The 56591-nt window shown below is 50.1% G+C and carries 59 protein-coding genes, 1 tRNA gene and 1 other RNA gene (2 of these 61 only partly in view); 47 read left to right on the top strand and 14 right to left on the bottom strand.

Translation table 11 applies throughout. The features are described from left to right. From GJQ69_RS08425 to GJQ69_RS09815, 5 genes are all read left to right on the top strand, one after another. A protein-coding gene (locus tag GJQ69_RS08425) for a carbohydrate ABC transporter permease (protein ID WP_086035177.1) crosses the window boundary here: on the top strand, positions 1-420 show its end. The gene continues 501 nt to the left of window position 1, outside the view; 420 of the gene's 921 nt are visible here — the last part of the coding sequence; its start codon lies off the left edge, out of view; its stop codon occupies positions 418-420. Next, a complete protein-coding gene (locus GJQ69_RS08420; protein ID WP_236849679.1) occupies positions 410-1252 on the top strand; it encodes a carbohydrate ABC transporter permease in 843 nt (280 codons plus the stop codon). The genes GJQ69_RS08425 and GJQ69_RS08420 overlap by 11 nt, the downstream gene beginning before the upstream one ends. Before the next feature lie 15 nt (positions 1253-1267). Next, positions 1268-3256 (top strand): glycoside hydrolase family 31 protein, encoded by a 1989-nt coding sequence (locus GJQ69_RS08415; RefSeq protein ID WP_174193491.1) that lies wholly within the window; start codon positions 1268-1270, stop codon positions 3254-3256. A gap of 111 nt (positions 3257-3367) precedes the next feature. Next, positions 3368-4018 carry a beta-phosphoglucomutase gene (gene pgmB, locus GJQ69_RS08410; RefSeq protein WP_236849678.1) on the top strand — a complete coding sequence of 217 codons (651 nt, stop codon included), beginning with the start codon at positions 3368-3370 and terminating at the stop codon, positions 4016-4018. Between the two features lie 120 nt (positions 4019-4138). Then, positions 4139-4306 (top strand): hypothetical protein, encoded by a 168-nt coding sequence (locus GJQ69_RS09815; RefSeq protein ID WP_236849677.1) that lies wholly within the window; start codon positions 4139-4141, stop codon positions 4304-4306. Between the two features lie 2 nt (positions 4307-4308). On the opposite strand, the gene GJQ69_RS08400 is transcribed toward GJQ69_RS09815, so the two are convergent. Then, positions 4309-4397, bottom strand: a tRNA-Ser gene (locus tag GJQ69_RS08400). 130 nt (positions 4398-4527) lie between these two features. On the opposite strand from GJQ69_RS08400, the gene GJQ69_RS08395 reads away from it, so the two are divergent. The 4 genes from GJQ69_RS08395 (at position 4528) to GJQ69_RS08380 (ending at position 8365) form a co-directional block, all read left to right on the top strand. Then, positions 4528-5769: an ATP-binding protein gene (locus GJQ69_RS08395; protein WP_236849676.1), complete on the top strand. Its 1242-nt coding sequence runs from the start codon at positions 4528-4530 to the stop codon at positions 5767-5769. A gap of 46 nt (positions 5770-5815) precedes the next feature. After that, the gene (locus tag GJQ69_RS08390) at positions 5816-7066 is read left to right on the top strand and encodes a peptidoglycan-binding protein (RefSeq protein ID WP_086035181.1); all 1251 of its coding nucleotides are present in this window, start codon (positions 5816-5818) and stop codon (positions 7064-7066) included. A 94-nt stretch (positions 7067-7160) separates the two neighbouring features. Continuing rightward, a complete protein-coding gene (locus GJQ69_RS08385) occupies positions 7161-7526 on the top strand; it encodes a helix-turn-helix domain-containing protein (protein WP_086035182.1) in 366 nt (121 codons plus the stop codon). Continuing rightward, positions 7475-8365, top strand: a complete 891-nt coding sequence (locus GJQ69_RS08380; protein WP_236849757.1) for an IS3 family transposase — start codon at positions 7475-7477, stop codon at positions 8363-8365. The genes GJQ69_RS08385 and GJQ69_RS08380 overlap by 52 nt, the downstream gene beginning before the upstream one ends. Before the next feature lie 62 nt (positions 8366-8427). Here GJQ69_RS08380 and GJQ69_RS08375 read toward each other — a convergent pair whose 3' ends face one another. The 5 genes from GJQ69_RS08375 to GJQ69_RS08355 all read right to left on the bottom strand — a co-directional run bounded on the left by GJQ69_RS08375 (position 8428) and on the right by GJQ69_RS08355 (position 11934). Next, on the bottom strand, positions 8428-9312 hold the full coding sequence (locus GJQ69_RS08375) for a DegV family protein (protein WP_157658890.1): 885 nt from the start codon (positions 9310-9312) through the stop codon (positions 8428-8430). A gap of 270 nt (positions 9313-9582) precedes the next feature. After that, a complete protein-coding gene (dhaM, locus tag GJQ69_RS08370; RefSeq protein WP_086035185.1) occupies positions 9583-9963 on the bottom strand; it encodes a dihydroxyacetone kinase phosphoryl donor subunit DhaM in 381 nt (126 codons plus the stop codon). 13 nt (positions 9964-9976) lie between these two features. Further along, positions 9977-10603, bottom strand: a complete 627-nt coding sequence (dhaL, locus tag GJQ69_RS08365; RefSeq protein WP_086035186.1) for a dihydroxyacetone kinase subunit DhaL — start codon at positions 10601-10603, stop codon at positions 9977-9979. A gap of 31 nt (positions 10604-10634) precedes the next feature. Continuing rightward, a complete protein-coding gene (dhaK, locus tag GJQ69_RS08360) occupies positions 10635-11630 on the bottom strand; it encodes a dihydroxyacetone kinase subunit DhaK (RefSeq protein WP_174193489.1) in 996 nt (331 codons plus the stop codon). Positions 11631-11682: 52 nt separating this feature from the next. Then, a complete protein-coding gene (locus GJQ69_RS08355; protein ID WP_086035188.1) occupies positions 11683-11934 on the bottom strand; it encodes a hypothetical protein in 252 nt (83 codons plus the stop codon). Positions 11935-12433: 499 nt separating this feature from the next. Here GJQ69_RS08355 and GJQ69_RS08350 point away from each other — a divergent pair, with 499 nt between their 5' ends. From GJQ69_RS08350 to GJQ69_RS08320, 7 genes are all read left to right on the top strand, one after another. After that, a complete protein-coding gene (locus GJQ69_RS08350) occupies positions 12434-13000 on the top strand; it encodes a glycerol-3-phosphate responsive antiterminator (RefSeq protein ID WP_174193487.1) in 567 nt (188 codons plus the stop codon). Between the two features lie 29 nt (positions 13001-13029). Continuing rightward, the gene (locus GJQ69_RS08345; protein ID WP_086035190.1) at positions 13030-13614 is read left to right on the top strand and encodes a TetR family transcriptional regulator; all 585 of its coding nucleotides are present in this window, start codon (positions 13030-13032) and stop codon (positions 13612-13614) included. Positions 13615-13835: 221 nt separating this feature from the next. Then, positions 13836-15332, top strand: coding sequence for a glycerol kinase GlpK (gene glpK, locus GJQ69_RS08340; protein ID WP_174193485.1), 1497 nt, complete (start codon positions 13836-13838; stop codon positions 15330-15332). A 38-nt stretch (positions 15333-15370) separates the two neighbouring features. Next, complete coding sequence (locus GJQ69_RS08335) at positions 15371-16108, top strand: MIP/aquaporin family protein (RefSeq protein ID WP_086035192.1); 738 nt, start codon at positions 15371-15373, stop codon at positions 16106-16108. Between the two features lie 66 nt (positions 16109-16174). Beyond that, entirely contained in the window at positions 16175-17692 is a 1518-nt protein-coding gene (locus tag GJQ69_RS08330; RefSeq protein WP_157658891.1) for an NAD(P)/FAD-dependent oxidoreductase, read from the top strand. A 12-nt stretch (positions 17693-17704) separates the two neighbouring features. Continuing rightward, positions 17705-18970, top strand: coding sequence for an NAD(P)/FAD-dependent oxidoreductase (locus GJQ69_RS08325; RefSeq protein ID WP_086035194.1), 1266 nt, complete (start codon positions 17705-17707; stop codon positions 18968-18970). A 5-nt stretch (positions 18971-18975) separates the two neighbouring features. After that, positions 18976-19341, top strand: coding sequence for a DUF1667 domain-containing protein (locus GJQ69_RS08320; protein ID WP_086036801.1), 366 nt, complete (start codon positions 18976-18978; stop codon positions 19339-19341). A gap of 140 nt (positions 19342-19481) precedes the next feature. On the opposite strand, the gene ssrS is transcribed toward GJQ69_RS08320, so the two are convergent. Further along, a non-coding RNA gene (ssrS, locus tag GJQ69_RS08315) (6S RNA) lies at positions 19482-19674 on the bottom strand. Between the two features lie 10 nt (positions 19675-19684). Further along, entirely contained in the window at positions 19685-20002 is a 318-nt protein-coding gene (locus GJQ69_RS08310) for a DUF1292 domain-containing protein (protein ID WP_086035195.1), read from the bottom strand. A 1380-nt stretch (positions 20003-21382) separates the two neighbouring features. On the opposite strand from GJQ69_RS08310, the gene GJQ69_RS08305 reads away from it, so the two are divergent. From GJQ69_RS08305 to GJQ69_RS08225, 17 genes are all read left to right on the top strand, one after another. Next, positions 21383-22576 (top strand): NAD(P)-dependent malic enzyme, encoded by a 1194-nt coding sequence (locus GJQ69_RS08305; protein ID WP_086035197.1) that lies wholly within the window; start codon positions 21383-21385, stop codon positions 22574-22576. Positions 22577-22636: 60 nt separating this feature from the next. Further along, positions 22637-22870 (top strand): VOC family protein, encoded by a 234-nt coding sequence (locus tag GJQ69_RS08300; protein ID WP_338031346.1) that lies wholly within the window; start codon positions 22637-22639, stop codon positions 22868-22870. Between the two features lie 428 nt (positions 22871-23298). Further along, complete coding sequence (gene serC / locus GJQ69_RS08295; protein ID WP_086035199.1) at positions 23299-24384, top strand: 3-phosphoserine/phosphohydroxythreonine transaminase; 1086 nt, start codon at positions 23299-23301, stop codon at positions 24382-24384. A gap of 19 nt (positions 24385-24403) precedes the next feature. After that, positions 24404-25558 carry a phosphoglycerate dehydrogenase gene (locus GJQ69_RS08290; RefSeq protein ID WP_086035200.1) on the top strand — a complete coding sequence of 385 codons (1155 nt, stop codon included), beginning with the start codon at positions 24404-24406 and terminating at the stop codon, positions 25556-25558. Between the two features lie 137 nt (positions 25559-25695). Further along, complete coding sequence (locus GJQ69_RS08285) at positions 25696-26976, top strand: dihydroorotase (protein WP_086035201.1); 1281 nt, start codon at positions 25696-25698, stop codon at positions 26974-26976. 47 nt (positions 26977-27023) lie between these two features. Then, positions 27024-27947, top strand: a complete 924-nt coding sequence (pyrF, locus tag GJQ69_RS08280) for an orotidine-5'-phosphate decarboxylase (RefSeq protein ID WP_086035202.1) — start codon at positions 27024-27026, stop codon at positions 27945-27947. Continuing rightward, positions 27944-28714: a dihydroorotate dehydrogenase electron transfer subunit gene (locus tag GJQ69_RS08275; RefSeq protein ID WP_086035203.1), complete on the top strand. Its 771-nt coding sequence runs from the start codon at positions 27944-27946 to the stop codon at positions 28712-28714. Before pyrF ends, GJQ69_RS08275 begins: the two co-directional genes overlap by 4 nt. Continuing rightward, positions 28714-29625 carry a dihydroorotate dehydrogenase gene (locus tag GJQ69_RS08270; RefSeq protein ID WP_086035204.1) on the top strand — a complete coding sequence of 304 codons (912 nt, stop codon included), beginning with the start codon at positions 28714-28716 and terminating at the stop codon, positions 29623-29625. Before GJQ69_RS08275 ends, GJQ69_RS08270 begins: the two co-directional genes overlap by 1 nt. Beyond that, on the top strand, positions 29619-30290 hold the full coding sequence (locus tag GJQ69_RS08265) for a histidine phosphatase family protein (RefSeq protein WP_086035205.1): 672 nt from the start codon (positions 29619-29621) through the stop codon (positions 30288-30290). Before GJQ69_RS08270 ends, GJQ69_RS08265 begins: the two co-directional genes overlap by 7 nt. Continuing rightward, positions 30287-30715 (top strand): Holliday junction resolvase RuvX, encoded by a 429-nt coding sequence (ruvX, locus tag GJQ69_RS08260; protein ID WP_086035206.1) that lies wholly within the window; start codon positions 30287-30289, stop codon positions 30713-30715. Before GJQ69_RS08265 ends, ruvX begins: the two co-directional genes overlap by 4 nt. Positions 30716-30819: 104 nt before the next feature. Further along, positions 30820-31671 (top strand): pyridoxamine kinase, encoded by an 852-nt coding sequence (locus GJQ69_RS08255; protein ID WP_086035207.1) that lies wholly within the window; start codon positions 30820-30822, stop codon positions 31669-31671. A 168-nt stretch (positions 31672-31839) separates the two neighbouring features. Then, positions 31840-33603 (top strand): FtsW/RodA/SpoVE family cell cycle protein, encoded by a 1764-nt coding sequence (locus tag GJQ69_RS08250; protein ID WP_236849675.1) that lies wholly within the window; start codon positions 31840-31842, stop codon positions 33601-33603. Between the two features lies 1 nt (position 33604). Beyond that, the gene (locus tag GJQ69_RS08245; RefSeq protein WP_086035208.1) at positions 33605-34993 is read left to right on the top strand and encodes a penicillin-binding transpeptidase domain-containing protein; all 1389 of its coding nucleotides are present in this window, start codon (positions 33605-33607) and stop codon (positions 34991-34993) included. 289 nt (positions 34994-35282) lie between these two features. Further along, entirely contained in the window at positions 35283-35591 is a 309-nt protein-coding gene (locus tag GJQ69_RS08240) for a thiamine-binding protein (protein WP_086035209.1), read from the top strand. Continuing rightward, the gene (locus GJQ69_RS08235) at positions 35560-36342 is read left to right on the top strand and encodes an ABC transporter permease (RefSeq protein ID WP_086035210.1); all 783 of its coding nucleotides are present in this window, start codon (positions 35560-35562) and stop codon (positions 36340-36342) included. The genes GJQ69_RS08240 and GJQ69_RS08235 overlap by 32 nt, the downstream gene beginning before the upstream one ends. A 53-nt stretch (positions 36343-36395) precedes the next feature. Further along, positions 36396-37451, top strand: a complete 1056-nt coding sequence (locus tag GJQ69_RS08230; RefSeq protein WP_086035211.1) for an ABC transporter substrate-binding protein — start codon at positions 36396-36398, stop codon at positions 37449-37451. Between the two features lie 11 nt (positions 37452-37462). Then, positions 37463-38206, top strand: coding sequence for an ABC transporter ATP-binding protein (locus GJQ69_RS08225; RefSeq protein WP_086035212.1), 744 nt, complete (start codon positions 37463-37465; stop codon positions 38204-38206). 70 nt (positions 38207-38276) lie between these two features. Here the strand turns inward: GJQ69_RS08225 and GJQ69_RS08220 are convergent, their stop codons facing one another. Next, entirely contained in the window at positions 38277-39167 is an 891-nt protein-coding gene (locus tag GJQ69_RS08220; RefSeq protein WP_086035213.1) for a hypothetical protein, read from the bottom strand. A 148-nt stretch (positions 39168-39315) separates the two neighbouring features. Between GJQ69_RS08220 and GJQ69_RS08215 the strand changes: the two genes are divergently transcribed. The 5 genes from GJQ69_RS08215 to GJQ69_RS08195 all read left to right on the top strand — a co-directional run bounded on the left by GJQ69_RS08215 (position 39316) and on the right by GJQ69_RS08195 (position 42412). Further along, complete coding sequence (locus GJQ69_RS08215; RefSeq protein WP_086035214.1) at positions 39316-39690, top strand: GntR family transcriptional regulator; 375 nt, start codon at positions 39316-39318, stop codon at positions 39688-39690. A gap of 7 nt (positions 39691-39697) precedes the next feature. After that, positions 39698-40552 carry an ABC transporter ATP-binding protein gene (locus tag GJQ69_RS08210; RefSeq protein ID WP_086035215.1) on the top strand — a complete coding sequence of 285 codons (855 nt, stop codon included), beginning with the start codon at positions 39698-39700 and terminating at the stop codon, positions 40550-40552. After that, a complete protein-coding gene (locus GJQ69_RS08205; protein ID WP_086035216.1) occupies positions 40549-41163 on the top strand; it encodes an ABC-2 transporter permease in 615 nt (204 codons plus the stop codon). Before GJQ69_RS08210 ends, GJQ69_RS08205 begins: the two co-directional genes overlap by 4 nt. Before the next feature lie 80 nt (positions 41164-41243). Beyond that, positions 41244-41717, top strand: coding sequence for a methylated-DNA--[protein]-cysteine S-methyltransferase (locus GJQ69_RS08200; protein ID WP_338031345.1), 474 nt, complete (start codon positions 41244-41246; stop codon positions 41715-41717). Then, entirely contained in the window at positions 41714-42412 is a 699-nt protein-coding gene (locus tag GJQ69_RS08195; RefSeq protein ID WP_086035217.1) for a DNA alkylation repair protein, read from the top strand. Before GJQ69_RS08200 ends, GJQ69_RS08195 begins: the two co-directional genes overlap by 4 nt. Here GJQ69_RS08195 and GJQ69_RS08190 read toward each other — a convergent pair. Then, the gene (locus tag GJQ69_RS08190; protein ID WP_086035218.1) at positions 42409-43023 is read right to left on the bottom strand and encodes a cytidylate kinase-like family protein; all 615 of its coding nucleotides are present in this window, start codon (positions 43021-43023) and stop codon (positions 42409-42411) included. The two genes, GJQ69_RS08195 and GJQ69_RS08190, sit on opposite strands and share 4 nt — an antisense overlap. A 541-nt stretch (positions 43024-43564) precedes the next feature. Here GJQ69_RS08190 and GJQ69_RS08185 point away from each other — a divergent pair. Genes GJQ69_RS08185 through GJQ69_RS08175 form a run of 3 tightly spaced genes read left to right on the top strand, consistent with a single transcriptional unit; the run spans position 43565 to position 46346 of the window. Continuing rightward, on the top strand, positions 43565-44602 hold the full coding sequence (locus GJQ69_RS08185) for an ABC transporter substrate-binding protein (protein ID WP_236849674.1): 1038 nt from the start codon (positions 43565-43567) through the stop codon (positions 44600-44602). A gap of 48 nt (positions 44603-44650) precedes the next feature. Continuing rightward, on the top strand, positions 44651-45562 hold the full coding sequence (locus GJQ69_RS08180) for an ABC transporter permease (RefSeq protein WP_086035221.1): 912 nt from the start codon (positions 44651-44653) through the stop codon (positions 45560-45562). Further along, a complete protein-coding gene (locus GJQ69_RS08175; RefSeq protein ID WP_433406498.1) occupies positions 45540-46346 on the top strand; it encodes an ABC transporter ATP-binding protein in 807 nt (268 codons plus the stop codon). The genes GJQ69_RS08180 and GJQ69_RS08175 overlap by 23 nt, the downstream gene beginning before the upstream one ends. Positions 46347-46474: 128 nt before the next feature. On the opposite strand, the gene GJQ69_RS08170 is transcribed toward GJQ69_RS08175, so the two are convergent. Next, positions 46475-48163 carry a lipopolysaccharide biosynthesis protein gene (locus GJQ69_RS08170; protein WP_086035222.1) on the bottom strand — a complete coding sequence of 563 codons (1689 nt, stop codon included), beginning with the start codon at positions 48161-48163 and terminating at the stop codon, positions 46475-46477. 250 nt (positions 48164-48413) lie between these two features. Here GJQ69_RS08170 and GJQ69_RS08165 point away from each other — a divergent pair, with 250 nt between their 5' ends. Then, positions 48414-48974, top strand: a complete 561-nt coding sequence (locus GJQ69_RS08165; RefSeq protein WP_086035223.1) for a TIGR01440 family protein — start codon at positions 48414-48416, stop codon at positions 48972-48974. A 188-nt stretch (positions 48975-49162) separates the two neighbouring features. On the opposite strand, the gene GJQ69_RS08160 is transcribed toward GJQ69_RS08165, so the two are convergent. Beyond that, on the bottom strand, positions 49163-49918 hold the full coding sequence (locus tag GJQ69_RS08160; RefSeq protein WP_086035224.1) for a YwaF family protein: 756 nt from the start codon (positions 49916-49918) through the stop codon (positions 49163-49165). Positions 49919-49957: 39 nt separating this feature from the next. Then, positions 49958-50452 (bottom strand): nitroreductase family protein, encoded by a 495-nt coding sequence (locus tag GJQ69_RS08155; protein WP_086035225.1) that lies wholly within the window; start codon positions 50450-50452, stop codon positions 49958-49960. 569 nt (positions 50453-51021) lie between these two features. Between GJQ69_RS08155 and GJQ69_RS08150 the strand changes: the two genes are divergently transcribed. The 4 genes from GJQ69_RS08150 (at position 51022) to GJQ69_RS08135 (ending at position 54404) form a co-directional block, all read left to right on the top strand. Then, entirely contained in the window at positions 51022-51831 is an 810-nt protein-coding gene (locus GJQ69_RS08150; protein ID WP_174193483.1) for a basic amino acid ABC transporter substrate-binding protein, read from the top strand. Between the two features lie 105 nt (positions 51832-51936). Beyond that, positions 51937-52641 carry an amino acid ABC transporter permease gene (locus tag GJQ69_RS08145; RefSeq protein WP_338031370.1) on the top strand — a complete coding sequence of 235 codons (705 nt, stop codon included), beginning with the start codon at positions 51937-51939 and terminating at the stop codon, positions 52639-52641. Then, on the top strand, positions 52628-53362 hold the full coding sequence (locus GJQ69_RS08140; RefSeq protein WP_086035228.1) for an amino acid ABC transporter ATP-binding protein: 735 nt from the start codon (positions 52628-52630) through the stop codon (positions 53360-53362). Before GJQ69_RS08145 ends, GJQ69_RS08140 begins: the two co-directional genes overlap by 14 nt. A gap of 184 nt (positions 53363-53546) precedes the next feature. Further along, entirely contained in the window at positions 53547-54404 is an 858-nt protein-coding gene (locus tag GJQ69_RS08135; protein ID WP_086035229.1) for a YitT family protein, read from the top strand. A 74-nt stretch (positions 54405-54478) separates the two neighbouring features. Here the strand turns inward: GJQ69_RS08135 and pyk are convergent, their stop codons facing one another. Continuing rightward, the gene (gene pyk / locus GJQ69_RS08130) at positions 54479-56236 is read right to left on the bottom strand and encodes a pyruvate kinase (protein ID WP_086035230.1); all 1758 of its coding nucleotides are present in this window, start codon (positions 56234-56236) and stop codon (positions 54479-54481) included. A 300-nt stretch (positions 56237-56536) separates the two neighbouring features. Here pyk and GJQ69_RS08125 point away from each other — a divergent pair, with 300 nt between their 5' ends. Next, positions 56537-56591: the beginning of a M15 family metallopeptidase gene (locus GJQ69_RS08125; protein WP_157658892.1), read on the top strand. The gene runs 746 nt beyond the window's last position; 55 of the gene's 801 nt are visible here — the first part of the coding sequence; the start codon lies at positions 56537-56539; the stop codon falls past the right edge of the window.

Below are 56591 nucleotides of genomic sequence, written 5' to 3'. Positions count from 1 at the left end.
ATGCCAGCAATTGTATTGGCTTCCGTGTGGAAAGATATGGGCTATTTTGGTTTAATGTTGCTGTCCGGTTTACAGGGAATCAATCGTGAGTACTATGAAGCGGCGGCTATTGATGGCGCCAATAATGTTCAGCGTTTCTTCAAAATTACACTGCCGCTTTTAACGCCGACAATTTTCTTTGTGCTTATCATTAGCTTGATTAATTCTTTTCAGATTTTCCCCCAGGTGATGATCATGACACCGGACGGAGGACCAGGTGGTTCTACAATGGTTATGGTAGAACGCATTTATAAACATGGTTTTACATATTACGAGATGGGTACTGCATCCGCCCTAAGTTGGATTTTGTTTATTATCATTATGGCCTTGACTTTCGTACAAATGAAATTGCAGAGTAAGTGGGTGAACTATGATGACTGATTTAATAAGAAAAAAACGGATAGCCTTTAAATTATTGTACTATGTATGTGCGTTATTGGTTGCTGTTGTGGTATGCATTCCATTTTTCTGGATGATCGTGACTTCTTTAAAAAGCAGAGGGGATCTGATGCTTTTACCAGTGGAATGGATCCCTCAAAACCCCACACTTGATGCATACCGTAAATTATTTACTATTCCGAATTTCGGGGCTTCAATTAAGAACAGCTTTTATATCGCGATATTTGGCACTGTATTTCGTGTGCTGTGCGCAGCTATGGCGGCTTTTGCTCTGACAAAAATCAAATTTCATGGAAGAGGAGTGATTTTTGGCCTGTATATTACCGCCTTGATGATTCCTGCGCAAACTACGTTTATTCCGTTGTTTATTGTAATGAATAAACTGAATCTGTTGAATAATCTCAATGCGTTTATATTTTTACAGCTATTTAACGCATTTGCGATTTTCATGTTGCGTCAAAAGATGTTGACTATCAACGATGCTTATATCGAAGCGGCAACGATTGACGGTGCCAGTATGTGGCGCGTATTTTTCCAAGTAATTCTTCCTTTGTGTTCCGGTACCCTGGCCACACTTACAATTCTGTCGTTTATGGATTTATGGAATGATTATTTACTGCCTCTGGTCCTTCTCACCGACCGTGCAAATTATACACTTCCTCTTATTTTAAATTCCATGCAGGGTCAGTACAGTAATCAGTATAATCTGATGATGGCAGGAAGCCTTGTTTCAATTATTCCGATTCTGATTGTGTATATCTGCGCGCAAAAATACTTTAAGGAAGGATTGACGGTCGGCGGTGTAAAAGGCTGACCTGGAAAACCTGTAATGAAAAGAATCACATTTTCTAAAGAAAAGACCTTTCTGGATTTTTCATTTTGTGGCCACAGAGCTCAGCTCCAGTGGGGTACAGAAAACGACGTGGGCATTCTAATCGTTTCTCTTCCCTATGATGCCGCCTACGGAATGGGGGAAAAATACAACTCTTTCAATCAAAAAGGACACTATGTGGCTAACTGTGTAGAAGAGCAGTTCTGCCACCAAGAAGATAAAACATACTGTTCTGCTCCGTTTTTCTTGACGAACACAGGGTTTGGCCTGTATGTCGAAACAAATTGTAAAACAATATTCGATTTTGGTGAGAAAATTGTTATTTCCATGCCTATTGATGCTGTTGTCGTACTTTTCGATGGTACGCCGGAAACTATAATTTCAGAGTATATGTCTCTTTTCGGTCCGGCCAAATTACCGCCGAAATGGGCTTTTGGGCCTTGGATTTCCGCCAATCACTGGGATACGCAGGAAAAAGTGGAAGAACAGATTTCAAAACTAAACCGTTATCATTTTCCCGCCACCACGCTGGTGCTGGAAGCTTGGAGCGATGAAGCCACTTTTTATATTTTTAATGGCGCAAAATATACTCCTGTCCATGGAAGCGAAGCGCTCGATTATTTTGATTTTGATTTTTCTGACAGTCCATGGTCCAATCCCCGCAGCATGATTGAGAATCTTCATAACAGCGGGTTTCATCTTGTCCTATGGCAAATTCCGGTCTATAAAAAACAGGGATTGGATGAACCGATCAATGCGCAAAACGAGAACGACCGTGCCTTTGCAGTGGAAGATCGGTTATGTGTACAGACAGACAGGGGACTGCCTTATGAGATTCCCAAAGGCCACTGGTTCTCGGGTTCCATGATTCCCGACTTTACAAATTCTGAGACAAGGCGCGTCTGGTTTTCAAAGCGCCAGTATCTGCTTGATATCGGCGTGGATGGATTTAAAACAGATGGCGGCGAATTTATATACCGCACAGATCTGCATTTCAAAGATGGGTCCACCGGTGCACAAATGAAAAACCGGTATTCCCAAAGCTATACAACTGCATATACAGAATTCCTTGGAGAAAATCATGTGCTATTTAGTCGTGCCGGATATACGGGGCAGCATACCACGCCCATACTTTGGGCAGGCGACCAGCAAAGCGAAAACAATGAACTGAAAAGTGTTTTGCGCGCAGGGCTATCTGCGGCCATGACGGGAGTCCCATTTTGGGGTTTTGACATTGCAGGCTTTTCGGGACCGATGCCCACACTTGATCTTTACCGCCGTGCTACACAGCTCGCCTGTTTCTGCCCGGTGATGCAGTGGCATTCCGAACCGGACGGCGGACAGTTCCGGGAACTGATGCCGTCGGCATCTGGAAATAATGAGCGCAGTCCATGGAACTTGGCAGTTGTATACAAATCACCGGATTTTATAGATGAAATGCGGTTTTGGCATAACTTGCGGATGAATCTGCTGCCATACCTATTCAGCACGGCACTTGACTGTGTACAGCAGAACCGCCCGATGATTCGTCCGCTGGCCTATGTTTTTCCCGACGAACAGGCAGCATCGGGAATCGAAGATGAATTTCTTCTTGGAGAAAGTCTTTTAGTGGCACCTCTATTGGAAGAAAACGCACAATGCCGCTCTGTATATCTGCCGAACGGTGTATGGTATAACTTGTTTACGAATGAAAAAAAATTAGGGGGACAAACAGTCAATGCTATTTGTCCCACGCACTCGTTGCCAGTATATTTACGCGCAGGACATGGCATCGCGTTAAATCTGGATGATTCACAGAAGTTAGGAAGCAGCGTTGGGAATGGAGTGGATTCTTATCACAATCTAAATTTTCTCCTTGCGGGTGAAACGGGTACCCTTCGCTTTCATGACGACCTTGGCAATGATTTCACGCTTACATGGAACGCATCAGGCTGGAAGAAATCCGGGCGCAGCATTTGCCCATTTACCGTTCGGATGATTGATTAACAGCTCTTGGCATATGCATTGCGGGCTGCATCCGATTCGAATATAAAATTTATTAGATTGCTAATGTGGTACAGACCTGTAATCGGCAATCTCAGAAATGGTGGGGTAAGCTTGAAACAGTATCAGGGTATTATTTTTGATTTGGACGGTGTCATTTGCCATACGGACGCTTATCACTATTTAGCTTGGAAAAAGCTTGCGGATCATCTGGGCATTTATTTTGACAAACAGATCAATAACCGTCTGCGCGGAATAAGCCGCATGGAAAGTCTGGATATTATACTGGAAAACAGTAAAAACGTTTATACCGATGCTGAGAAATACGAATTTGCAAAGGAAAAGAATGAATATTACCGTCAGTTACTGATGCAGATGTCACCTGTTGACCTTTCTGCGGATGTAAAGAACACGCTGGATGTCCTACGGAAAATTGGCTGTAAACTTGCAATCGGTTCATCCAGTAAAAACGCCAAGTACATATTGGAACGAATTGGCCTCGGTTATTACTTTGACGCTGTTGTGGACGGCAATGAAATTCAACACTCAAAACCGGATCCGGAGGTTTTTCTGCTTGCGGCGCAACGGTTGGGACTTGTTCCAAGTACCTGCCTTGTGGTGGAAGACGCGGAAGCAGGAATTGACGCGGCAGTTCGTGGTGGTTTTGATGCTGCCGGCCTGGGCGATGCCCGGGTATCCTCATTAGCCAAATACCAACTAATTCAATTTGACGAATTAGTTGGTATTGTTAGCCGGAAACAGTAATGAGTTAGCAAGGAAATACAAATAATTTGCTTTTTTGGAAAATCAGCGGGGAGCATCCGCTTCTTACGACATACAGAATGGCGCAGTTGCGAGAGCCTTTTGCTGGACGCGGGCGTTCCGATGAAAGCCATTCAGGAATGGCTGGAACACAACATTTTTTCTACCACGGCGGGCATTTATGTGCACTTAGCCTATAAAAGCAAAGTGCAATCTGCTGATGCAATGGAAAATATTCTATTATACATAGAAAAATCGCTGTCTACTCAAAGAGCAGACAGCGATTTTTGATTTGGCGGAGACGGTGGGATTCGAACCCACGGGACCCGGAGGTCCAACTGATTTCGAGTCAGTCCCGTTATGACCACTTCGATACGTCTCCTTATTTTCTATACCTGTACATTTTATAGAAAAAGGAACAGAATGTCAAGTGGAAAAACACGTCGAGTGCTTGACGACGGGAAATGATTTAGGTACAATGATAAAAATGAGAATGTTGTGGGAGACAAAGAATGAATTTAATGAAACGTGCTGCAGAGGCAATGGCTTCCCTTTCCATATACCGCAGTATCCTAAATCGTACCGTACCATCAGCTCTTTATCGTCTGCTGTGGGCAGATGACCGGGAAACTTTTCTGCGTGCATGGGGCGACTTCTTTGCAGCCCTGTGCGAACGGGAAAGCAGCGAACATTTTGCCGAACATCTGACCAGTACCGCACTATATGATGAAAACGGCTTTTCTTTGGATGCGGCTGCAGGCAAGACCAGCTTCGCCCCCTCTATGATAGCTGCGGTACAGCGTGACCTGCAGATTATCCTGCGCCTGTCCCAGATGACGCCGGATGACCTGCTTGGCAGCTGCGGCTTTGCAGACCTGCCGCCGCTGCCGCGCTGGAAATGCGGCGAACCGGTGAAACTGCTTTCCGGTACACCGAGCGAATATCTTCCGCGTATGGCGGAATATTATCGCCGGAATGGGTGCGGTATTTACGCCCGTTACCGCGCGTTTATCTGGCGGGACAAAAAAATTCTGCCGGTCGCGCATCCGGACCCGCAGCGTATGGAAGACCTGAAAGGGTATGAGGTACAGCGGGGCATGGCCATTGAAAACACAGTGGCCTTTTTGAAAAACCTGCCGGCAAACAACTGCCTGCTATATGGCGACCGCGGCACCGGAAAATCCTCCACAGTGAAGGCACTGCTAAATACATTTTATAAAGACGGCCTGCGTGTCATTGAAATGCCCAAAGAATACCTGATGGATTTTCCGTATTTGGTGGACCAGATTGCCACAGTACCCATGCATTTCATCATTTTCATCGATGACCTTTCTTTTTCCCGGCAGGACGGCACCTATGCGGCGCTGAAATCTGTTTTGCAGGGCGGTCTGGCGGCCAATCCGTCCAATTCCCTGATTTATGCGACTTCTAACCGCCGCCATCTGCTGAGAGAGAGCTTTTCAGAAAGGGAAGGCGATGACGTTCACCGCAACGATACAGTGCAGGAGTCGCTGTCCCTTGCAGACCGTTTCGGTCTGACCATCAATTTTACCAATCCGGACAAAGCACGTTTTCTGGAAATTGTGGACAAGCTTGCCCATCAGCGCGGGCTGGATAGCTGCATGGAGCAGCTGGAGGCGGGTGCCGAACGCTGGGCCACGGTCCATGGCGGACGTTCCCCCCGTGTGGCACAGCAGTATCTGCGCGCCGCAGAGGCAAAAGTGAATCTGGGAGAGTCTCTGCAGGATTTGTGATTTTTCCGTATGCCGTGCTTTCTTTTTGGAAGGAGAGTAATGCAAGATGTTTAAACGAATAACAGGCGCGCTGCTTTGTGCGGCCCTGACGCTGACGGCTTTTGCGGGCTGCAGCCTTTCACCGGCCACGGTCACTTCACAGGAGTCCAGCGTAAAAGATTGGCCCGCCACTGTAAATGGGGTTACGCTGAAGAGTGAACCGACAGGGGTAGCGGTCGTTTCGCCGAACCTTGCGGATGTCGTTTTATCCCTAGGCTATGATGTAAAACTGAAGGCGAAAAGCAAGGACTGCACCCAGCAGGCCCTCGCTACACTGACCAATGTCACAGTGAATGATGTACAGACAATCAAAAGCAAAGGCGTTTCTTTGGTCCTGACGGATGCCAAGCCGACAGAGGCACAGCAGAGTGCGCTGGATAATGCCGGTGTACAGGTCATCGCGATTCCGGCGGTACAGAGCCGAGCTAAACTGCAGACATTATACACAACTGTCGGTACTGCGATGAAGGGCGCTGAAACCGGTGCCCAGTGCGGCAAAAAGGCAGCGCAGAGTGCCTTGATGACCATTGATTCGGTTACACGGCTGGTGCCAAAATCTAAGACCGTGACGACCGGTGTTTATTTGTATGATGCGGCCGGCGGTGCGGCAACAGGAGATACAATGGCCGGTTCACTGCTAACGGCTGCCGGAATTACCAACGTGGCCGGCGGAAGCAAAAACAGCAAGATGGATATTACCGCGCTGAAAACCGTGAATCCCAGTTTGATTTTCTGCCCGAAAGGCCTGAAAAGCACGCTGAGCAAAACAGAAGGCTACAAGGATCTGCAGGCAGTACAAAGTGGAAAAGTCTATGAGATGGACCCGCTGCTGATGAAAACAGAGGGTGAGAACATGATTACAGCGGTTACATATATGGCTGGTATTGCTTATCCGTCTCTGCTGAAAACAAACTCAGCCGCGGACGGTGCCGCTTCCTCCGCTTCCAGTGATTCGGTCATTCCCAACAGTACAATTCCCGCTGGAACGACACTGCAGTCAGGTGACCAAGGCGACAATGTCAAGGCCATGCAGAACCGGCTGAAGGAACTTGGCTATTTGTTTGTCAACCCGACTGGCCTTTATGGTGACGGTACCGTACAGAGCGTACAGGATTTTCAGCTGTACAACAATCTGGATACAACCGGAATAGCCGACAGCAAGACGCTGACGAAAATGTTTTCCAAAGACGCCGCGGTCTCGCCGGAAAGTAATTCTGGCTCCACGGATGACAGCGGAGATACAGACAATGCCGGTTAAAAAAACAGTATAAAAAAGTCCCGCAGACATCTTACATGAACTGCACCCCATTTGTTAGACAGTATGATATACTGAAAACAAATGGGGTGTTTTTATGCCAAAAGGTAAAGCAAAGAAACGATACACAGGAGAATTCAAACAGCAGGTTGTAGAAGCTATGCAAACAGAGAAACTCAGTTACAGTGAAGCAGCGCGGCAGTTTCACGTGTCTGACCATAAAAGCGTTGCTCAATGGGAACGAATTTATCTGGAAGAAGGACCAGAAGGGCTATATGTGGAACGCCGTGGTCGAGCCAGTGCTGCAAGCGGCACTCAGAAAGAACGCAACCCAAAGCTGAACAAAAAGGTAGAAGAAGATTTGATTGCAGAAAACCAACGGTTGCGTGCAGAGGTAGATTACTTAAAAAAATTGAATGCCTTGGTTTTGGAAGAGGAACGCCGCGACAAAAGGCGCAAGTGATCTGGGAACTAAGGCATAAACACAAGATTTCACTACTAATTGAAGTATCCGGTTTGCCGCGATCAACCTATTACTACTATGCCAAGCGTAGAATGCAACCGGATAAATACAGCGAAATCAAAGAACAGATCACTGAAATCTACCATGAAAACAAGGGGCGCTATGGTTATCGCCGTATCACAGATGTTCTGCACAGTAGAGGATACTGCATCAATCACAAAACCGTCCAGAGGTTAATGAAGCAGCTTGGACTCGTATGCCGAGTGAGAATAAAGAAATATCGTTCTTACAAGGGTGAGGTGGGTAAAATTGCTCCAAATCTGCTGAAACGGGACTTTGAAGCAACGACACCAAATCAGAAATGGGTAACCGATGTGACCGAATTTAGCCTGTTCGGGCAGAAAGTGTATTTGTCACCGATTCTGGATTTGTGCAGCAGGGATATTGTCAGCTACACCATTTCGGACAGGCCGGTTTTGTCGATGGTAACGGAAATGCTGGACAAAGCATTTGAGAAAATTCCCGATGGTACACAACTTATTCTCCACTCCGATCAAGGCTGGCAGTACCAACACAAGCGGTATCGAAAAGTGCTTGCCGAGAAAGGAATTCAACAAAGCATGAGCCGCAAAGGGAACTGCCTTGATAACGCTGTAATGGAAAATTTCTTTGGCTTGCTTAAAAGTGAACTGCTGTATTTGCAGGAATTCGACTCAATCGACCAGTTCAAGGACGAACTCGTAAACTATCTGGATTACTACAACAACCGCCGTATCAAAGCAAAACTTAAGGGTTTGCCGCCCGCTTTACATAGGCAACAAGCCCTTTCGGTTGCTTGATTTAAAATATTGTCTAACTTTTTGGGGTCAATTCATACACATGCCTGCGGGACTTTTTTGTTTTATTCGCGGTCTTTTGCCATGTAAAAAATCGCCATGGCATCAGGGCCGGTATGTGCGCCGATGACAGGTCCCAGTGAATTGACAAAAATATGAGACGGCTTAAAGCGGGCATGTACTTCTTTTTCAACTGCCTTTGCATCTGCCGCACAGTCCGCATGAACGATGAAAACGGTTTGCAGAGAAGTGTCTTTTGTAAAGCGAGTTTCCATTTTGTTCAGCAGGTTCAAAATGGCATTGCGGCGGCCGCGGGCTTTTTCCCGAACAATCAGTTTGCCTTCCTGGTTGATTTGCAGAATCGGTTTAATGCCGAGCATAGAGCCGACCAGTGCCGCAGCGGCATTTACGCGCCCGCCGCGTTTCAAATGGTTCAAATCATCTACCATGAACCATCCGGAAACACAGAAACGGTACACCTCTGTCCATGCTTTCAGTTCATGCAGGCTCAAGTTCTCCTGCTGCTGTTTGCAGCAGGCAAGATATACCAGCAAACCTTCTCCCAGTGTGGCGGTTAGGCTGTCCACACCTTCTATACAGCGCTGGGGGTACTCTTTGCGTAGCGCCTCCATTGCCTCATAGGCGCGCTGCCACGTGCCGGACAGACCGCTGGAAAAAGCAATGTATAAAATATCCTTTCCCGCTTCCAGATAGGGGCGAAACGCGTCCACATAATCGGCTGCGGTAATCTGTGAAGTAGTCACCCATTTTCCGGCGCGCAGGGCATCGTAGAAGTCATGCGAGGGAAAATCATGGTTATCCGAATACTGGTAATATTCTTTGCCGTCCATCATAAAAGGCATGGGAATAACGGCCAACCCCAGCTTCTTGACCAAGTCGACAGGCAGGTCGCAGGTTGCGTCGGTAATAATCTGATAAGAACTGTCCATAGGGAGGACGGCCTCCTTTAACGGGATACATTTCCATATAAAAATCATACATGAAGCATACATCATCATAGCACAAAACGGGAAGATTGTCTACAAAAGCAGACAGAAAGGTCTATGCAGAATGCTGTAGGAAACTGCTGCTCACATATGAAACTTTGCCGCACAGCAACGCCCCTCGCAGGGCCAAAGAAAGTCGCTTGCTGGGGCCGACCGTTTGGCGCCTGTGAGGGGCGTTTGTTAGGTGTGTTGTTTTTAAGAAGAACGCAAAAATTAGAACTTTTTTGCGGTTCTGACTGAGGTAAGGTCTTTTTGAATTTCTTCCATGGGCATATTGCCGACAGCGTCCATTGCGGCGAGCACGGCGCCTTCTACCAGCGGACAGTCAGCCATTTCAACCTTTTTGTCCGGCATCATTTCAAGCACCATTTGTGTTGTCATAACGGCGCTTCCCATATCCACCAGGACAAGAACGCCATCGTCCGAGTAAACTGATTCGATTGCATGCTGAATTTTTTCAAAACTGGTGCCCAGTGCACCGTTTTCCAAACCGCCGGCCGGCGCCATTTTGGCGTCCGGTGCCATCATAGAAGCAAGCTCTATTACACTTTTTGCCAGATTGCTGCTGTGGGATACAATTACAATTCCTATCAATCGGGAGTCCTCCTTACACAATCGTTTCTGTTGCTGCTTCCACCATCAGGGCAAAGGAGGCTGCACCGGGGTCTATGTGACCAATGCCGCGCTCCCCCAGGTAGCTGGCGCGTCCCTTTTTTGCAACTAGGCCGGCAGTGTGTGCAGCGCCTTTTTTGGCTGCTGCTGTGCCGAGCGTGAGCATTTCTTTAGGCGTTTTTCCCGCTTCGGCAGCTTTTTTCATGGCATCCAGTGCGGGAATTATGGCGTCCAGCATCGTGGCATCTTCCGGTTCTGCATGGCCGCGCTGTTTGACACCGGCTGCTGCAGCGTCCATGAGATTTAAAAAATCATCCGTACTGATTTCCGTTTTGCTGCCAACAGCCATACCGGCGCGCATGAATGCGGTGCCGTAAAGGGGACCAGAGGCCCCGCCGACAGTTGAAACCAGTGTCATGCCCACTGTTTTCAAGATTGTTCCAATATCTTTGTCCTCCAGCAAGGGCAGCTTGGCGTCGACGGCTGTGAACCCGCGTGCCATATTAATGCCGTGGTCACTGTCACCGATGGGCTTGTCCAGTTCTGTCAGGTAATCTTCTTTTTCTTTTATTTTTGTGCTGACAGCACTGATAACTTTTAAGACTGTTTTTGAATCTGTCATTGCCAGTTCCTTTCCGTATTTACGTAAGCCTCTACCCAAGCACTTTAAACGAAGGGGTGTCTGCCGGAGCGTCCAGCAGTTTCTTCATTTCATCATCCAGACGCAAGAGAGAAAGCGAGAATCCCTGCATTTCAATAGAGGTCATATAGTTCCCGACAAAAGCCCGGTATACATGAATGCCCTTCTTTTGCAGGACGTCCTGCACATGATTGTTGAGAACGAACAGTTCCATAAGTGGCGTTCCACCGGAACCATTGACCATGACAGCCACGTCTGTGCCAGAGTAGTCGATATCAGCCAGAATTTTATCCAGCACGATGTCCACAATCTCGTTCGCAGGTTTGATTCCTTCACGGTGTGTGCCGGGTTCCCCATGAATTCCAATACCAACTTCCATTTCGTTTTCATCGAGAGTAAAGCCCGGCTTGCCGGAAGCAGGCACTGTGCACGGATTGATGGCAACACCCATGGTGCGGACGTTGTCGATAACCTTTTGGGCAATCGTCTGCACTTCATCGAGGGAGCCGCCTGCCTCCGCCTTTGCACCGGCAATTTTGTGTACGAATACCGTACCCGCCACGCCGCGGCGCCCCACGGTAAACGAGGAGTTCTTAACGGCCACGTCATCATTGGTGACCACATGCTTTACAGAAATGCCCTCACTTTGGGCCATTTCTTCCGCCATCTCAAAATTCATGACGTCGCCGGTGTAGTTTTTAACAACCATCAGAACGCCCTGCTCTGTTGCAACTTCATGAATGCCGGCCAAAATTTGGTCGGGGGTAGGGGAAGTGAATACCGGACCAGGGACAGCCGCGTCTAGCATTCCGCGCCCAACGTAGCCTGCGTGCGCCGGTTCATGGCCGCTGCCGCCGCCCGAGATAAGGGCAACTTTATTGGTCTTTTTTTCTGCACGGACAAGCACGTTTGTGCCTTCTACTCTTTTGAGATACTGAGGATAAGCTTTGACCATACCCTCAATCATTTCTTCTTCTACATTGTTCACGTCATTGATGAACTTTTTCATGGACAAGCCCTCACTTTATCATAAAAAATCGCAGACGCTGGACCTCATCATATTATTTTGTTTGTTTGGTTTTTGCTTTTTTTGCGGCGGACTCTTTATCCTCTTCAGTATCCTCGTCACAGTTCATATTGCTGAGGCTGCAGGACGTGTCATCGTCTTTTCCCAGACAGTTCATGTCGTTCAAGCTGCACTCGTCGGCATTGTCTTTTCCCAGACAATTCATATCGTTTAGGCCGCATCTTTTGTCATCATCTGAAGTTGCGCCATTCATGTTGTGCAGGCCGAGTTCTTTTTTCTTGCTCATGGATAAATCCTCCTTTTGTTTTTTCGCATATAGCTGTTACCTTTGCATTATATCGTAAATGGGTGAAAAATCAAGAACATATTGTTAAATGTTTTGACATTATATGCGATATGTCAAATTTTATTGTGAAAAATAACGGATATGGGCGGCCTTTTTCCACGGCGTTCCGGGCGGAAAATAAGCGAGAGGGCGGCTATTGACGGCGTGACGATTTAGGAACTAACCGGCATGCTGAAAAAGAGATAGAAGGTGTACAAAAGGCAAAAATTAAAAACTGTATGAAAATTTAAAATAAATCTTGACATTATTTTATACAATGACTATAATATGAACTGAAAAGAAATGCTGGTGGACGTTATACAAGGAACAAAAGAAATCCACAGCAGACAATTCAATAAGAATTACCCTGAGAAATAGAGTATGGAAAATTTCTGCCTGAAATATGGCGGTGCTTTTCTATACTCTTCTTTTTTCGATAAAATACATCTGGAGGTCACGGATGGAACAAAAATTCTATGATGCCGTTCGACAGAATCCGGTCATAGCGGCAGTCAAAAACAACGAGGGACTGGAGGAATGCCTTAAGCACGAAGAAATAAAGGTTGTCTTTATTTTATATGGAGACATCTGCAATATTCCCCGAATTGTTGACAAAATCGTGTCTGCCAGAAAAATTGCGATGGTGCATGTGGACCTGATTGGAGGCCTTTCCGCCAAAGAAATAGCGGTTGACTATATTCATAGGAATACCAAAGCGGACGGCATTATTTCGACCCGCAAAAACTTAATTCAGCGGGCAAAGGAACTGCACATGTACACGGTCTTTCGTATTTTTGTCATTGATTCTATGGCCCTTGCGGAAACGAGAAATGTGTCGGATATCCGTCCTGATTTTTTGGAAATTCTGCCGGGCGTCATGCCGGACATCATTCGGGATATTCGCTGCATGACCAACGTGCCGCTGCTTACCGGCGGTTTGATTCGGAAAAAGCAGGACGTTATCAATGCCCTGCAGGCCGGCGCGATGGCCATTTCAGCGACAAACGAAAAAGTGTGGGATATGTAAGCCGGATTGGGAAAAGGAAGTGCCGGATTATGCGCTGTATGACAAAAGAGCGGATTGTAGAAACGCTTCGGGACCTAATGAAGGAAAGGCCACTCAACAAAATTACGGTTCAGAACATAATGGACCGGGCCAACATGAAGCGCCAAAGCTTTTATTATCATTTTCAGGACATTTATGATGTGCTGGATTGGGAAATAAACACAAACTTGATTGCGCCGCTGTCAGGTCCCGAAAACGCGGACTGTGAAATATGGCTGTATCATATGATGGTTCTTATCGACAGCAATCGTGTGTTTTACAGAAAAACGCTGGTGGAGGTCGGCCGGACGCTGACTATGCAGAAATGGCTTCCCGTTTTTTCAGATAAACTGCTGACGCTGTACCCGGACAAACTGCAGCGGGTGGAAGAACTTTCAGACAATGACAGGTTTGCACTTGAGTTTTTTGCACGGGCAGCCATTAACAATTTGATGGATTCGCTGATAGACCGTAAAACGTTTGACTACAAAACCGGCCGAGAAAGAATTCATATCCTCTGCAGTATCCTGCAGGGCCGCAGAATGTTTGAACAAAATCCCATTGTATGTTTCCCGTACTGCACAACCACGGCATAACAGTAGCTGCCATTATTGCTCCGCTGTAACAGGGCGGAGCTTTCACCGGACCTTTCGAGATGAAAATGCCTATAAAATACAAGATGTTTTATAAAAATATAGATAAATTGAGCATGCCATTGTGGGCTGCCCAACATACTGAGTTCCCCGCCACAAAGAGGAACAGAAAAAAGCATACAGCTGTCATCAGGACAGATGTAATAAAAGGAGGATGTTGTAAAATGGGAAAGTATATCATGGCTTTGGATGCTGGGACGACGTCCAACCGCTGCATTCTTTTTAATGAAAAGGGAGAGATATGCAGTGTAGCACAGAAGGAATTCACGCAGTATTTTCCGAAACCGGGCTGGGTGGAACATGACGCAGACGAGATTTGGGCGACACAGCTCAGCGTTGCCGTTGAGGCAATGCAGAAGATTGGTGCAACTGCTTCTGACATTGCAGCAATCGGGATTGCAAACCAGCGTGAAACAACCATCGTCTGGGACAAGAACACGGGTGAGCCGGTCTATCATGCCATTGTGTGGCAGTGCCGCCGTACCAGCGAGTATGCGGATTCTTTGAAGGCAAAAGGATTGACAGAAGCTTTCCGTGCCAAAACGGGACTGGTCATTGATGCCTACTTCTCCGCAACAAAACTTCACTGGATTTTGGAAAATGTGCCAGGTGTACGCGAGCGCGCGGAAAAAGGTGACCTGTATTTTGGCACCGTCGACAGCTGGCTAATGTGGAAGCTTTCGGGCAGAAAAATTCATGCAACCGACTATTCCAACGCCTCTCGCACAATGCTTTTCAATATCAATACCCTGCAGTGGGACAAGGATATTCTTGAGGAGCTGGATATTCCGGGAAGTATGCTGCCAACACCGATGCCGTCCAGCGGACTCTTTGGCTATTCGGACCCGCAGTTCCTCGGTGCAGCTATTCCGATTACCGGTGTTGCCGGTGACCAGCAGGCAGCTTTGTTCGGGCAGACCTGTTTCGAGCCGGGCGAAGCGAAAAATACATACGGCACAGGCTGCTTTATGCTGATGAACACAGGCGAAAAACCGGTGTTTTCCAAAAACGGTCTGGTAACCACCGTGGCATGGGGGCTGGACGGAAAAGTAAACTATGCACTGGAGGGTTCCATCTTTGTCGCGGGCGCGGCGATTCAGTGGCTGCGAGACCAGCTGAAAATAATTGATACTTCACCGGATTCCGAATATATGGCAACACGCGTCAAAGATACAAACGGGTGCTATGTGGTGCCGGCCTTTACAGGACTTGGTGCACCGCATTGGGACCAATACGCGCGCGGCACTATCGTCGGGCTGACCAGAGGCTGCAATAAATATCATATTATCCGCGCTACATTGGACAGCCTTTGCTATCAGGTAAACGATGTACTGCAGGCCATGCGTGCTGATTCCGGAATTGACCTTACCAGCCTGAAAGTGGACGGCGGCGCCTGCGCCAACAACTACCTGATGCAGACACAGGCTGACATTATCAACGCACCGGTTATGCGGCCTACCTGTATTGAAACGACCGCAATGGGTGCTGCTTATCTGGCAGGACTTGCTGTAAAGTATTGGGGCAGCACAAAGGATATCCAGAATAACTGGGCAATCGACCGCACCTTCCAGCCGGAAATTACGGACGACAAACGCGCAGCCATGATTAAAGGCTGGAACAAAGCTGTGAAGTACTCGTTCGGCTGGGCAAAGGATGAATAATTCAAGGGAGCAGAGAAAAGTAAGGAGGAACAGGAACCATGTTAGCATACATAAGTGAATTTGTTGGTACGTGTATCCTGATTATTCTGGGCGACGGCGTTGTTGCAAACGTTACTCTGAATAAGTCAGGAATGAAGGGAGCCGGTTCTATTCAAATAACGCTTGGCTGGGGCCTTGCCGTTATGCTGCCGGGTATTTGTTTCGGCGCTGCATCAGGAGCCAGCTTTAACCCGGCCCTGACGCTTGCACTGGCGGTCAACGGAACTTTCCGCTGGGACCTTGTGCTGGGATATATCATTGCGCAGATTGCTGGTGCTTTGCTTGGCGGCATCATTGTATATCTGCTCTTCAAGGACCAGTTTGATGCGACGGACAGCCCGGCCACAAAGCTCGGCGTGTTCTCGACCGCCCCTGCGATTGAAGACATTCCGCGCAATATCTTCTCAGAATTTGTCGGTACCTTTGTCCTTGTCTTTATCATCCTTGGTTTGGGACAGGTTCCGCAGCTGAATGCAGGCGTTGGCAAAATCCTCGTTAACGCCATCATCGTTTCCATCGGCATGAGCCTTGGCGGGCTGACCGGATATGCGATTAACCCGGCTCGTGACCTTGGTCCCCGGATTGCACATGCAATTCTGCCGATTAAGGGCAAGGGCAGCAGCAATTGGAAATATGGACTGATTGTTCCGATTCTTGGGCCAATCCTCGGTGCACTTGCAGCTGTTGGTGTTTATAAACTGATTCCGTGGGCAGCTACCGTAACGCTCGCTCCATAAGATACATCAATTTTATAAGTTCCCGTAGAGAGTAGAGAATCGGGTAGTTCTGGCCGTCCCAGACGAATGCGTTTTGGGACAAGGGAACAGAACTGCCCGTTTTTTATCAAAAAATACAGAAAAACAATAAAAAGGAGTGACAGCACCATGTATGATATTATCATTATTGGAGCCGGTGTCACAGGATGTTCCGTTGCGCGGTATCTTTCCAGATACCAGGCAAAAGTGTGTGTGGTAGAGCGGGCGGATGATGTCTGCTGTGGGACCTCAAAGGCCAACAGTGCCATTGTTCATGCTGGCTATGACGCTGCACACGGCAGCCTGATGGCGAAAATGAATGTAAAGGGAAGCCAGATGATGCCCGCACTGGCAAAAGAACTGGATTTTCCGTTTCAGCAGAATGGCAGTCTTGTGGTTTGTATGCATGAAGACGATATGCTGTATTTAAAAGAGCTGTATGAGAACGGCATTAAAAACGGCGTTAAAGGTTTGGAAATCGTAGGGAAAGAGCGTATGCGGGAACTGGAACCAAATGTAAGCGATGACGCGGTGGCGGCCTTGTGGGCACCGACCGCCGGTATTGTGTGTCCGTTCACCCTTACGATTGCGCTCGCTGAAAATGCAAATACAAATGGTGTGGACTTCAAGTTTAATACAGAAGTGACGGCGGTCGTCAGAAACGGCGACCACTGGACAGTACAGACAAATCAGGGTGCGCTGGACACAAACTATGTTGTCAATGCAGCAGGACTTTACGCCGATGTTTTTCACAACATGGTATCCGCGAAAAAAATTCACATTACACCCCGCCGCGGAGATTATTTTATTCTTGACCATGCGACGGACGGTTTTGTAAAGCATACTGTGTTTCAGCTTCCCGGAAAATACGGAAAAGGTGTTTTGGTTGCGCCCACTGTCCACGGAAATACAATCGTTGGACCAACCGCAGTTGACATTGAAGATAAAGAAGGAACGAACACAACCCTTGCTGGACTGGATGAAGTGACGGCCAAGGCAGACATTGCCATTCAAAACATTCCGCTCCGTCAGACCATTACCAGCTTTGCCGGACTGCGTGCACACGAGGACCACCACGAGTTTATTATCGGCGAGGCAGAGGACGCACCACATTTCATTGACTGTGCGGGCATTGAGTCACCGGGGCTTTCTTCCTCACCAGCTATTGGCATGACCGTAGCGGACCTTCTGCGGGACAAAATGCACCTGCAGCCGAACCCGAAGTTCAATGGAGTTCGCAAAGGTATTATAGACCCGAAAACGCTTTCCCTTCAGGAGCGGGCAGAGCTCATTCAAAAAGATCCAGCTTACGGTCAGATTGTCTGCCGCTGTGAAAGTGTTACAGAAGGGCAGATACTGGATGCCATTCACCGTCCGCTTGGAGCAAAAAGCATTGATGGTGTTAAATTCCGTACCCGTGCAGGCATGGGACGCTGTCAGGCAGGTTTCTGTACACCGCGTGTGATTGAAATTCTTGCCCGTGAACTGGGCGTTGGACAGAATGAAATCACGAAAAACGGCGGCGCCTCCAAACTAATTGTCGGCAATACAAAAGACAGGGCATAGGGGGAAAAGAATATGGAAAATTATGATATTATCATTATTGGCGGCGGTCCGGCCGGATTGGCGGCGGCCGTGTCTGCCCACGATGCCGGTGCGGAAAACATTTTGATTCTGGAAAGGGACAACCGTCTGGGTGGTATTCTTAACCAGTGTATTCATAACGGCTTTGGCCTTCATACATTTAAAGAAGAATTGACCGGACCGGAATATGCACAGCGCTTTATCGACCAAGTGAAAGAAAGAAAAATTCCGTACAAGCTGAATACCATGGTTATGGATATTTCCAAAGATAAGGTTGTTACGGCAATGAATCGTACCGACGGCCTCTTTCAGATAAAGGCGAAAGCGGTTATTCTGACCATGGGCTGCCGTGAACGTCCGCGCGGTGCCCTGAATATTCCGGGATTTCGTCCGGCGGGCATTTACACAGCCGGTACGGCACAGCGGCTGGTTAATATCGAAGGTTATATGCCGGGACGCCGTGTCGTTATTCTCGGCTCCGGAGATATTGGCCTGATTATGGCACGCCGTATGACGCTGGAAGGGGCAAAGGTCTTGGTCGTGGCGGAGCTGATGCCGTTCTCCGGCGGCCTGAAACGCAATATTGTGCAGTGCCTGGATGACTTCCATATTCCGTTGAAACTAAGCCATACAGTCATTGACGTTGAGGGCAAGGAAAGACTGACAGGCCTGACCATTGCAGCAGTAGATGAAAACAGACGGCCGATTCCGGGAACCGAAGAGCGCTACGATTGTGATACCCTTCTTCTTTCCTGTGGCCTAATTCCCGAAAATGAGCTTTCCAGGGGAATGGGTGTGGAACTGAACCGCATTACCAACGGGCCTAAAGTCAATGAAAGCCTTGAAACTTCCATTCCGGGCGTATTTGCGGCTGGCAATGTCCTGCATGTACATGACCTTGTCGACTATGTCAGCGAAGAAGCGGGTGCCGCCGGCCGTGCGGCGGCTGCGTATGTTGCTGCAGATGGAAACGAAAGCGGACGCAGAGAAATTCCGATCCACGTTGCGGGCGGTCCCCGCTACACGGTTCCATGCACGATTGACCCGAAATATGCGGGTAATAAAGAAACCGTTCGCTTCCGTGTAGGCAGCGTTATGAAGAATCACTTTGTCAATGTCTACCTTGACGGCGAACGTGTGATTCACCGCAAACGTCCTGTCATGGCACCTGGCGAGATGGAAGAAGTCGTTCTTACACGCAGTATGTTTGACGCACATCCGGACCTTTCTGATATCAGCATCAAAGTAGAGGAGGCATAATGAAGATGGATACAAAACATCTTACATGTATTGGCTGCCCACTTGGCTGCCAGATAACTGTTGCCATGGCGGGCGGCAAAGTGACCTCTGTCACTGGAAATACCTGCCCACGCGGTGACGCGTATGCCCGCAAAGAAGTGACCAATCCGACACGCATTGTCACCAGTTCTGTACGTGTGTCCGGCAGCAGAACTGGTGCCGTGACGGTTTCCTGCAAAACACGCACAGATGTCCCCAAAAGTAAAATTTTCAATTGTGTACATGACTTGGTTGGCATTTCTGTTCCAGCACCAGTCAAAATTGGTGATGTGGTTAAAGTAAATGTGGCTGGCACGGGTGTTGACATGATTGCCACGAAGAACGTAGAATAAAACCTTCAATTCTGTGATAGAAAGGATAGAAGAAAAGCATATCCGGGATAAGCGAGCCGGATATGCTTTTCTTTTTTCCGTCTATCAAAAAGAGCCGCTGCAGACACAGAAAACTGTGCTGCAACGGCTCATATCATTTTCAAAGGCCCGCCCGGCCGTAAAGTGCAGAAATAACCTGCCTACGAAAGACAGGTGGGTGTCCGCCCGGCGGCTTCGTACTCCCAGCTTCCGGCCCGAGGGCCGGGAGGTCTGCGTTCCACCGCCGGAACAAAACTCCCGATTTAAAATTGTAGGGTTATTCTATGCACAGGTCCGCGTACCGGGCAGGAAGCGTCCCATAATATTAGTCTTTTTCATCCTCAAAAGCTGCCCCGTCATCGGGGTATAAATCTGCAAAGTGTTCTTCAAACTGTGCAGCCAGACTGTTGAGCAGAGCATCATCTTCCACTTCGGCCAGCTCCTGCTCACCGTCATGGTCGTAACTTTGAAAGATGTAGTAAGTTCCCTCGTCGTTTACCTTGTCCTGGGCATTTTCAAAGGTAGGCAGCAGCGCATAAAACGTGCCGTCGTCGTTGTCAATGACATCCAGGACCTCGAATTCATGCTCGTGTCCTTCTTCATCGACCAGTGTGAACAGGTCGGGGCCAAATTCGTTGCTCATTACAGAAGTTGCCTCCACACAGCCGGGGCTATGGCACCCGGCAGATTTCTTTATGCTGCTGTAAAAACGGACCATGGAAAAGCAGGACGTACGCCGGTGCTTTTCACAAGTCCTATTGTACACAGCGCTAGGAAAGAAGTCAAGATGCAATTTTTTGACAGGAGAGCGAAAAATGGCATTTTCTATAGAAAAATTTCAAAATGTATAAAATAAGTATTGACAATCTACACATAATCCACTATACTATAGACAGAAACAAGGAAACAGGCAGACAGAACCACAACAGCCGACCGCAGGTGGGCACCAAAAAAGGTACCTGCAGTACGGGAGGCGGAAAAACGGAAATGTCAGCCGGTTCCTTGTGAAAGTATAAAAAGCGGGTACTGTGAGTAGTGCCAGTGAGGAAAGGAGCGAGTCCCATGGACGAAGAACCGATCGGCAGTTTTGCAGTGCAGTCTGTGTGCGGCTGCGCTGCTGAAAACTGACACAAGGAGTCCCCTGTAAGGGCCTCCGGCCAGCTGCAGGGTGCAGCGGCCGAGCCGATAAAGTTTAACGCCGCAGCAGAAAGTCGGACAGCCGCAAAACCGGCAAACGGCAAAGTAGGCGGGCGAAGGGCAACGGCAAAAAAGCTGGTGCGGACTGCACAAAGCGATACGGACGGATGAAATCGGGAGCAGGTATCCGGTAAATGCCTGTCATCTGAAAAGTAACCGCCGACAGCCAAAATGCGTCAGCACCGTATAAGCGGAGGGAATGTAGTCCAATGTACAGTGTTTAGATGTTTTGGAAGCCCGTAAGGTAACCGAAAGTGACCAGACCAGTAGAAAGGATTTGATTCCCAAAGACAGGATGAGAGCCTTATCTTCTTGGAAAGGAAGGATACTTGTTACGAGCGGTACAAAAAGGTCGAGCACTTCAGAGTGAACTGGAATTGGCAGCCTCAACATAAAGCCTGATTCAGCAGGCAGCCCTGCGGGGCATAAGAAGATGAGATGTCTCCAATAAAGCAGTAGAAAACACCTGGAGTACTCGAAGGACACAGAACATCCGGGTGAAACCAATGCAGTAGATGTAAAAATACCGAAAGAGCGTTGGCTCTGCAAAGTTAGGGAACGAAAAGAGAACGGTTCCGGTTAGGCCGCCATGCGGCCGCCGGGGCCGCTCTCTTTTTGTGTAGCTTTTCACTGGGATAATGGTACTATTTTATGGCGGCGGCAGCTGGAATATGCAGAAAAAATTTTTTTAAATAGCTTTCATTGGTTTTGCGAACCAAACAGGTTTGTTCGCTGGATGCGGTTGCAAACACAGCCAGCTGTGTGGTACATTATTTGTAGACAATTCCTGTTTTTGCGTCAAAATTAAAACTATCAGGAGGATAAAATGGACATTAAAGAAGAAGCCATGCAGATGCACCGCAAATGGGCGGGAAAGCTGGAGGTCCACTCCCGTGTGCCGGTGAAAAACAGCCATGACCTTTCGCTGGCCTATACCCCCGGCGTTGCACAGCCATGCCTTGCCATCCAGAAGGACCCATCTTTAAGCTACACCCTGACGCGCCGGTGGAACACCGTGGCAGTTATCACGGACGGCACGGCAATTCTGGGGCTGGGCGACATTGGGCCGGAAGCCGGTATGCCGGTTATGGAAGGCAAATGCGTGCTCTTTAAGGAATTCGCGGATATTGATGCGGTCCCTATCTGCCTGAAAACAAAAGATGTAGATGAACTGGTGCGCACGATTTATCTGCTGTCCGGTTCCTTCGGCGGCATCAATCTGGAGGACATTTCCGCACCGCGCTGCTTTACAGTGGAAAAACGGCTGAAAGAGATGTGCGATATTCCGGTTTTTCACGATGACCAGCACGGCACAGCGATTATTGTCGGTGCCGCACTGATGAACGCCTTGAAGGTGACCGGCCGCAAAATACAGGACGTACACTGTGTCATCAATGGCGCGGGCAGTGCGGGTATCGCTATTGCGAAGCACCTGATGCGTCTGGGTCTAAAAAACCTGATTTTATGCGACCGCTTTGGTATTTTGTGCGAAGGAATGGAGGGCCTGAATCCTGCCCACGAGGAAATGGGCCATTTGACCAATCAGGAACATAAACAGGGGAGTTTGGCAGACGCTTTGCAGGGCGCGGATGTTTTTATCGGTGTTTCTGCACCGGGCATTTTGAAGCCGGAAATGATTCACAGCATGGCGAAGGACCCCATTGTGTTTCCTATGGCCAATCCAGTACCGGAAATTATGCCGGAAGAAGCATTGAAGGCCGGTGCGGCTGTGGTAGGAACCGGCCGCTCTGATTTTCCAAACCAGATTAACAATGTGCTGGCATTCCCCGGCATTTTTCGCGGTGCGCTGGATGTGCGGGCAAATGACATTAACGATGAGATGCAGACGGCGGCTTCCTATGCGCTGGCGGGTATCTTGGCGGAAAAAGAACTGTCGGCGCAGTGCATTTTGCCGAAAGCCTTTGACCCGCGGGTTGTGCCGGCAGTGGCAAAAGCAGTAGCACAGGCTGCCTGTGACAGCGGCGCTGCCCGCTGTCCAGAGAGCCTTTCTGCAAAATGAACTGTAAAATCAATTCGCTTTATCTGTGTGTCAAACAAATGAACCGTGGAGATTTACAGCGTGTTTGACCTGCAAGGCTTTCGGCAGGGCTTGTTTGCGTATCAAAAGAGGGGAGAAGCGCATACCTATGGAAACAGCTGCCTGCCCAGTTTTTCCATACCGAACCTTGACACGCTTAGGTGCAAATGTGCCGGAAAGAAAGTGACTTTTCCGATTACCCAAATCGGTGAAAATTGGGTTGTGAAATTTTTGGACAGCGAAGGAAATACGCTCGAAATGACAGCGCCAAAATAAAAAAGCATTTGAAAGAGCCGGGAAACCGGGGCTTCCTTTCTATACATGGTTCAGCTGACTGTATACCCGCATATACTGAAGGATAGCGGCTGAGAAAAATGCAGCGGAATTTTTGTCCGCTTCTTTGTGCACAACCTATTTTTTACAGGCCGTTCTCCGACAAAACACGCGTGAAACGGGAGGCAGACTTCGTTTTTTTCAAAAAATTGCTTTCTCAAACTGGTTTTTCTCCATTTTACTGAAAAGCGGAATTTACAGACAAAAAGATGCTTCAGCGGCGCTTTTTGCACAGGAAGAAAGCCAAAATTGCATATTTTATCATTTTCTTTGTTGACTTTATTATTTTAAAGCGATATAATTTTAACAATCTTGAAAGTGCGGTGCCGAAAGGCGCCGCCGCTGCTTATAAAAATTGGAGGTTTAGTCGTATGAAACGTGTGTACAACTTTTCTGCAGGTCCTTCCATGCTGCCAGAAGAAGTTCTTCGCCGTGCTGGTGAAGAAATTCTGGATTACCAGGGCAGCGGCCAGTCTGTCATGGAAATGTCACATCGATCTAGTCTGTTCCAGGGCATCATCGACCGTGCAGAGTCCCTCCTGCGCAGCGTTATGAAAATTCCAGATAACTACAAGGTCCTGTTCCTGCAGGGCGGCGCTTCCAGCCAGTTTGCCATGGTGCCGTTTAACTTGATGAATGGTTCCCATAAATCGGACTATGTGCTGACCGGCCAGTGGGCCACCAAAGCGTGGAAAGAAGCTTCCCGCTATGGACAGACTCATGTTGTGGCAAGCAGCAAGGATAAAACATTTACATATATCCCGAAGCTGGACCCTGCTGCCTTTACACCGGACGCGGATTATTTTTATATCTGCATGAACAACACCATTTACGGCACGGTTTATCATGACCTGCCGCAGACTGGAAAGGTGCCGCTGGTAGCGGATATTTCTTCCTGCATCTGCAGCGAGCCGCTGGATATCAGCAAGTTCGGTTTGGTATTTGCCGGTGCACAGAAAAACCTGGCTCCGGCCGGTCTGACAATCGTTGTGGTGCGGGACGATTTGATTGGCCATGCACAGGAAATGACGCCAACCATGATGAACTACAAAACACATACAGACCACGGCAGTATGTTTAACACCCCGCCGTGCTGGACAATTTATATTTGTATGCTGGTACTTGAATGGATTCAGAATACAATTGGTGGTCTGGAAGAAATGGGAAAGCGAAACCACAAGAAGGCGGACTTGTTGTATAGTTTCCTGGACAACAGCAAGCTGTTCCATGGCACCGTTGTGCCGGAGGACCGCTCCCTGATGAATGTGCCGTTTGTCACGGACAGCGATGAACTGAACAAAAAGTTTATCAAAAAAGCCGAGGATGAAGGCATGGTGAACCTGAAAGGCCACCGCACCGTCGGTGGTATGCGTGCTTCTATTTACAACGCTATGCCTTACGAGGGCGTAGAGAAGCTGGTCAGTTTCATGGAGAAATTTGAGAAAGAAAACCGCTGAACAGGAGGCAGATCTTAGCATGTATAAAATTCAGTACCTGAATAAGATTTCCCCAGCGGGCACGGCCCGCTTTGGCAAAGAATATGAAGCCGGTCAGGATGTACAGGACCCGGACGCCATTATGGTGCGTTCCGCTTCTATGCTGGATATGACGTTCTCTGATAAAATTTTGGCGATTGCCCGTGCCGGTGCCGGCGTCAACAATATTCCACTGGATAAATGCAGTAAACAGGGTATTGTCGTTTTCAACACACCCGGTGCCAACGCCAATGCTGTAAAAGAGCTGGTGCTGTGCGGCTTGTTTCTCACTTCCCGCAAAATTGTTCCCGGCATTGAATGGTGCAAAACATTGACTGGCAGCGATATTCCCAAACAGATTGAAAAGGGAAAGAGTCAGTTTGCCGGACCGGAAATCAGCGGCAAAAAGCTAGGTGTTATCGGTCTGGGTGCCATCGGCGTACTGGTTGCCAACGCAGCCAAAAGCTTGGGCATGGAAGTGTATGGCTATGACCCGTTCCTGTCGGTAGATTCCGCTTGGGGACTGTCCCGCTCGGTTCACCATGCCCGTACGCTGGACACGATTTGGCAGGACTGCGATTATATTACCATTCATGTTCCGCAGACGCCGGACACCAAGGGCATGATTGGTGAAGACGCCCTTTCTAAAATGAAAAAGGGCGTACGCGTGCTGAACTTTGCGCGCGGCGGTCTGGTGGATACCAAGGCCATGCTGCAGGCCGTGGAAAATGGCAAGGTAGCGGCCTATGCAACGGACTTCCCGGCACCGGAAATGATTAGCAATCCGAATATTATTGCACTGCCGCATTTGGGTGCTTCCACTCCGGAAAGCGAAGAAAACTGTGCCCGTATGGCAGCAGATGAGCTGAAAGAATACCTGGAAAACGGCAACATTCGCCACAGCGTCAATATGCCGGCAGTTTCCATGGCACGCGACGGCGAGCGTATCTGCATTCTGCACCGCAATATTCCCAATACCATCAGCCGCTTTTCCGGAAAGCTGGCGGACATGGGCATTAACATTGAGAATATGCAGTCGAAGTCCCGCAAAGATTACGCCTATACTATTTTGGACGTCACCGGTGAGATTAAGCCGGAAGTGGCGGAACAGCTGAACGCTTCCGAAGAAGTTATCCGTGTACGCGTTATTCGGTAAAAAACACAAGCAAAAATCAGGAACGGGCTGCGCAGGAAATACCCTGCCGCAGCCCGTTCCTTTCTTTCTGGGAAAGGTCTGTCCATTTCCCGCAAAATATTGTATAATACTGAACAGAAAATGAAGGAGGACCTGGCATGAAGATCTTGCTGAAAAACGCGAGCCTTGCTGACCCGGAACGCCCATCTCCGCAGACAGGTGACCTGCTGCTGGAGCATGGGTGCATTATCGGTGCCGGCGGGCATATTGACGTGACAGATGCTGAAACGGTGGACTGCACCGGTCTGGTTGCTGCGCCGGGACTGGTGGATATGCATGTTCACCTGCGGGACCCGGGCTATACAGAAAAGGAGGACATTGTTACCGGCTGCCGTGCCGCGGCGGCCGGTGGTGTCACCACTCTTTTGTGTATGCCGAATACCAGTCCGGCAGTAGATGAGCCGGATACGGTGGCCTATATTTTGCGAAAAGCCCGCAATGCCAGTGCCCGTGTGCGCGTGGCAGGTGCCTTGACAGTTGGTTTGCACGGGAAAGAACGCACTGACTTAAAGGCGCTGAAAGAGGCCGGCGTAACGGCGCTGTCGGACGACGGCCGTCCGGTGGAAAATTCTCACCTGATGGCAGAAGCCATGAAAGAGGCGGCCGACCTTGGGCTGCCAGTCGTTTCCCACTGTGAAGTGCCGGAACTGACAGCGGACGGTATTATGAATGAGGGAAAAGTCAGCCGGGAACTGGATGTGCCGGGTGCTCCTGCGGCCGCAGAGGAATGCGGCATTGCACGGGAACTGGCGCTGGCGGAGGCATTAGGGGTACCTGTGCATATCTGCCATGTCAGCAGCCAGCACAGTGTGGAACTTATCCGTGCCGCGAAAAAGCGCGGCGTAAAAGTTACCTGTGAAACGGCGCCGCACTATTTCGCGCTAACAGAGGAAGCCCTGCGCGGCAAGGATGCCGACCTGCGCATGAGTCCGCCGCTCCGTACGGAAAAGGACCGCCGCGCCGTTATTGCGGGGCTAAAGGACGGCACCATTGACGTCATTGCAACGGACCACGCACCGCATACGCCGTATGACAAGGGGGACTTCTTTATGGCGCCCAACGGCGTTATCGGCATGGAAACCAGTTTGGCGGCGGGCATTACCTATTTAGTAAAGCCCGGACATCTTACTTTGAATCAGCTTTTGTACAAAATGAGCGCTGCGCCGGCAAAACTGCTGCGGCTGCCATACGGAGGGCTGCTTTCCGGTTCGGCGGCGGATATTGTACTATTTGACCCAAAAGAGCACTGGATAGTGGACCCCGAAAAGATGCACGGCAAAAGCAAAAATGCCGTTTTCAAGGGTAGAAATCTGTGCGGCCGTGTCAAGCGTACCTACTGTGCAGGAAAATTGGTGTATCAGGACGGGAAAAATCCATAATGAAACGATTTTGATATCATTCAAATACAAATTATAAGGAGCTACTCATGGACAGACTCATTGAAGCAATCCGTGCAAAAAAGAACCCGACAGTTGCTGGGCTGGACCCGAAGCTGTCCTATATCCCGCAATCCATGCTGAATGCGGCCTACAGCCAGTACGGCAAGACTCTGGAAGGTGCCGCGGCCGCGGTTCTGCAATTTAATAAAGGCATCATTGACGCACTGGCATCCATTGTGCCGGCGGTCAAGCCGCAGTGTGCCTATTATGAGCAGTTCGGCTGGCAGGGAATGCGCACATTGGAGGCCACCATCCGCTACGCACAGGAGAAAGGCCTGTATGTCATTCTGGACGGCAAACGCAATGACATCGGCACCACCATGCAGGCCTATGCACAGGCACATTTGGGTACAACCGAAGTAGCCGGGCAGGCATTGCCGGCATTTGCGGGGGACGCGCTGACCGTTAACCCTTATTTGGGAGCGGACGGCATTGAGCCGCTGCTGCCGGTATGCAAACGGTATGACCGTTCTGCATTTGTGTTAGTCAAAACCAGTAACCCCTCGTCCGGCGAACTACAGGACCGCACGTTTGCGGACGGAAAGACGCTTTACGCGACGGTTGGCGGTTTGTGTGAGCAGTGGGGGGCAGATACCCGAGGTGAATACGGCTACAGCCGCGTTGGCGCCGTAGTCGGTGCTACCTATCCAGCGCAGTTGGCGGAATTGCGCCGGGCACTGCCGCATACCTTTTTCTTAGTGCCGGGCTACGGAGCGCAAGGCGGCGGTGCCAAAGATGTGGCGCCTGCCTTTGATGAACGCGGATTGGGCGCAGTTGTCAACGCCTCCCGCAGTATTTTAACGGCATGGCAGAAAACCGGTGCGGACGAACGCGACTATGCTGCAGCCGCGGCGAAAGAAGCGGTGCGCATGCGTGACGACATCGTTTCGGAAATTGGAGGAATCCGATGAAATACGATATTGAAATTTGTCCGGTTTTGGCACGGCAGCAGCTGACAGCGGATATTTTCAGCCTGACAGTGTCGGCACCAAAGCTGGCGCCGCTTGCAAAAGCGGGGCAGTTCGCACAAATTCGTATTCCCGGAAAAGTTCTGCGCCGTCCTATTTCTATCTGCGGCATTGGGCCGGATACCCTTCGCTTTGTTGTGCAGGTACGCGGGGAAGGAACGCAGCAGCTTTCTGAAGTACGGCCGGGGGACAGTTTGGATATTTTGGCGCCACTGGGGAATGGCTTCCCGCAGCAGATGGCCGAAAAGCGTGCAGTCTTTGTCGGCGGAGGCATTGGGGTGCCGCCGCTGCTGGGCGCGGCAACAGCCTTTTCCGGTGAGAAAACAGCGGTGCTGGGTTTCCGCAGCCGAGAGGCGGTTATTCTGGCGGACGATTTCACAGCGGCCGGGTGCCGAGTGCACCTTGCTACCGATGACGGCAGCGCCGGCTTTCACGGCCTGGTAACGGGCGTACTGCAGACACTTTCCTTTGATGTGTGCTGTGCCTGCGGGCCGCTGCCCATGCTGCGGGCCGTGGCGGCACTGTGTGCCGAGCGAAAAGTGCCGTGCTGGGTTTCTATGGAACAGCGCATGGCGTGCGGCGTCGGCGCGTGTTTGGGCTGTGCCACGGCGCTGTACAGGCCGGACGGCAGCCAGTATTACGGCCATGTCTGTAAGGATGGGCCGGTCTTTCCAGCAAGCCGGATTGCTTGGGAACAGGGGGTGCAGTAATGGCGGATATGCGAGTGAACATTGCCGGCGTTCCGTTTGCCAATCCACTGATTGGCGCCAGCGGCACCGTCGGATTCGGTCGGGAATATGCACAGTTTTACCCGCTTTCTGTGTTGGGCGGCATTTCCTGCAAAGGCATTACACTGGAGGAGCGGCCGGGCAATCCACCGCCGCGCATTGCGGAAACACCATCGGGCATTCTTAACTCGGTTGGCCTGCAGAATCCCGGCGTGGAACATTTCCTGCGGGAGGACCTGCCGTGGCTGAAACAGCAGGGAACCGTGGTGATTGCCAATATTGCCGGCAGAACACCTGAAGATTACTGCGACATGGCGGAGCGGCTGAGCGACTCTATCGTTGATATGATAGAACTGAATATTTCCTGCCCGAATGTAAAGGCAGGGGGCGTACAGTTTGGCGTTACCTGTGAAGGGGTGGAAAACATTACGGCGCAGGTAAGAAAGCACTGCAAAAAGCCACTGATGGTGAAACTTTCTCCCAATGTAGCGGACATTTCCGAAAATGCGGCGGCGGCAGAGGCGGCTGGTGCCGATGCTGTTTCACTGATTAACACACTGACGGGTATGCGCATTGATATTCGTACACGGCGTCCAGTCCTGCACAATAACACCGGCGGCCTTTCCGGCCCGGCGGTATTTCCGGTGGCAGTGCGAATGGTTTGGCAGACAGCCCGCCGTGTAAAGATACCAGTCGTTGGATTGGGTGGAATTTCCTGCTGGCAGGATGCTGTGGAGATGATGCTGGCGGGTGCGTCGGCGTTTCAGGTCGGTACCGCTTTCTTCACGGACCCCTATGCGCCGGTTAAAATCCTGAAAGGTCTTGAAGAGTATTTGAATAATCATTCCATTGCAAATGTAACAGAACTGACGGGGGGTGTGCGCCCTTGGTAGACCTTTATCTGGTGCGTCACTGTGCGGCCCGCGGAAATGTGGACGGCGTTTACCAGGGCCGTGGAGACAGTGACATTACGGACCTCGGCCGCCGCCAGTTGGAGGCGGTTTCGGTTCGGCTGCGTAATGTGCCATTTCAGACCATGTACACAAGCCCGCTGAAACGTGCATGCCTAACGGCTGAAGCTATCAATCAGTACCATCATGTACCGCTGTATACGGACAGCAGCCTGCTGGAGATTGATGTGGGCGGTATGGAAGGCCTGAAGTGGAGCGAACTGCCCGTTCGATTTCCGAAAGAAGCGGACGCATGGCAGAATCATCTGGCCGACTTTCAGGCGCCCGGCGGCGAGAATATCCAACAGGTACAGGACCGTGTCTGGAACGGCGTTCAGAGAATCATAAAAAAAGGAAATGTACCAAATCAGAAAGTGACGGTATGTATCGCCACACACGGCTGTGCGCTGCGGTGCTTTTTCTGCAGGGCACTGGGTTTGCCGCTTTCTAAAATTGACATGGTGCCGCTGTGTGACAACACCTCCATTTCGGAAGTAACTTTTGCCGATGACGGCAGCTGCAAAGTCCTGCGCATGGGTGACGCGGCACATTTGGGGCAGGATATGTCTGTTATGAAAAAAATGGGCTGGGGGCAGAAACGAGCATGAGAATTCTCGGCGTCGACCTCGGTCATGCCCGCACGGGGCTTGCCCTGAGTGATGAAAGCTGTTTCTTGGCTTCTCCGCTGGGGGTGGAGCCTTCCTATAACTGGGATAAACTGCTGCTGCGCATTGTCAGCAGAATCCAGGAAAACCGTGTGCAGCAGGTGGTTGTTGGCCTGCCGCGCAATATGGACGGAACCGAGGGTGCCAGCGCGCAGGGTGCCCGCGAATTTGCCGAAAAGCTGCAGACGGCGGCAGGTGTGCCGGTCACTTTGTGGGACGAGCGCGGCACAACCATTACGGCACATGGGTATTTGAATGAGAGCAACGTCCGCGGGAAAAAACGGAAATCCGTTGTGGATGCGGTCGCGGCAACCATTATTTTGCAGGGCTATTTGGACCATCTGCGCCAAATGCCGCCCAAGGCATAAAATCTGCTGGCTGTGAGAAAAAGGCAGTTTCTGCGACAGGTTTTTCTTCATTTCGCTGTAACAGGGTGGTACTATGTTCTGTAAAAACGGTTTGAGGTGAGAAAATGTTTTCAGAACAAAAAAGAGTAGCGGCTATTCACGATCTGTCCGGTTTCGGCAAATGTTCCCTCAGTGTTATTCTGCCGGTGCTCAGCTGCATGGGGCATGAAGTCTGTTGTTTGCCCACAGCAGTGCTGTCCTCCCATACGGGTGGATTGCCGGACGTAACGATGCGTGACCTTACGCCGGAGATGCACGGCTTTTTGCGTCAGTGGAAAGAGCTGCATATTCCGTTTGACAGTATCTATACAGGATTTTTAGGCAGTGCGGAACAAATTGCAGTGGTACAGGAGTTCCTGCAGCAGTTTCGTCAGAAGGATACACTGGTTTTGGTGGACCCGGCAATGGCTGACGATGGACGCTTATATGATACATATACGCAGAAAATGGCGGCTGGTACCGAAAAACTATGCCGGCAGGCGGATGTGGTGGTGCCGAACCGTACAGAGGCGGCGATGCTGTTGGGAGAGCCGTATCGGGAGGGTCCCTGTACGCGTCAGTATGTGGAATCTGTTTTGCACCGCTTGACAGGACTGGGTCCGCGCGTGGCAGTGTTGACCGGCGTGTGGTTTTCGCCGGAACTAATAGGTGCGGCGGGATATGACCGCACTTCGGGGGAAGTCAGCTATGCGTTTCGGCCGCGTATCGCGGGCAGCTATCAGGGAACAGGCGACCTGTTCGCCGCGGTTTTGCTGGGGGCACTGCTGCACCAGAAGCATCTGCGCAGTGCACTGCAGCTGGCAGTGGACTTTACGGCTGCCGCTGTCCGGCGCACACATGAGGCGGGCACAAATCCGCTGTGGGGTGTGCGCTTTGAACCGTGTCTGCCGACACTGATGCAGGAGCTGGAATTGTAGCGTTTACAGCCCGTGCTTTTTCTTTACAAACCAAGTGAAAAAGGGTATACTGAAAAGACAGCATCATGAAAATCAAGAGGCACCGCTTCTTGATTTTTTGCTGTCTTTTCTTTTTTCACAAGGAACCTAAAGAACAAATGAAAACGAACGATACAGGGAGGTGCGCATGTGTCGAATATTTCGGCGCTGCTTTCTACACTGACACCGGTCTTCTTTGCGCTGCGCGGCGTAGCAGCCATACTGATGGTGTTTCTGGCAATTTGCTGTTACACATCTATGCGGGCGGGACGCCGCCGTGAGGAGCCGGTGGTTTTTCTGGAAAACCAGAAAAACCGAAAGAATATTCCTGTGCTGTACTGGGAAAACAGCCTTGGCCGCAGCCCCAGCTGCGACATTGTGCTGACAGACAGTGCAGTTAGCCGTGACCACGCGGTCCTTATGCGGCGGGAAAGCGGCTGGCTGCTGACGGATACCGGCTCCAAAGGCGGAACCTATTTAAATGGACAGCGTATCCGCGGCACAGTGAAGGTGATACCGGGCGATTTAATTGGCATTGGCCGCACAAATCTGATTTTTCGCCGTGTAACGGATGCCAATGTGGCACCGCCGCGGCGCGTTTCCCGGCACAAGCCGCATCCGGCGGGTCTGTTGGCGCTGGGAGTGGTCATACAGCTTCTGTGTTTTGTACAGGCATTTTTTGCGGACAAGCAGTTTTCGCTGCTGCCGCTGTTGCCTATGGTTATGGTCCTGATGACCGAGTGGATTTATTATATGGTTTCCCGGTATGTACTGGGTCGTGTCAACTTTGAGTTGGAAACGCTGGCGTTTACCTTGTGCGGGATTGGTACTGCACTGCTGTGCGGTACGCGTCAAAAATTGACAAAGACCCAGACAGCACCGACACAGCTTACCCTGTTTCATCCGACCATGAATGCCGCTTATATGCAGGTCCTAATGATGATAGCGGGCATTTTCCTGTTTTCCTTTCTAATTTGGTTTATGAAGGATTTGGACCGCGTGAACCGCTGGCGGATTCCTATTGCCATTTTTGGCGTATTGTTGTTGGCGGCGCCGCTGGTTATCGGCAGAAGTGTTAACGGCTCAAAAAACTGGATTTACTTTGCGGGCATATCTCTGCAGCCCAGTGAATTTGTCAAACTGGCATTTATCTTTTCTGGTGCCGCTACACTGGACCGTTTGCAGACCAAACGAAACCTGATTGGTTTCATTGGCTTGTTGGTGTGTGTCATGGGTATCCTGGTTCTGGAGAAAGATATCGGCGGCGCGGCTGTCTTTTTTGCAACGTTTCTGATTATCGCTTTTATGCGTTCCGGTTCGGTGCGCACCATCGTGCTGAGTATTGCGGCGGCCGGTGTCGGCATTATTACCGTGCTGGGAATGTTTAGCCATGTCAAAGAACGGTTTGCCGTGTGGCACCACATTTGGGAGCCGGCGTATCTGTATGACAAGGGCTTGCAGCAGACGCGTGTGCTGACCTATTCCGCCAGCGGCGGTCTGTTCGGCGTGGGTATTGGCAACGGCGGTCTCGGCGGCGGCATCAGCCCGCTGAAAGGCTATACCACGATTGCGGCCAACACCAGTGACCTCGTTTTCGGAATGCTCAATGAGGAATTGGGCCTGTTGATGTCCGTTGTTATTGTGGGCGTGATTGCGCTGTTTATTTTGTTTGCGCGCAGTGACGTGACGCGTTCCCGCTCCACGTTCTATTCCATTACTGCCTGCGCTGCTGCCGGAATGCTGCTGTTTCAGGCATGCCTGAATATTTTCGGCAGCACGGATATCATTCCGCTTACCGGTGTGACACTTCCGTTTATCAGTGCAGGCGGCAGCAGCATGATGGCCACATGGGGTGCGCTGGCCTTTATTAAGTCCAGCGACGAGCGGACCTATGCAGTCAGGAGGCGAAGATAGCATGAAAACAACCGGCAAGCGTTCTTTGTTTCTGTTCTTTTTTCTGCTTTTGTTTACTGCGGGGCTGTGTACCTTTTTGTACCAGTATGTCACACAGGGAAGCAAATGGGCCATGCAGCCTTACAATGCGCATCTGAATGGCACTTCTACTGTGGCGGACGGCACTGTAGCGGACCGCAACGGTGTAAAACTGGTGTCTACCAAAAACGGGAAGCGCACCTATGCGGACAGTGAAACAGTGCGGAAGGCAACGCTGCATTTGGTAGGCGACTCTGCCGGCAACATCTCCACCGGTGTACAAAATGCCTTTAAAACGGAACTAACTGGTTATAACATTGTTACTGGATTGACGGACGTGCACCCCTCCAAAACGGGCGGCACCATTTCCCTTACTGTGGACAGCCGTTTAAACAAGTTGGCATACAATGCACTTGCGGGACGAAAGGGTGCCGCGGTTTTGACCAACTGGCGCACCGGTGAAATTTTGTGCATGGTCAGTACGCCTACATTTGACCCATCCGACCCACCCAGTAATTTGCAAACTAATTCCAAGTACAGCGGTGTTTATGTCAATAAGGTCCTTTCCGGCCAGCTGACGCCTGGCTCTATTTTTAAGATTGTAACGGCAGCTGCTGCTATACAAAACATTCCGGATTTGGACAGCCGCATGTTTACCTGCCACGGTGCCATTAAGGTAGAGGGCAACGATATTACCTGTACAAACCGCGAGCAGCATGGTACGCAAAACTTCCAGCACGCGTTCGCAAATTCCTGTAATGTCACGTTTGCAACGCTTGCCATGGAAATGGGCAAAGATAAAATGACCGCTGCAGCCAATGCGCTCGGTGTGAATTCTGGTTATACGGTGGATACACTGAATGCAGCAAAGGGCAGCTATGATGTGAGTAAAGCAAGCAAAAACCAGCTGGGCTGGTCCGGCACTGGACAGTATACGGACCAGGTCAGCCCCGGCTATATGGTGCGTCTATTAGGGGCAATCGCCAACGGTGGTTCCCCGCAGGAACTGCGCGTGATTAAAGGCGTCAGCGGTGACCTGACCGATAAAAACAAGTTTGGCAGTGTGAAGACTGGCAAGCAGCTGATGAGCTCGGATGTAGCCAGCCGGTTGAAAAACTATATGCGCGGCAACGTGAAGATTGCCTACGGTGATGATTCCTTTGACGGCATCGACAGCGTGTGCGCAAAGACCGGTACAGCGGAACTGGGCAGCGGCCGCGGGAATAACGGCTGGATGGTCGCTTTTTCATCCAATGAAAGCACACCTTACGCTGCGGCAGTGGTTGTGGAACACACGGATTCTTTCGGCATTAACTCTGCCGGACCAATCCTGCGGGACCTGCTGGCGGCAGCGGCAAAGTACAAGGAGTAACGGGTGTCCCTTTTCTACAAGATTTGACAAAATGGCTTTCCTGCTGTACAATAAAACCGTTCTTATAAATGGGGCGCTTGGCCTTACGGGGCTTGGCTGAGACGGGAGAAATTCCGGACCCTTTGGCCTGATCCGGATAATACCGGCGGAGGTAACATACAATCGGGTTTTTAGCCGCCGCCTGTACCTTTTCCGGGTACAGGCGGCTTTTTGCTGCCTATTCGGCCGGTATCACTTTTCCTATTATTCTTTACAGCAGATTTCTGCAAAAAACGAAGGAGATTGTAAAATGAAAGAAGAATTCCCCGCAAGTGTTGCCATTCAGGTGCTGCCACAGGTCGGTACCGACGAAGAGGTTGTCCGCATTGTTGACGAAGTGATTGCTTATATTAAGAGCACCGGCGTTAATTATTATGTTGGCCCGTTTGAAACCACAATGGAAGGCGACTATGAGCAGCTGATGGAGATTGTGAAACAGTGCCAGTACATTGCCGTTAAGGCGGGCTGTCCGCAGGTTGCTTCCTACGTAAAAATCAGCTACAAGCCGCAGGGAGGGGTCCTGACGATTGCGCAGAAAGTTACAAAGTATCACAGATAAGCTCTCCCCAATTTTTCTCATCGTTATCATTTTGATTGTATGGCAGTCGGTTGTTTCCTTTAATGTTGTGCCGAACTTTATGCTGCCAAGTCCGGTGCAGGTTGTGCAGGCATTCATTGATGACTTTTCGTCTTTGATGTACAATGCCTCCACGTCTTTGCAGGAAACATTTTGGGGCATGCTGATTGCGGTAATTTTGGCATTTCTTTCAGCTTTTTTAATGGACCGTTTTCGCTTGGTGAAGAAAAGCCTGTACCCAATTTTGATTTTAACCCAAACGGTGCCGACGGTGGCTATTGCACCGCTGCTGGTGCTGTGGCTCGGTTATGATATGACGCCGAAAATTGTTCTGGTTGTCATTTCCTGTTACTTTCCCATTGCGGTTGGTCTGCTCAATGGATTTGACAGTGCCGACCCAGACGTGATTAACCTGATGCGTACCATGGGCAGCAGCCGATGGCAGATTTTCTGCCATGTAAAAATTCCAAGTTCCCTTAACAACTTCTTTTCTGGCCTGCGCATCAGCGTTTCCTATTCGGTGATTGGTGCGGTTGTGGCAGAGTGGCTGGGCGGCAACTCCGGCCTTGGCGTATATATGACGCGCGTACGAAAGAGCTATGCCTACGACCGCATGTTTGCGGTTATCTTCCTCGTATCCATTATCAGTCTAATTTTAATGAAACTGGTAGATGTGGTACAGCGGCTGTGCATGCCGTGGGACCGCAAACGCCGGAAAGAAAAGTCTGCCTGAAGCAGATTCCGATTCGTTCCATCAATAGAGTTCTAAAAGGAGTTCCTGAAAATATGAAAAAGTTTGGAAAATCCCTGATTGCCGGTGTATTGGCAGCCGCCATGGCTGTTTCGATGACTGCCTGCGCGGGCGGTGCGGCATCCTCGGCTGCATCCGGTACAGCTTCCGGTACGGCTGCCTCTTCCGCGGCCGACGGCAAGCTGGAGAAAATCAAATTCGTTTTGGACTATACCCCGAATACAGACCATACAGGCATTTATGTGGCGCAGGCTCTGGGTTATTTTAAAGATGCGGGCCTAGACGTGGAAATTGAACAGCCGCCGGAGTCCGGCACCGCAGCATTGGTTGGTTCCGGTAACGCACAGTTTGGTGTTGGTTTCCAGGACACGGATATGGCTTCCGCACTGACCTCTGCAACCCCACTGCCGATTACCGCCGTAGCGGCGATTATTCAGCATAATACTTCCGGTATTGCGTCCGTCAAGAGCAAAAATATCACCCGCCCGAAAGATATGACAAACCATTCCTACGCAACGTGGGATACACCGGTGGAAAAAGGCATGGTTAAGTACATCGTCAACAAAGACGGTGGCGATTATTCCAAAGTGAAAATGGTTCCTTCCGGTGACAACTCTATCGTGCAGATTCAGACCAATGCCGACACAGCGTGGATTTATTATGGCTGGGATGGCATTGCCGGTGAAGTAAAAGGCGTTAAGCTGAACTTCTTTGCCTTCAAAGATATTGACCCCGTATTAGACTGCTACACACCAGTCATTATTGCCAACAACGCTTTCCTGAAAAAAGAGCCGGAAACCGCCAAAAAGTTTATGGCCGCCTGCAAGAAAGGCTATGAATACGCCATTAAAGACCCGGATGCCGCCGCAAAGATTCTTATTCAGCAGGTGCCGGACCTAAAGAGCAATGAAAAGCTGATTTATAAGAGCCAGGAATGGCTGAAAAATCAGTACCAGGCAGATGCCAGCCAGTGGGGCTATATTACACCTTCCCGCTGGAATGCTTTCTATAAGTGGCTGTATCAGAACAAACTTATCAGTAAGGAAATTCCGGCAAATACCGGTTTCTCAAATGATTACCTCGGTAAGTAAGGAGCGGCCTTATGGAAACAAAACTGACCGCAAAAGGCATTTCCAAAAGCTATGACGGCACTAAAATTTTGGAAGACGTAAGTATCGAGCTGCGGGACCAGGAAATTGTCAGCCTGCTGGGTGTTAGCGGTGCCGGGAAAACGACACTGTTTAATATCATTTCCGGACTGATGCTGCCCGACTGCGGCCATGTATTCCTGAAAGGAAAGGAAATCACCGGTTACGCCGGCCATGTTTCTTATATGCTGCAGAAAGATCTGCTGCTGCCGTACCATACAGTGGTGGACAATACGGCGCTGCCACTTATCCTGCACGGAATGCCTAAAAAAGAAGCCCGCCAAAAGGCAGGTGCGTATTTTGCGGAATTTGGGCTGGAGGGCACACAAAAAAAGTGGCCGGCACAGCTTTCTGGTGGTATGCGTCAGCGTGCCGCCCTGCTGCGCACCTATCTGGGCAGTGAAGGCGTCGCTTTGCTGGACGAGCCCTTTTCAGCGTTGGATACCATCACAAAGGATGCCATGCACACATGGTACTTGAATGTCATGCAGAAGATAGAGCTTTCCACGCTGTTCATTACGCACGATATAGATGAGGCCATTTTGCTTTCTGACCGTGTCTATATTCTGTCTGGAAGGCCGGGGCATATTATCGCGGAAATGCCAATTACGGTTCCGCGCCCACGCACACGGGAGTTCCTGCTGAGCAATACCTTTCTTGACTACAAACGTAAAATTATTGATTACCTCAAGATATAAAGAAAACGCGCTGCTTTTTGGCAGCGCGTTTTTTCATACGGTTTCGTTTCTTTGTTTCGGATTTTCCTGCTCAGTTGGTATCGTTGTCTGCATGATTGGCATTCTGTGTATTCCCGCCTGTAGCGGAAGCAGTTTGGGAAGGCTGCTCCGGTTCTGTGCTGGAAGCGGGAGCTTCAGATGTTTGACTTTCAGGTTTTTCCGAAACAGTGCTTTCTGGTGCTTTGCTGCTTTCCACCGAAGGCTGTTTTTTAGAGGAAGAACCGCCCTGTGTGGTGCTGCTGTGGCGAGAGGAGCGGCTGGCTGAGGTGCCGCCGTTGTTATTTTGAGTATTTCCGGTATTATTTTGACCGCCGTTCGTTTTGTCTTCGCTGGCTCGGCGGCGGCTGGCAGTGCCGGTATTGTTGTCGGCCTGCTGACCACCGTTGTCCTGGTCAGCGATGCTGTCTGCGTTATCGCTGACAGCGGAAGATACACTGGCAGAGGACGTTTCGGAAGATGCTGTACCGGACGCACCGCAGGAATGTCCCAGAACAGCGAACAGCAATGCAACCACAATCACAGCGACAATCACACCAATCAGCCACATAGGCCGGTTTCCTCTGCCGGGATCGGCGACTGGCTGACGCTGGTCCTCATAATAGTTATCGTAACCATCATCGCTGTCCTGCGGATAAGCGCGGTCATCGTAGCTTCGGTCGTCCGGATAAGCGCGGTCGTCGTAGCTTCGGTCGTCCGGATAAGCACGGTCGTCGTAGCTTCGGTCGTCCGGATAAGCATGGTCATCGTAGCTTCGGTCGTCCGGATAAGTGCGGTCATCGTAGTTTCGGTCGTCTTCCGGATAGGGCGGATAGTTCTGCCCGTTTCCATCGCTGTGTTGACTTCTAGTGCCGCGGGAATGGGTGGGAATGTATTGTGTATCATTCATAGAGGGGTCCTCTTGACTTTTTTTGCCCCATTTCATGCTTTTCACTCCTTCTGCATTGTTTTGCTTTCACAGTATAGCATAGAAGGGCAGAAAAGAAAATGGTACTTTTCTGTGAAGTTCGCTTGACAGCTAATGCTGGACTGTGTATACTGTGCATATACAGATATGAACAGGGGGGGCGCACTTGAAACTATGGGTGGATCGCACAGGAAATCGGCCTATTTACAGTCAGATATGTATTCAAATCAAGAGACAGATACGTTCCGGCAGCCTGCACCCCAATGAAATGCTGCCCTCTATTCGTTCGCTGGCAAAGGACCTGCGCATTAGTGTAATTACCACCAAGCATGCCTATGAGGAGCTGGAGCGGGAGGGGTTCCTATACACAGTGGCGGGAAAAGGCTGCTTCGTCGCAAAAAAAACGCTGCCGCAGCCGCCGCCAAAGGAAAAGCTGGAGCAGCTTTACGCGCTGCTGCTGCGGACACAAGCGCTTGCCCGGGAATGCGGACTGAGCGACAGCGAACTGCTGGAAATTTATCAGACACTGAAAAAGGAGTAAACAGACAATGGACGCTTTGAAACTACATGGCCTTACCAAAAACTATGCGGACTTTGCGCTGGACAATGTCAGCTTCAGTCTGCCGTCCGGCAGCATTCTGGGACTGATTGGTGAAAACGGCGCCGGAAAAAGTACCACCATTCGCCTATTGATGAATACGATACCGCGGGATAGCGGAGAGGTAACCGTGCTGGGCGTAGACAACCGTACACCTCAGTTTTATGCGGTTAAGCAGGATATTGGTGTGGTGATGGATGAAGCGAATTTTCCGGAAGTGCTGAACGCACGGCAGGTGAATCAGGTGATGAAGCGCACGTTTGCCCATTGGGACGAAGCGCAGTACAGCACATACCTAAAAAAATTCAATTTGCCAGACAAAAAGCAGTTTAAGGATTTTTCGCGCGGCATGAAGATGAAGCTCGCCATTGCCGTGGCGCTGTCCCATCACCCAAAGCTGCTGGTGCTGGATGAGGCGACCGGCGGACTGGACCCGATTGCCCGTGATGAAATTCTGGATATTTTTAATGACTTTACCCGCAGCAAGGATCATTCGATTCTGATGTCCTCCCACATTGTCAGTGACTTGGAAAAACTATGTGATTACATTGCTTTTTTGCATCAGGGAAAGCTGCTGTTCTGCGAGGAGAAGGACCGTCTGCTGGAAACCTACGGTTTGGTAAATGGTACGCGGGAAGAGCTGGAGCACCTTCCGGCAGGTGCGGTTCAGGGCGGTGTGCGCATCAGTGACTACGGTGTGGAAGCAATGGTCCTGCGGGACCGTTTGCCCGCCGGTGTCAAGGCAGAGCACATCAGTATCGAAGACATTATTGTTTTTCTGGGAAGAAAGGAGCACCGGATATGAGCGCGCTAATGCTGAAAGATTGGTATGTTATTACAAAACAGATGAAAGTTTTTCTGATACTCATTTTGTTTTTCTCGCTGATTCCCAATGTCACCATGACGGTTTTTGCCATTCTGTATGCGGCCATGCTGCCGATTAGTGCCATGGCTTATGATGAACGTTCCAAATGGGACACATTGGTGCGTATGATGCCCTATTCACCCAGAGATGTTGTTTTAAGCAAGTATGTTATGGGATACTGCGGTGTCGGCATTGCCGCGGCGTTTTCAGCGACTGTCACTGCTGTTAAAAGCATCGTTACCCACAGCAATGCGTTTGAAGATTTTGGAATAACCGTATTGGCCAGTATTTGTATGGCACTGGTCCTGCTGGCAATCCAGACACCCATGCTGATTTCTATGGGTGTGGAAAAAGGCCGGATGCTCTTTATGATTATTTTCTTTGTTATCTTTGGCGCTTTGGGTTTCTTTTTCTATATGGCGGAAAAACAGTCCCTCGCGAAGCCGTCTTTGACAAATCTCGTTTTTGGGATTATTTTTGCGGCGACTATCCTCGCAAATGTCATTTCCATTGTTATTTCCATACATTGCTATCAGCACAAAAAAGATTAAACAAGCAATCGGTTTTGCTGCCGTGGCCGGTACTGTCGGGCTGCGGCTTTTTGCTTTTTAAAAGAAGGGGGAAGCGCATTTTGTATACGTCTGCTTTTTGTAAAAGTCCCATTGGCCCACTGCTGCTGACGGCAAATGATGCGGGTCTGTGCGGGGTATCCCTAACGAATATACTTCCGAATGGCTGCACACAAAAAGAAACGCCCCTGCTGCAAACGGCAGCGGGGCAGATAGCGGACTACTTCGCGGGCAGACGAAAGATGTTTTCTTTGCCTCTTTCCCCCGAGGGAACGGCGTTCCAGCGGGACGTGTGGGAAGCTCTGCGGAAAATTCCATATGGTGAAACACGGACTTATGGACAGGTGGCACAGGCGGTCGGCCAACCACGTGCTTGTCGGGCGGTGGGAATGGCCTGTCACCGCAACCCGTTGCTGATTGTGGTGCCGTGTCACCGTGTGATTGGGCAGAACGGCAGCCTGACCGGTTTTGGTGCCGGCCTTGACGCGAAGGCCTTCTTGCTGCAAATGGAAAAGAAAGAGGCGCAGTCCTTATGACCATACCGGAAATAGAAGAGGAACTGCAGTGTATGGCGGAGCCAAAGTATCGAGACTTTTCCAGCCGGCTGCTGCCGCAGGCTGCGGCCGAAGGGATGCTGGGTGTCCGCCTTCCAAAGCTGCGGCAGATGGCCGGAAAAATATCGAAAGGGGATTGGCAGGCGTTCCTGCAAACCTGCCCGGACCGGTGGTTTGAAGAAATCATGCTGCAGGGAATGGTCATTGGCCGTGCGGCGAAAACGCCGGAGGAGGCCATACCGTGGATTCAGCAGTTCCTTCCAAAAATCGACAACTGGTCAATATGCGACAGCTTCTGTGTTGGGCTGAAAGTTGCGAACCGGTACCCGCAGCAGATGTGGCGGTTCGTAACACCTTATGTACGGAGTGAGCGGGAATATTTTGCCCGCTTTGGTGCCGTCATGCTGCTGGACCATTTTGCCGCACCGGAATACGCCGGAAAGGCGCTTCAGCTGTTGGACAACATGCGCAGCACAGCATATTATGCTGGTATGGCGGCAGCGTGGGCGGTGTCGGTTTTTTATGTACACTGTCCGGAGATAACTGGAGAATATCTGCGGCACAGTCATTTAAGCGATGCGGTTTATAATCAGGCATTACAAAAAATAATCGAGTCCCGTCGGGCAACGCCGGAGCAGAAAACCGCGGTGCGGGCCATGAAGCGAAAGCCTCGTTAGTCCTGATTCATATTGCTGGCGTCGATAATCAGCTGTACCGCACCTTCCAAACCAATATGGGTGGTATTGAGGCATAGGTCATAGTTCGCGGCATTGCCCCAGCGCTGGCTTGTGTAAAAATTACAGTAGGCGGCGCGCTCTTTGTCTATTTTATCAATGGTTTCCGGCGCTTTTTGGGGGCTGATTCCATAGTCATTAATTGCGTGCTGAATACGGAAATCACGGTCAGCGTGCAAAAATACGCGGAACACATGCGGGTGACTACGCAGAATGTAATCCGCACAGCGGCCGACAATGACACAGGGACCTTTTTGTGCAGCCTCTTTGATAATTTGTTCCTGCAAAAGGAAGAGCTGGTCGTTAAGCGGCAGGTTGGTGGTTACACTGGGCATTCCGAAACAGTAATTGCCCATGACCAGCGAATACAGCAGACTGCTGGCGTGCCGTTCGTCCGCGGAATGAAAAAATGTTTCGCTGATACCGCTTCGTTTGGCGGCAAGTGCCACCAGCTGCTTGTCATAATAGGGAACCTGCAGCCGTTTGGCGAGTTCCTGGCCGATTTGCCGGCCACCGCTGCCGTATTGGCGAGAAATGGTAATGATGTTTTGCATAAAGACACACCTCTCCTCTATAAAATAATACAAAAATATTTTATATATTATATACCATATCGTGCAAAATGTCAAATTTCAAGCGGAACACAAAGGATTTTCCACTAAAAAGCGCTGCTGTGTTGAAATTGATGCTTGACAAATATGCCGGACTGTTCTATGATAAATCTAATCAAAATGAAATAGATGAAACCTAAGAGAAAGACGAGTACGCCGGCAGGTGCCATTACAGAGAACTGCGCAGAGCTGAGAGCGTGGTATGGTCACAGCGGGCGGAATGGACTTTTGAGGGCAAACCGAACGGCCTTGGGCCCAGTAGGGGCGACGGAACCTTTCCCCGTTACAAGGAAAGCGCACATACATATTGTGTGCGGCAAAGCGGGCGCGGCCGCGAGGCAGCGCCAATCCGGGTGGTACCGCAGGAGTTTGTCATTTATCAGCTCTTGTCCCTGTTTTTACAGCAGGGGCAGGAGCTTTTTTATTTATCTGTCCGTACATTTTCCGCAGTCATTTTCACAAAAGAGAGAATAGGGAGGCATTTATGATGAAAAAGTATGGGAAACGTTTTCTGGCGGCAGCTCTTGCAGGTGCCATGGCACTGGCCTGTACAGCCTGCGGAGGAAGCGGTACTTCTGGTATATCCGGTTCTGCCGGTACGGCAGAGGGCAGCAAAAAAATTGGTGTTATTCAGTTCACCACGGTTCCTTCACTGGACAACTGCTATAAGGGATTTTTAAAGGGATTGCAGGACGAAGGTTTTGTGAAAGACAAAAATCTGACCATTGATTTCCAGAACGCACAGGCCGAAACGGCAACGGCGGACACACAGGCGCAGACAATGGCAAACAAAAAATACGATTTACTCGGGGCGATTGCAACACCGGCGGCCATGAGTGCCTATTCGGCGGCAAAGAGCAACGATATTCCGGTGGTGTTCACCGCGGTCAGCGATCCGGTATCGGCCAAATTGGTGAAGAGCTTGGACCATCCCGGCAGTGTGGCGACCGGCAGCAGCGACCAGCTTCCGCTGGAGGCACAGGTTAAAATGATTCGTGCGTTCCTGCCGAAAGCAAAGAAAATTGGCGTCCTTTACACGACCAGTGAGCCGAACTCCGTTTCCACACTGGAACGCCTGAAAAAAATTGCCCCGAAATACAACTTTGAGGTTGTCGGTCAGGGCGTCACCAACGACAGCGAAGTGGCATCCGGCGCACAGGTATTGGTCGCCAAAGGTGTGGACTGCTTTAATAACTTTACGGACAACAATGTCGTCAATAACATGAAGAGTGAGCTGCAGGCGGCCAATAAGGCGGGCATTCCGGTGTTTGGCTCTGAAGAGGAACAGGTGCGCGGCGGCTGCCTCGGCTCGGTCAGTATTGACTATACAGCGCTGGGCGAAGAAACCGGCAAAATTGCCGGCAAAATTCTGAAGGGGGAAGCGAAGCCGCAGGACACAAAGGTGTACACCACACAGACCGGCACACCAATTTATAATACCGATGTGCTGACAAAGCTGAAGCTGACTGTACCTGCCGCATACAAAGATGCTGCCAAAACGACGACAACGAAGTCGGCCTGAGACAGATTTTTCCGGCCGCTTTGACAAGAATAGAGGGGGACTTGAACTTTGGACATCTTTCTAGGCCTTTTGCAGGTGGTGCTGCGTGAGGGTTTTATTTATGGCATTATGGCGGTAGGGGTGTACATTACCTATAAGGTGCTGGATTTTCCGGACCTGACGGTGGATGGCTCGTTTCCGCTGGGTGCGTGCAGTGCCGCTGCTCTAATTACTGCCGGCGTTAATCCATGGCTTGCCTGCCTTATCTGTTTTGGGGTGGGTGCCGCCGCAGGTGCTGTGACGGGACTGCTGCATGTACGGCTGCATATTACAGACCTGCTTTCCGGTATTCTGGTAATGACCGCGCTGTACAGCGTCAATATGGCCATTACAGGGAAAAAAGCAGTACTTTCCTTCTTTGATGCACCAACTATTTTCAGCAGCGGACTGGGTGGTGCCCTGCATGATGCCCTTGGACAATGGGGCTGGGTCATCATGGCGTTCCTCGTATGTATGGTTGTCAAATGGGTCGTCGACATTTACCTGAAAACGCGTTCCGGACTGCTCCTGCGGGCAGCGGGCAGCAATTCTCAGTTTGTTGTTTCGCTGGGCAAGGACCCGGGTCGCATGAAAATTTTGGGTCTGATTTTAGGCAACGGCCTGACCGCCCTTTCCGGCTGTGTACTGGCACAGCAAAAGGAGAGCGCGGATGTTACTTCCGGCACCGGCATGGTGGTTATGTCGCTGGCGGCGGTCATTATCGGCGTATCGCTGTTTAGCCGTGTGAAGCGGATGCGGCCGACCATGATGGCCGTTATCGGCATGATTTTGTACCGAGCCTGCCTGACGGTCGCCATGCAGCTGGGGCTGGATACCAACTGGCTCAAGATGCTGATGTCCATTATCTTTGTTATCGCACTGGTTGCAAGCCGATTTGCGTCCGGGAGGGGGAAGCATTATGTCACAATTGACCGCACCTGAAGCAAAGCCGCTGGTGCGTATGGAGCACATTTATAAAACCTTCAATCCCGGTTCTGTCAATGAAGTGGTGCTGTTTCAGGATTTTAACCTGCAAATTGCAGAGGGAAGCTTTGTGGCAGTGGTTGGCAGCAACGGCTCCGGCAAGACAACAATTTTAAACCTGCTGTGCGGCAGCCTGCCGCTGGGTTCCGGCGAGATTTATGTGGGGGACCGGCAGGTTACGAAGATGAAAGAATATGAGCGTTCCCGATTTATCGGGCGTGTATTTCAGGACCCTTCCATGGGGACCTGCCCCTCATTGACGGTGCTGGAGAATATGGCTCTTGCGGACAACAAAGGCAGCTCGTTTCTGCTGCAGCGGGGTGTCAACCGCCGCAGGACACAGCATTATCGGGAGGAGCTTTCCCTGCTGCATATGGGACTGGAAGATAAACTGGGTGTGCAGGTCGGCAGCCTTTCCGGTGGGCAGCGGCAGGCGCTGGCAATGCTGATTGCGACGATGTCGCCAATCAACCTGCTGATTCTGGACGAACATACGGCGGCGCTGGACCCGCATTCCAGTGAAAATGTGATGGAACTGACACAGCGTGTGGCAAAAGAAAAGCATGTGACGATGCTGATGGTTACCCATAATCTGAAGTTTGCGGTGGCCTACGGTGACCGGCTGCTGATGATGCACCGCGGCCATATTATGCTGGACGCCGCCGGTGAGGACAAGAAGGTGCTGGACGTTCGTGACCTGACAAACCGCTTTGATGAAATCAGTGTAGAAGACGGAAACTAAATAAGTTCATTTCCCGGGGACGGCTTTTGAGCCGCCCCTTTTCTTATCTATTCTATGCAAAAAAAGCCGTTGGCCGCAGATATTCTGCAGCTAACGGCTTCTGATTTTGTTGTGGTCCAAGCGGCGTATCAGTGACGGTAGCGGTCGTGGGAGAACTCTTTTTCCTCTTTCTCTACTTCATCACGCAGATATGCTTCATAATCAAAACCATCTATTATATTTTTGGAAGACCCATGAACGGAGCCGTCACGGTCTGCTGGTGGGGAGGGACGTTTTTCCGTTCTGCTGCGAGCATATTCTTCATCCTGTGCAAAGGCCCGGCGGCTGTGGGAGTTCCGCTGTACGGCCGGAGCTTTGGTATTCGGCTCAGCCAAATGCCGTGCCGGTGTTTTGCGGCACAGAACCCAGTTCGGCAGTTTGTCCGTTACTTTTTCCGGAAGGACTTTGCACATCGACTGCACCAGCGGACGGTAGTTGATAATCAGCATGACCAGTGTGAGAAGGCTGCACCAGAGGATGCTGTGCCGGACGCTTTGAATCATCAGCAGGGCTTCCGCACCGAGCAGGGCGCTTTCTGCCAGCAGGCGCAGCGGACTGAAATGAATACGAATGAAGCGGCGGGTATCAATTGTACGTATTAGGAACATAATCACATAAGCGGCCAGCGTAGCCATGGCGGCACCCTGCGGTCCATAGGGCGGAATCAGCATTAAGTTTAACACAATGTTGATGACAGCCGCAATGATGGTGGTAATCATATTGTTCACGCTGCGTTTTTCCACCATATAAACAGTGCCGAGAAAACTGGCGAGACAGGAAAATGCCGTAGACAGCACCAGAATGGGGATATATACCCAGCCTTGGTGGAAACCGCGCGCCGTCAGCAGTGACATAAGCGGCCGGCACAGCAGAATGACCAGTGCACTGCCGACAAATACAATGGCCGACATCGCGTGAAACACCTGTGTAAAGAACCGCGCACGGCCCTTTTCCTCTGTAATAGAGGACATCTGCCAGGCATCCAGGAAAACGCTGACGACTAGGGAAATGAGGTTTGGAATTTTGTAGGCACCGGTAAAGGCACTGGCAGTTACTTTGTCCAGATAATGACCAACCATAATACGGTCGGAACTGTTTGTCAGCCAAAAAGCGACTTTGTTGGGAATTAGCGGGGCGGAATATTTCAGCATTTGGGCAGCGGTCAGACGGTTTAGTCCCTTAAAGCGGACAAACTTTCCTAGCCCTGCAACCCAGAACAGGAGCAGTGCGCCGATGAGGTCCGGAATGATAATCCCCAGAATGAATCCGGTAATGCCCATTTTCAGCGGATACAGGAATAGCAGTGTGAACAGAACCGTGGTGAAGGTCGTAAAGATGCCCTCAAACGCGTACAGCTTTACCATATTTCGGGCCCGTACAAACTGGCTGCACATATTGCGCAGGGAAGAGGTGAACACAAAAACGGCCACCAGCGTACTGCGCCCCTTCATAAAGCTTAACCAGGAGATGTTTTCCAGAAACGGTGACAGAAACAGCAGGACCAGAGAGCCCAGACAGGTGACAATCAGGCTAACGGTAAAAACATCTTTTTTGTTGTATCGACGGTCCAGACCAAAGCGGGTAACGCCATCGACAATCTGCAGGGAAAACAAAGGAATCAGCACGTTGCCGATATCCTGCATATTGCTGGCTGCGTTAAAATCACTGCCCAGCGCGCTGGTCGTGAAGCGCGTCATTAGTATGGTAAGAATTTTAGAACTGAAAGTACCAATCGCAAAAATCAGGGTATTAGACAACAGCCTTTTGTATTTGTTCAAAATTTAACTCTCCTGTCCAAAAAATCGAAAAGCATAAAATCGTCCCCTATTATAGCATATCCGGGGCAGAAAGTTCAATGGCCGCAAGCAGAGAGAAAGAACTGTCTTTTTGTGCGCCCCAGCTGGGCAGGCGTATGCTCAGCCGGTGAAAATACAGGAAAAGGGGTGCGCTTTGGTGTACTTTGTGCTATACTGTATTCATAAAAACATAAAATTGATTCCGTAACAGCTGCAGGGAGGGTGTTCTTTTATGGTCGAAAATTTGGAAGATTTGCGTGCACTGGCGGGGAAAGCCGCGGGTGAGCTGCTGGATAAGGCAAAAGTCCGCCCCGGACAGCTGATGGTCGTAGGCTGCTCTTCCAGCGAAGTCGGCGGGCATCGCATTGGCACGGACAGCAATGTGGAAACCGCTGCCGCGCTTTTTGACGGCATTTATGAGCAGGTAAAAAAGCGCGGCCTGTTCCTGGCGGCGCAGTGCTGTGAGCATTTGAACCGTGCGCTGATTATTGAGCGCGAGGCTGCGGAAAAATTCGGATATGAACAGGTCAATGTAGTGCCGCAGCCCAAAGCCGGCGGTTCTTTTGGCACCACAGCCTATGCGCGGTTCAGCGACCCGGTTGCGGTGGAACATGTGCGTGCGGACTGCGGCATGGATATCGGCGGTACGCTGATTGGTATGCATTTAAAAGAAGTGGCCGTTCCGGTGCGCCTTTCTATGGACCATATCGGTGAGGCGGTACTGCTGTGTGCACGTACTCGGCCGAAGTTTGTCGGCGGCGTGCGCGCCCACTATGATGAAAACCTTCTGTAAGTTCTGAAAGAACGATTGATAAAGCTTTGCCTGCCTTCTATACCAGCGATAATTTAATATTGCGGCGAAGGCGCTGTACTCATTATGAGCACAGCGCCTCTTTTGATTTTGCTTACAAGTTTTTTCTACATACAAAGCTTCTCTTTTTTTGCTGCGTATTTTTGCGTAGTGTGCCTCTGGCTCCCCAATCAGCCAGGGGCACTCTCTTTATGTCCGGCCGGAAGCAGGTACATGATTCGCATTACCAACAGAACCAGTACAGCATAGCCGAATAGATAACCCGGATTTCCGAGAAAACCAGCCAGCCATTCCAAAGGTGTTCCCGGTTCCGGTACATTGATAAAAAGATAGTTTGCCCCGAAATGCTGGTTAAACAGGTACATGGGCGGAACAAGAATGATGAGAAAAACAAGCGGTTTCCAGAAATATTGAAGCTGTGGGTGAATGGTTCCTTGACGCAGCTGGCACAGTACATATAGGACAATCAAACCGTGAAACAGAAAACTTTGGATACTGATAAAGGAAAGAGGTGGATATCTATTCCAGTTGGGCAGCAGCAGTGCGGCAAGCGTTCCCGGAAGACACAGCGCATACAAAGTCTGACCCAGCCAATCCCAGCTGGTACAGGCGTGCAGCAGACATAAAATACCCGCTAAACTGCACAAATGCAGCGGCAGCTCATAAACAGTCAGGTGACCGATTCGCTGTAAAATCAGCAGACGCAAAGCAATGAGAAGTACCAGCGCGGCACCAAGGATGCGGGAAACGATTGTCCGCCAATGGCTGTTCCGGTGGGAAAAGCAGTGTTCAAACAAGGCACCGCCGGCTGCCAGTATTCCCAGCCACAAAAGATGTGCCGACCCGAAATGGGCAAAACCACAGCCTGCCGGCAGGTCTGATTCATAGGTGAAAAACAAATGAAAAAGAGCAGTGCTTGACTGCATATCTGCTGGCCTCCCTTCGGCTGTTCTTATATGTTTCAGTCAAACAATGTGTATCCGGGTACGGTCAAAACGGTCCTGTTGCACCGCGGTCGCCGTTGGATATCCCACCGGCACGATGGCAAAGGATTCCAGCGTATCCGGAAGATGCAGGGCATTCGCTACGGAAAGCATCCGGTCCCGCTGCGGGTAAACGCCCAGCCAGACAGCACCAAGGCCAAGCTGTGCCGCCTCCAGCAAGATATTTTCACAGCAGGCGCTCATATCCAGTGGAGCGTCTTCTGCATAAACAAGCCCTTCTCGGCGGATGCAAAGTACAAGTGCGGCGGGGGCGTGTGCCGCACAGGCGGAGTAGGGACTGCATTCGGACAGCTTCCGCAGGGTGACGGTGTCCTGCACTACATAAAATCCCCATGGCTGCTGGTTGCATGCAGAGGGTGCCGCCATACCAGCTTTTAAAAGCTGCTCCAGTTTTTCCGGTTCCACCGGTTTGACCTGATAGTTTCGGATACTAGTGCGCATAAAAATAGAATCCATTTTTAACAGCTCCTTTTGCAGCCACTTTACACCGGCTTCATGCGGGTGTCAACATGAATGCCTTTCAACAGAGGATTTGTATTTCCATGATTTACCACATACAATAGATTTTAAATAAAAAGGGATGGGGAAAATGTCATGAAAGGGCTTTTAGCGGGCCAGATGCCCGAAGTACACGTTTATGGCAGAACGGCTGGCCTAGAGGGGCGGATTCGTGCGGGGAAACTATGGGTGCAGACGTTTTGCAGGAGGCTGTGCATCTTTATCAGGAGCAGACAGGGGACCGGAAAACCACCGGGCGGCGGCCAAAGTACCGACACACCGCCTAAGACAGCATTTACCGCGGTCTGCACCGGGGGAAAGCAATGTGCTTTCGTAAAAATATGCACATATATATGCATAAATAAATGCATATCCGTGTATTATCCTGACATATTGCGATAAAAGTGAAAAAATATTCGTTTAATACTTGACTTCTGCATATTGAAGTATTACAATAAAGCCACTTTCAAAAAAGAAATACCGGCGACTGCATGAGGATTGGCCGAATGGTAAAGGAGAGAGAACTTATGAAAAAGGTAAAAATGTTTTTGGCAGCAACGTTAGCGGTATCCATGCTGGTCCCTATGGCAGCATGTGCATCCTTTGACACCTCGTCCGGCACGGCCAGCGGTACAACCGGTACAGCGGCGGCCAGCACAGCCGGCGGGAATGTGACCATGTCCACCAACGCCGAGTTTGAACCATTTGAGTACAAGGCAAACGGCAAAATTGTCGGTATCGATGTAGATATTGCCAATAAGGTTGCTGCAAAGCTTGGTAAGACGCTGCAGGTGCGTGATGTTGCGTTCGATTCGCTGCCGGCAGAGTTGACCGCTGGCAAGTGCGACTTCGTCGCGGCAGGCATGACGATTACGGATGACCGTAAAAAGAACATGGACTTCTCGGATTCATACTTTGATGCGGCACAGGCAATTATTGTTGCGAAGGGCAGCACCATTAAGGGCAAGGCGGACTTAAAGGGCAAAAAGATTGGTGTACAGCAGGGCACAACGGGCGACGACTACTGCACCAAAAATTATAAAGATACACCTCCGAAGCGCTACAATAAGGGCGCGGACGCCATTTCGGACCTTATTTCCAAGCGTATTGATGCGGTCGTCATTGACGACTATTCGGCACAGAAATTTGTTGCGAAGAACGCCAATCAGGTACAGAAGCTTTCGGATGCGCTGACGGTGGAGCATTATGCCATTGCCGTAAAGAAAGGCAACACCCAGCTTGTCAGTACCATCAATGGTGTCCTGAAGAATATGAAGTCCAACGGCGAACTGGACAAAATCATCAACAAATATAAGTCGGCTCTGGAAAGCGATTGAAAAACTGACTGAAACAGAAAGCGGTAGGGAGGGGGATATGCACTCCCTGCCGCTTTTCTTTTCATAGGGAGGGCGACCATGAATTTTACGTTTCCGGCAGTATCCATGTCTTTCTTTTCTGTACTGAAAGACCAGATTTATGAATGTCTCATTAAAGAAAACCGCTATATGTACATTGTAACGGGCCTCGGAAATACCCTATTGATTACCGTATTTGCGGTACTCATCGGTGTGGTGCTGGGTACACTGGTGGCACTGGTTAAAACCGCCCATCAGAACGACCCCAAAAAGATGCGTGTCCCGAACGCTATCTGCTCGGTGTACCTTACCGTTATCCGCGGTACACCTGTGCTTGTACAGCTGATGATTATGTACTATATTATTATTGTAGGGACTGCCATCAATGATATTGGTACGGCAATTCTTGCTTTTGGCATTAATTCCGGGGCCTATGTGGCGGAAGTTATCCGCAGCGGCATCATGTCTGTAGACCGTGGGCAGACCGAAGCGGGCCGTTCTCTTGGCCTGTCACAGCGTACAACTATGGTGAAGATTGTTTTCCCGCAGGCAGTGAAAAATGTGCTGCCGGCTATCGGCAACGAGTTTATTTCCCTGTTGAAGGAAACTTCCGTTGCCGGCTACATCGGCATTCAGGACCTGACAAAGGGCGGCGATGTTATCCGCAGCATTACTTATCAGCCGTATCTGCCTCTGTTAGCCACCGCCGCTGTGTATCTGGTGATTGTCATTGCGCTGAGTGCGCTGCTGTCCAAGGCCGAAAGGAGGATGCGCAGAAGTGATTACCGTTAAAAACCTATATAAAAGTTTTCATACGTTGAATGGTACCGTAGAAGTGCTGAAGGGCATCGACCAGGAAATTGAAAAAGGCGAGAAGGTCGTTATTGTTGGGCCGTCTGGCTCCGGAAAAAGTACCTTCCTGCGCTGTCTGAATCTGCTGGAGCAGCCGACCAGCGGCGAAATCTGGTTTGAAGGACAGCAAATCAATGTGCCCGGTTTTGATGTGGATGGCCTGCGCCGTAAAATCGGCATGGTGTTTCAGCATTTTAACCTATTTCCGCATCTGACGGTACAGCAGAATATCACGCTGGCACCGGTTACCCTGAAGCTGAAGTCCCAGGAAGAAGCCAACGAGCGTGCACTGGAACTTTTAAAGCGCGTAAATCTGGAAAGCAAGGCGGACGCTTATCCAAGCCAGCTTTCCGGCGGACAGAAGCAGCGTATCGCAATCGTTCGTGCGCTGGCAATGGAACCGGACGTGATGCTTTTTGATGAACCTACCAGTGCGCTGGACCCGGAAATGGTCGGCGAGGTGCTGCAGGTTATGAAGGAGCTGGCCGAAGAGGGCATGACCATGGTAGTTGTTACCCACGAAATGGCTTTTGCCCGTGAAGTGGCGAACCGTGTCCTGTTTGTGGATGGCGGCAAGGTGCTGGAAGAGGCCGACCCGGACACTTTTTTTGGACACCCAAAATCCCCCCGTCTGCAGGATTTTTTGAATAAAGTGCTGTAAAACATAAAAATATTTTTCGCAGGGCTGTTGCTTTTTTCGGAAAGTGGCAGCCCCGTTTTCGATTCTTTTATGACAAAACGGGGAATAATTATTTGCTTTTTGTACGGAATCGGCTATACTATTCTTTCGGGCGGCAGCAATAGGCCCCCGAATGCTTGAAAGATTCCGGAGGGTGAAGAAAAGTATGAAACAAAAGGTTTTCTCTGTGGCAGGGGAGTACACACGGCTGACTGTGGCTACGCTGATTATGGTCGTGGGCATCTATTTCTTTAAATTTCCAAACCATTTTTGTTTTGGCGGCGTGACTGGCATAGCAGTGCTGTTAAGCGGCTTTATGAAATTGAGTGCCTCCAGTTATACCTTTATTATCAACATGGTATTGTTGGGGGCAGGCTTTCTGTTCTTAGGAAAGAACTTTGGCATTAAAACCGTGTACGTCAGTGTACTGATGTCCGTTGGGCTGAGCGTGCTGGAAAAAGTATATCCTATGATACGGCCGCTTACAGATGAACCGGTGCTGGAATTTATGTTTGCGGTGTTTCTGCCCTCATTGGGTTCGGCGATTCTGTTTGATATGGACGCTTCTGGCGGCGGAACGGATATTTTGGCGATGATTCTTAAAAAATATACCAGCCTGAATATTGGCGTTACCCTAATGCTGGTGGATGTGTTCATCACGGTGGCGGCATTTTTGGTGTATGGACCAAAGACAGGCCTGTTCTCCTTTGCCGGTTTGCTCAGCAAAACGCTGGTGATTGACGGCGTGATTGAAAACATGAACCTGTGCAAATACTTTACGGTTGTCTGTGATAACCCGACTCCTATCTGTGACTTTATCCACGAGCAACTGAAACGCAGTGCCACTGTTTTCAGTGCGGAGGGCAGTTACCTGCATAATCAAAAAAAAATCATTCTGACAGTTATGCGGCGCAGTCAGGCGGTGCGTCTGCGCCGCTTTATCCGTGAAAACCAGCCGGGTGCGTTCATTATGATTACCAACAGCAGTGAGATTATTGGGAAAGGCTTCCGCGGTGTCAACTGACAGACAGGCGTATTAAAAACAGCCTCTGTAGGTTTTGACCCACAGAGGCTGTTTTTGATATGTTTCAAGAAATATTATGCGTTTTCGTTGACGGCTACACCGGCATATACAATGCCGCGGTCGGAATCCAGCGTAATGGTTACGCCGCTGCGCAGAATTTTGGTAGCGTTCCGCGCGCCGACAATGACCGGCTTATTGAGGGACAGGCCTACAATGGCTGCATGAGAGTTCAGGCCCTTTTCCTCGGTGATGATACCGGAAGCTTTGCGCATATACGGCATCATGGAATTATTGGTGCTTGGAATTACGATAATATCATTTGTCTGGAAGTTCTGGTGCAGGTCATCGATATTTCTGCAGACACACAGGTTACTGCATACGCTGCCGAGGGAAATTCCGTCGCCGGTTACCAAGACATCACCAACCAGCTGTACTTTCAGCAGGTTGGTCGTGCCAGAAACGCCGAGGGGAACGCCGGCTGTAATGACAGTCAGGTCACCATTCTGTACCAATCCGTGGTCACGGGCAACATTGACAACGTGCTCGAAAAGTTCATCGGTGTTGTCCTTTTCTTCCACCATCAGCGGAATAACGCCCCAGGACAGATTCATCTGGTACCAAACCTTGCGGTTGGTCGTGCCGCTGATAATGGGACAGGCTGGACGATATTTGGAAATGGTGCGCGCGGTATGGCCGGACTGTGTGACAGTCATAATGGCAACGGCGCCCAGGTCGTGTGCAGTAGTGCAGGTTGCGTGAGAAATGGCAGAAGTGACGTCCTTTTTCTCCGTCCAGTCCGCGCTGCGGAATCGGCTAATGTAGTCGATGTTCCGTTCCGTATGTTCCGCAATGCACGCCATGGTGCGCACGGCTTCCACCGGATATTTGCCGGCAGCCGTTTCACCGGAAAGCATAATGGCACTGGTACCGTCGAATACAGCATTTGCTACATCCGTTGTTTCTGCACGGGTGGGACGCGGGTGCTGAATCATAGAATCCAGCATTTGGGTAGCGGTAACGGCAACCTTTCCGGCAGCGTGTACTTTGGTGATAATCTTTTTCTGCAGAATCGGAACTTCTTCCATAGGGACTTCAACACCAAGGTCGCCGCGGGCAACCATGATGCCGTCGGATACACGGATAATTTCGTCGATGTTTTTCACACCGCCCGTGCTTTCAATTTTGCTGATAATTTGGATGTCGTGGTTGCCGTTCTTTTCCAGTTCACTGCGCAGGGAAAGAATATCATCCGCGCTGCGGGAAAAGGAAGCGGCAATAATGTCAAAGTCCTGTTCCACACCAAAGGCAATATCGGACTTGTCCTGTTCACTCAAAAACGGCAGGGACAGGGTGGAGCCCGGGATGTTAATGCCTTTATGTTTGGTGATGGGACCGCCGTTCATCACTGTACACAGAATGTCTGTATCATTTGTTTTGTCAACGCGAAGTTCAATGAGGCCGTCATCAATCAAAATTTTTGTACCGGGAGTCACCTCTTTAGGCAGGTTGGCAAACGTGATTGCACACTGTTTGTCATCACCCGTGATGTCCCGAGTCGTTAATGTATAGGGCTGTCCATCCACTAGGTTCACCGGCTTTTCAAATTCGCGTGTGCGGATTTCCGGTCCCTTGGTGTCCAGCAGCAGTGCTACCGGCAAATCCAGTTCCTGGCGGAGTTCTTTCACGGCATTGATGCGAACAAGCTGCTCCTCATGGGTGCCGTGGGAAAAATTGATGCGCGCCACATCCATGCCGGAAAGCATCAGCTCACGCAGCACTTTCTTATCGTCCGTGGCAGGTCCAAGCGTACAGATGATTTTTGTTTTACGCATAAACAAATGACCTCGATTTCTACAAAGTATCGGCAAAACAGGAACCGCTGAAGCGCAGTATCGTTTCAGCGGTGAAAAAAAGTAAGATTTGTATTCCAAAATAACATTTTTATTTTACCACCGTTAATATTACAGTATTTATCTTTAAAATGCAACAGCATTCCACGGAGTGTGTCAAGAAAACTGCTTGCAAAGTATTGCCTGTAGGCTTAAAATAAAAAAATGACCGGTTTCACGACTGAAAAAGCAGGTAAAAACCCAACCGGAGGTGCAGAACTAAACCGGGAAAGGAGAACGAATATGCGTAAATCCCGTCAGGAACAAATTCTGGACGAAGACAGCCCACGCGGCAGTG

Origin of the sequence: Caproicibacterium lactatifermentans (genome assembly GCF_013315815.1) — a bacterium.
GTDB classification, from domain to species: domain Bacteria; phylum Bacillota; class Clostridia; order Oscillospirales; family Acutalibacteraceae; genus Caproicibacterium; species Caproicibacterium lactatifermentans.
Note: the sequence above shows the minus strand (reverse complement) of the source record. Positions and strands in the feature narration are given on the sequence as shown.

Excerpts from the sequence above, each read along its gene's own strand:
- GJQ69_RS08420 (WP_236849679.1), top strand. The coding sequence starts at position 410 with ATGATGACTGATTTAATAAGAAAAAAACGGATAGCCTTTAAATTATTG.
- GJQ69_RS08415 (WP_174193491.1), top strand. The coding sequence starts at position 1,268 with ATGAAAAGAATCACATTTTCTAAAGAAAAGACCTTTCTGGATTTTTCA.
- GJQ69_RS09815 (WP_236849677.1), top strand. The coding sequence starts at position 4,139 with ATGAAAGCCATTCAGGAATGGCTGGAACACAACATTTTTTCTACCACG.
- GJQ69_RS08395 (WP_236849676.1), top strand. The coding sequence starts at position 4,528 with ATGAATTTAATGAAACGTGCTGCAGAGGCAATGGCTTCCCTTTCCATA.
- GJQ69_RS08390 (WP_086035181.1), top strand. The coding sequence starts at position 5,816 with ATGTTTAAACGAATAACAGGCGCGCTGCTTTGTGCGGCCCTGACGCTG.
- GJQ69_RS08385 (WP_086035182.1), top strand. The coding sequence starts at position 7,161 with ATGCCAAAAGGTAAAGCAAAGAAACGATACACAGGAGAATTCAAACAG.
- GJQ69_RS08375 (WP_157658890.1), bottom strand. The coding sequence starts at position 9,312 with ATGGACAGTTCTTATCAGATTATTACCGACGCAACCTGCGACCTGCCT.
- dhaL (WP_086035186.1), bottom strand. The coding sequence starts at position 10,603 with ATGACAGATTCAAAAACAGTCTTAAAAGTTATCAGTGCTGTCAGCACA.
- dhaK (WP_174193489.1), bottom strand. The coding sequence starts at position 11,630 with ATGAAAAAGTTCATCAATGACGTGAACAATGTAGAAGAAGAAATGATT.
- GJQ69_RS08355 (WP_086035188.1), bottom strand. The coding sequence starts at position 11,934 with ATGAGCAAGAAAAAAGAACTCGGCCTGCACAACATGAATGGCGCAACT.
- GJQ69_RS08350 (WP_174193487.1), top strand. The coding sequence starts at position 12,434 with ATGGAACAAAAATTCTATGATGCCGTTCGACAGAATCCGGTCATAGCG.
- GJQ69_RS08345 (WP_086035190.1), top strand. The coding sequence starts at position 13,030 with ATGCGCTGTATGACAAAAGAGCGGATTGTAGAAACGCTTCGGGACCTA.
- glpK (WP_174193485.1), top strand. The coding sequence starts at position 13,836 with ATGGGAAAGTATATCATGGCTTTGGATGCTGGGACGACGTCCAACCGC.
- GJQ69_RS08335 (WP_086035192.1), top strand. The coding sequence starts at position 15,371 with ATGTTAGCATACATAAGTGAATTTGTTGGTACGTGTATCCTGATTATT.
- GJQ69_RS08330 (WP_157658891.1), top strand. The coding sequence starts at position 16,175 with ATGCGTTTTGGGACAAGGGAACAGAACTGCCCGTTTTTTATCAAAAAA.
- GJQ69_RS08325 (WP_086035194.1), top strand. The coding sequence starts at position 17,705 with ATGGAAAATTATGATATTATCATTATTGGCGGCGGTCCGGCCGGATTG.
- GJQ69_RS08320 (WP_086036801.1), top strand. The coding sequence starts at position 18,976 with ATGGATACAAAACATCTTACATGTATTGGCTGCCCACTTGGCTGCCAG.
- GJQ69_RS08310 (WP_086035195.1), bottom strand. The coding sequence starts at position 20,002 with ATGAGCAACGAATTTGGCCCCGACCTGTTCACACTGGTCGATGAAGAA.
- GJQ69_RS08305 (WP_086035197.1), top strand. The coding sequence starts at position 21,383 with ATGGACATTAAAGAAGAAGCCATGCAGATGCACCGCAAATGGGCGGGA.
- serC (WP_086035199.1), top strand. The coding sequence starts at position 23,299 with ATGAAACGTGTGTACAACTTTTCTGCAGGTCCTTCCATGCTGCCAGAA.
- GJQ69_RS08290 (WP_086035200.1), top strand. The coding sequence starts at position 24,404 with ATGTATAAAATTCAGTACCTGAATAAGATTTCCCCAGCGGGCACGGCC.
- GJQ69_RS08285 (WP_086035201.1), top strand. The coding sequence starts at position 25,696 with ATGAAGATCTTGCTGAAAAACGCGAGCCTTGCTGACCCGGAACGCCCA.
- pyrF (WP_086035202.1), top strand. The coding sequence starts at position 27,024 with ATGGACAGACTCATTGAAGCAATCCGTGCAAAAAAGAACCCGACAGTT.
- GJQ69_RS08275 (WP_086035203.1), top strand. The coding sequence starts at position 27,944 with ATGAAATACGATATTGAAATTTGTCCGGTTTTGGCACGGCAGCAGCTG.
- GJQ69_RS08270 (WP_086035204.1), top strand. The coding sequence starts at position 28,714 with ATGGCGGATATGCGAGTGAACATTGCCGGCGTTCCGTTTGCCAATCCA.
- ruvX (WP_086035206.1), top strand. The coding sequence starts at position 30,287 with ATGAGAATTCTCGGCGTCGACCTCGGTCATGCCCGCACGGGGCTTGCC.
- GJQ69_RS08255 (WP_086035207.1), top strand. The coding sequence starts at position 30,820 with ATGTTTTCAGAACAAAAAAGAGTAGCGGCTATTCACGATCTGTCCGGT.
- GJQ69_RS08245 (WP_086035208.1), top strand. The coding sequence starts at position 33,605 with ATGAAAACAACCGGCAAGCGTTCTTTGTTTCTGTTCTTTTTTCTGCTT.
- GJQ69_RS08240 (WP_086035209.1), top strand. The coding sequence starts at position 35,283 with ATGAAAGAAGAATTCCCCGCAAGTGTTGCCATTCAGGTGCTGCCACAG.
- GJQ69_RS08230 (WP_086035211.1), top strand. The coding sequence starts at position 36,396 with ATGAAAAAGTTTGGAAAATCCCTGATTGCCGGTGTATTGGCAGCCGCC.
- GJQ69_RS08225 (WP_086035212.1), top strand. The coding sequence starts at position 37,463 with ATGGAAACAAAACTGACCGCAAAAGGCATTTCCAAAAGCTATGACGGC.
- GJQ69_RS08220 (WP_086035213.1), bottom strand. The coding sequence starts at position 39,167 with ATGAAATGGGGCAAAAAAAGTCAAGAGGACCCCTCTATGAATGATACA.
- GJQ69_RS08210 (WP_086035215.1), top strand. The coding sequence starts at position 39,698 with ATGGACGCTTTGAAACTACATGGCCTTACCAAAAACTATGCGGACTTT.
- GJQ69_RS08205 (WP_086035216.1), top strand. The coding sequence starts at position 40,549 with ATGAGCGCGCTAATGCTGAAAGATTGGTATGTTATTACAAAACAGATG.
- GJQ69_RS08195 (WP_086035217.1), top strand. The coding sequence starts at position 41,714 with ATGACCATACCGGAAATAGAAGAGGAACTGCAGTGTATGGCGGAGCCA.
- GJQ69_RS08190 (WP_086035218.1), bottom strand. The coding sequence starts at position 43,023 with ATGCAAAACATCATTACCATTTCTCGCCAATACGGCAGCGGTGGCCGG.
- GJQ69_RS08185 (WP_236849674.1), top strand. The coding sequence starts at position 43,565 with ATGATGAAAAAGTATGGGAAACGTTTTCTGGCGGCAGCTCTTGCAGGT.
- GJQ69_RS08175 (WP_433406498.1), top strand. The coding sequence starts at position 45,540 with ATGTCACAATTGACCGCACCTGAAGCAAAGCCGCTGGTGCGTATGGAG.
- GJQ69_RS08165 (WP_086035223.1), top strand. The coding sequence starts at position 48,414 with ATGGTCGAAAATTTGGAAGATTTGCGTGCACTGGCGGGGAAAGCCGCG.
- GJQ69_RS08160 (WP_086035224.1), bottom strand. The coding sequence starts at position 49,918 with ATGCAGTCAAGCACTGCTCTTTTTCATTTGTTTTTCACCTATGAATCA.
- GJQ69_RS08155 (WP_086035225.1), bottom strand. The coding sequence starts at position 50,452 with ATGGATTCTATTTTTATGCGCACTAGTATCCGAAACTATCAGGTCAAA.
- GJQ69_RS08150 (WP_174193483.1), top strand. The coding sequence starts at position 51,022 with ATGAAAAAGGTAAAAATGTTTTTGGCAGCAACGTTAGCGGTATCCATG.
- GJQ69_RS08145 (WP_338031370.1), top strand. The coding sequence starts at position 51,937 with ATGTCTTTCTTTTCTGTACTGAAAGACCAGATTTATGAATGTCTCATT.
- GJQ69_RS08135 (WP_086035229.1), top strand. The coding sequence starts at position 53,547 with ATGAAACAAAAGGTTTTCTCTGTGGCAGGGGAGTACACACGGCTGACT.
- pyk (WP_086035230.1), bottom strand. The coding sequence starts at position 56,236 with ATGCGTAAAACAAAAATCATCTGTACGCTTGGACCTGCCACGGACGAT.